Here is a 45,256-nt window from a genome sequence, read left to right on the forward strand (position 1 = left end):
TAACCGTGCAGCAGTCCCATCCGCGTGATTGTGGGCAATCCGCCTTATTCGGTGGGACAGACCAGCGCGAATGACAACAACGCCAACCTGGCTATCCGACCCTTGATGGGCGCATCCGAGATACCTACGCCAAGCTCGGCAGTGGCCAGAACAAGAACAGCCTCTACGACTCCTACGTTCGGGCGATCCGGTGGGGCGCCGATCGTATCGGTGATCGCGGAATTCTTGCCTATGTCACCAACGGCGGATACATCGATGGCAATTCGGCAGATGGGATTCGGAAGTCTCTGGTGAGGGACTTCGATCATTTGTATGTGTTCAATACTCGGGGAAACGCGCGTGGCGCCGGCAATCTTCGTAAAAGGGAAGCGGGCAACGTTTTTGGTGGTGGGAGTCGCACAACAGTAGCCGTGCTGATCGCGCTCAAGGACCCCGCCCACACCGGTGAGTGCGAACTGCACTATCGGGACATCGGTGATTATCTCTCCCGCGAGCAGAAACTGAAGGTCATTGAATCGGCAACCCTGACCGGTAATGAGTGGCAAAATCTCGAACCAAATGACAAGGGTGAGTGGCTCAACCAATCCTCGGAGGATTTCCAGAATTTCGCGCCACTGGGGGACAAGAGTGGAAAAGATGCATTCTATCCCATATTTAGAACGTACAGTGCTGGATTGCAGTCAAATAGAGACTCCTGGGTTTATAACTACTCTCGTGAAGTATTAGTAGGCAATGTTGATCGAATGACGAAGACTTATAACGCAGTTACTGACGCCTATCAAGGCACGCCACGCCTAAAGAGGACGCAGCAGGACGTGGCTGACTGGCTCAAACAAGATTCGATGTGGACCGATCCCGCCGAGATTTCTTGGGCCCGTTCTCTCAGGCAATGGGCAGCGACAGGAAAATACCTCGCGCCTAGCTCAGACGCGTTGCGCAGTAGCATGTACCGCCCGTTTTCGAAGCAGCACCTTTATTTCGCCGGTGGTTATAACCATGAGCGTGCGCAGCTTCCACGGATGTTCCCGACCCCGCAGCACGAGAACTACGGGTTCTACTTAACCGGGGTGGGATCGCACTATGACTTCACGTTCATCGCGGTCGATGCAATCCCTGACTTGCATTTGCTGGACACGGGTCAGTTCTTCCCCCGCTACACCTACGAACCGGTCGGGAACATGAGCCACGGGGAACTGGACCTGGGTCTGGAAAGTGGCGGGAGCGACGTCGTCGTGGAGGGGTATCGGCGGATCGACAACGTGAGCGACGATGCGCTGGCACGCTACTCGGAGGCGTTCGGGGAGGGCGTGACCAAGGACGACATCTTTGTGAGCGTCTACGCGCAGTTGCATGACCCGCGCTATCGGGAGAAGTACGCGGCGGACCTGAAGCGGCAGTTGCCGCGGATTCCGTTGCCGGGGTCGGCGGAGGCGTTCGGTGCTTACGTAGATGCGGGGCGCAAGCTCATGGATCTGCACATCAAGTACGAGTCGGTCGAGCCGTATCCGCTGAGCGAGTCCCACAGCACCGGCAACGAATCGGACCCTGGATATTATCGAGTGACCAAGCTGCGCTGGGGCGGAACCGGCAAGTCGAAGGACCGGTCAAGCATTGTCTACAACGGCAACGTCACGCTGAGCGGCATCCCGGACGAGGCGCACGAGTACATGCTGGGTTCGCGCTCCGCGCTGGAGTGGATCATGGACCGGTACCAGGTCAAGACGGACAAAGCCTCGGGAATCGTGAACGACCCCAACGACTGGGCTGCAGAGCATGAGGACCCGCGCTACATCGTGGATCTGATCAAACGCGTAACCACGGTGAGCGTGGAGACTGCGCGTATTGTCTGGACACTACAGACCGTGCTGATCTGATCAGACAGTCGCTTTGGCATGCCGACCATGGTGGGGTCACTGGGGTGAATATTTACTCGTAAACCAGGAGATTCGAAGCGCAAGTGCTAGACTACCTCTAACAGTTCAGCCCGCCCGGATTCGTCCGGAGTGGGCTGGATCTCTATTAAGCACACGTTCGAGGACCAGCATGGCGAACCAGGTCAAGCCTTTTATGACCCTGCAGGAGCAAGAGCAACAGCTGCGGGGCCGAGGTCTCAGAATGGACAGCCTCTCCGCACAACAGTGCTCTCACACGTTGGCTACTACCGGTTATCCGGCTACTGGTATCCATACCGAATCCAGCGCGGAGAAAAACCAACCTCACGAGGCGATGAGTTTCAGGCGGGCGCCTCACTGGAAGAAGTCACTGCGCTTTACGAGTTCGATCGAAAGCTCAGAACCCTGGTTCATGATGGACTGGAGCGAGTCGAGGTCGCCCTGCGGTCTCACATCAGTGACGTCTTGGGTTCCCACGGCCCCCTTGCCCATGAGTTACCGTCGAATTTTAGGCCGCAGTTCAATCATCGCGACTGGATTCAAATTACCAAGTCCAGAATCTCGCGATCCGTCAGACACAATACTGCGATTAGACATCACCTGAACACATACAGTGGCATACCTATTTGGGTGCTCATGGAAGTGCTCGACTTTTCGGATGTCTCCAAGCTGTTCGACGGCATGGTGGCTCGTGAACAACAAGTGGTGGCGGAGGGGCTCGGATTCCGGGCCGACCTGGAGAAACTCAGTAAGAATCAGAGACACAAAGCTTTCAAGCGGCACCCTCTCGCGGCGTGGTTGGAGCAGATCACAGTGATCCGTAATGCCTGCGCCCACCATGCAAGACTCTGGAACACGACTTTCATACCCGTTGGCACCGCGGCTGCAAGAACTGTGCCAGGGTTAGGGTCTTTGCCGCAGGGCCAAAGCGAAAGACTGTACGGATCACTGCTCATGATGGGGTTGATTTTGCGGACAGTCTCACCTGGAACGGGGTGGCCCCTGAAAGTACGTGACCTAGTGGATCACTCGTTTGAAGGACTCACATTCAGGACCACATCGGAGATGGGTTTCCCGAAGGACTGGCAGCAGGAATCCATGTGGCAGCGGGTCCTTCTGGAGAGCTGACGATCGAGCGTGACCACCCAAAGGGCAGAGGTTGGCACCGAAACCCCTGGTCTTGGCGTCAACCTCTGCCCGAAATGTGGGTGAGAGCGGAAACCCCTACCCAATCACCGAATCCACCAGCGCCTTGGCCTCTTCCTGCACCTGCTTCAGGTGTTCAGCACCCTTGAATGACTCGGCGTAGATCTTGTAGACATCCTCGGTGCCGGACGGACGGGCGGCGAACCACGCGTTCTCCGTGACGACCTTCAAACCGCCGATTGCAGCGCCGTTGCCGGGAGCTTCCGTCAGCTTTGCGGTGATCGGTTCACCGGCCAGGGTGTCCGTGGTGACCTGCTCTGCGGAGAGCTTTCTCAGCGCTGCCTTCTGCTCACGGTTGGCCGGAGCATCGATGCGCTCGTACACCGGATCGCCGAACTCCTCGGTCAACTCCTTGTAACGCTGCGACGGTGTCTTGCCGGTGCGGGCGGTGATCTCCGCGGCCAACAGGGCCAAGATGATGCCGTCCTTGTCGGTCGTCCAGGTGGAACCGTCCATGCGCAGGAACGATGCACCCGCGGACTCCTCACCACCGAAACCGATGGAACCGTCAATCAGACCCGGCACGAACCACTTGAAGCCCACGGGGACCTCATCCAGACGGCGCCCAAGAGAAGATGCCACCCGGTCGATGATCGACGAAGACACCAGCGTCTTGCCCACACCGGCGTCGGAAGACCACCCCGAACGGTTGCGGTACAGGTAATCAATGGCCACGGCCAGGTAGTGGTTCGGGTTCATGAGCCCGGCATCCGGGGTCACGATGCCGTGCCGGTCCGTGTCCGCGTCGTTGCCGGTCGCGATGTCGTACTTGTCGCGGTTACCGATCAGCGATGCCATGGCATTGGGGGAGGAGCAGTCCATGCGGATCTTCTCGTCCCAGTCCAGCGTCATGAACGCCCATTGCGGGTCCACCTCGGGGTTGACCACGGTGAGGTTCAGTCCGAATCGCTTGCTGATCTCTTCCCAGTACGCCACGGACGCAGAGCCCATGGGGTCCGCGCCAATGTGCAGACCGGATTCCGCAATGACGTCCAGATCGATGATCGAGGCAGATCCGAGACATAGGAGTCCAGGAAATCGAAGGTGCCGGTGGTCGCTGCGGCGCGAGCGGCGTCGTTCGAGACGCGCTTCACGCCGTCGAGCCCGGCCTCCATGAGCTCGTTGGCGCGCGCGGCAATCCACTCGGTCGCGTCAGAATCTGCGGGGCCGCCGTGCGGAGGGTTGTACTTGAAGCCGCCGTCGGCCGGCGGGTTGTGGGACGGCGTGATGACAAGGCCGTCTGCCTGCTCGGCCGCGCCGGACGCGTTGTACTTGATGATCGCGTGGGACAGCGCAGGGGTGGGCGTGAAGCCTCACGCGAATCCAGCAGCACGTTCACACCGTTGGCCGCGAGCACCTCGAGCGCGGTATCCTGCGCGGGTCCGGACAGCGCGTGCGTGTCCTTGCCCATGAACAACGGGCCGGTAATGCCCTGCCCCGCGCGATACTCCACGATTGCCTGTGTAATGGCCGCAATATGCGTGTCGTTGAACGAAGTCTTGAGCGAGGATCCACGGTGCCCGGACGTACCGAACGCCACTCGCTGATCGGGATCACCGGCGTCAGGCACGCGATCGAAATACGCCGCGATCAGCTCGTCGATGTTCACAAGGTCACTGGGTTGGGCTACGGTGCCCGCACGGTTCGCCATACCCCAAACCTACTCGGGAAACCCGCGCTCGTCAGTGACGCGACGCAATGTTCCGTTCGATTGCACTCACGCGGCCCGCGGTCCGTGGGCGGGTTCAGCTGCGCGGCCAGGGAGAGCAGCCACGCCTCCGACGACGCCGCTCCCACCAGTTGCACACCCATCGGCACCTTGCCGGGGTAGTCACCGGATTCCGGCTGTGTCCACACGGTGGGAACAGTGATGGCCGGTAGCCCCACCACGTTGATGAACGAGGTGTAGGGGGTGTACTGGCACTGCCGCTCGTAGTCGCGTTCTGCGCTGCGAGGATCGGCCATGTCGTAGCCCTCGAAGTACCAATCAATGGGCCGCGGCGGCATGGCCAGGGCGGGCGTGAGAATCATGTCGTACTGGGCATATTGAGCGATAGTGTCGGCCTCGAACACGCGAATCGCGCTCACGGCGTCCGCCAACTCCACGGCAGAGCGGTTCAACGCGGCTTCTCGAAAGTGCCGCGCCAGGCCGGTCAGTTGCAACTCTTGCCCGTCGGCCAAGGGGATCTGACCCACGGCGGTCGTCCACAATTTGAAGAAGTTCTCCGCATAACCGGGCAGGTAGTTGATCTGCGCTTCCTCGACCTCGTGCCCCAGCGCCTGCAACTGGCGGACGCCCTCGGACAGAGCGAGCTCTGCTTCGGGGGAGACCGAGATGTCGTAGGTGCCCTCGAACGGGGATGCCGTACTCACGCCGATCCGTAACGGACGATCTCCCCATGGAGCATCCCCGGCCAGCGCGCGGCTCACCACGGATGTGAACGACCGTTCCGGCACTGCTTTCACGGGCCGATTGATGGCGGTGTGTCCCGGGGTGGAGGACAGCACATCCATGAGTAGGGCGGCGTCCAAGGCGGTGCGCGTGATGGGGCCGTTGACGCCCAACTGCCCCACGTTGTTCAGTGCATCGCTGCTCAGGACCCGCCCACGGTTCGGTTTGAGCCCGATCAATCCACACGCCGCGGCAGGAATTCGCACCGAACCGCCGCCGTCCGAACCGATCGCCCCCGCCAGCATCCCGGAGGCCACAGCCGCCGCCTGGCCACCAGAGGAGCCTCCGGGGCTGTGTTCCGGCGAGTGGGGATTGCGCGCCGGCGGAAATATTCTGTTCTCGGAATAACAATTGAGCAGGAACTCCGGGACTTGTGTCTTGCCCACCATCACGGCGCCGGCTGCCTCAAGGGTTTGCGCGAGAGGGTCAGAGTCGGCAGCGATCGGGAACTCACCGTCCTCGTCCTGGTTGATCAGGGTTCCGAAGGTCGTGGGCATCCCCGCGACCTCGTGGCCGTCCTTCAGTGCCGTGGGTACACCCAGAAGCGCTGGCAATTCTGCTTGAGCGGACGGGTCCGACGCCGCCTCGGCCAGTTGTTCGTCCGCCTCCCGGGCCCACTTCATGGCAACTTCACGATCCACGTGAATGAACGCGCCCAGGGTGTCATTGAGCTCTTCGATGCGGTCGAGCGAGGACTTCACGGTGTCCTCGCTGGTGACCTGACCGTTGCGCAGTGCCAGAACAGTCTCGGTGAGTGACGGATAGTGCTCCACGATGGTCCTCCGGGCTCGGAATGAAGTGGTATACGGCGGGTTAGTCCCACCATCCCACATCGACCGTGAGGGTTTAAGGTTCCCTATCCCGCATTCTCGGCCGAAAACAAGGCATAGGGAACCCTATTCCACGGAAGTGACACCGGAAGACGAAGACCATGGAGCCGCAACCGCGGAAGGTGGCGGGGCGGCGTCGTCGTCGTCCGTAGTGGCGTCAAGGCTGGCCAGGAACGCAGGAACGCAAAAACGCAGGAACGCAGAAATGCGAACGGGCGGCCACCGGAAAACCGGTGACCGCCCGTCGAAAAGCGCTACGTGATCAGTTCAGATCAGGCGCCAGCCTCTTCAATGGCCTTGACGAACACGCGCAGGCCGTCGCGCAGCAGGTCGAAGTCGATGACCAGCGGCGGCAGCAGACGCACGTTGTTGCCGAAGGTGCCACAGGTCAGGATGACAACACCCTGTTCCATGCACTTGGCGGCAATCTGCTTGGCAGCATCAGCGTTGGGCTTCTTGGAACCTGGCTCCACGAACTCGAGCGCCATCATGGCGCCGCGACCGCGCAGCTCGCCCACGATGGGGGAGGACTCGGCCAGGTCGCCCAGCTCTTCCTTGATGATCTTCTCGATCTCCAAGCGCGCTCGTTGAGGCCCCACTCTTCGATGGTCTCAATGGCGCCCAGGCTGCGGCACACGCGACGGGGTTACCGCCGTAGGTGCCACCCAGGCGCCGCCGTGCACGGAGTTCATGATCTCCGCACGGCCCACCACGCCGGACAGCGGCATACCGCCGGCGATGCCCTTGGCGAAGGTCACCAGGTCGGGCTCGATGCCTCCCACTCGGAGGAGAACCACGTGCCGGTGCGAGCGATGCCTGCCTGGACCTCGTCAGCCACGAACACAGCGCCGTTGTCCTGGCACCACTTGGTCAGCGTGGGCAGGAAGCCCTCGGCGGGGACGATGAAGCCACCCTCGCCCTGAATGGGCTCGATGACCACTGCGGCAACGTTCTCCGCACCGACCTGCTTTTCGATTAGGAGCAGCGCGCGCTCGGCGGCTTCCTGACCGGTCATGCCGTCAGCATCACGGAACGGGTAGGACATGGGAACGCGGTACACGTCAGAAGCGAACGGACCGAAACCCTGCTTGTAGGGCATGACCTTGGAGGTCATGGCCAGCGTCAGGTTGGTGCGGCCGTGGTACGCGTGATCGAAGACGACCACTGCGCTGCGCTTGGTGTAGGTGCGAGCGATCTTGACCGCGTTCTCCACTGCCTCGGAACCCGAGTTGAACAGGGCCGCACGCTTGTCGAAGGAACCCGGGGTCAGCTCGGCGATCTTCTCGCCAACCGCCACGTAGCCCTCGTACGGGGTGACCATGAAGCACGTGTGGGTGAACTTCTCCACGGCTTCCTTGACCTTCTCCACGACCTTGGGAGCGGATGCGCCCACGGAGGTCACGGCGATGCCGGAGCCCAGGTCGATCAGCTGGTTGCCGTCGGCATCCAGGATCACGCCGCCGTCCAGCTTGTCCGCGTACACGGGGACGGAGGACGCCACACCGGAAGCGACCGCGTTACTGCGGCGCTCTGCCAGCTCAACGGACTTGGGGCCCGGGATGCTGGTCTTCAGGTCACGCTTCTGCTCAAGCGTGTATTCGATTTCAGCCATAGTTGTCTGATTGTCCTTTCGAGGGGTGAAAAATTAGGTGTGGATCAGGCCCACGGGGAGGGCAGGCCCATGTACTGAGTGGTGGTGTACTCGGCAATGCCCTCGGCGCCGCCCTCACGGCCCAGACCGGACTCCTTGACGCCACCGAACGGAGCGGCGGCGTTCGAGATCACGCCGACGTTCATGCCCAACAGGCCATACTCGATGCGGTCGCCGATGCGCAGCGCACGCGAGATGTCATTGGTGTACACGTAGGAGGCCAAGCCGTACTCGGTGGAGTTGGCCAGACGCACAGCGTCGTCCTCGTCCTTGAAGGTGATGACCGGAGCCACGGGGCCGAAGATCTCTTCCGTGAACACGCGGCAGTCCTCGGTCACACCGGTGATCAGGGTCGGCTCGAAGAAGTAGCCGTTGCCGTCCACAGCCTTGCCGCCCACGCTGATGGTCGCGCCCTTTTCCTTGGCGTCTTCCACAAGCTCGACGACGCCGTCGCGCGCCTTCTTCTCGACGAGCGGGCCCACATCGGTGCCCTCGTCCATACCGTTACCGGTCTTGAGCGCGCCGAGCTTCTCACCGAACTTCTTGGAGAACTCCTCAGCCACGGACTCGTGCACCAGGAAGCGGTTGGCCGCGGTGCAGGCCTCGCCCATGTTGCGCATCTTGGCGGCCATGGCACCCTCGACAGCCTTGTCCAGGTCTGCGTCCTCGAACACGATGAACGGGCCGTTGCCACCCAGTTCCATGGAGGTACGCAGCACGCGGTCCGCAGCGGTCTTCATGAGCTGCTTGCCCACGGGGGTGGAACCGGTGAAGGAGACCTTGCGCAGGCGCGGGTCGTCCATGATGGGGCCGGAAACCTTGGAGGCGGAGGCCGAGCACACTACGTTGAGAACACCCGCGGGGATACCCGCCTCGATTATCAACTTGGCAAAGTACTGCGAGGTCAGCGGGGTGAGGCGCGCAGGCTTGAGGATCATGGTGCAGCCTGCGGCCACGGCGGGAGCAACCTTGCGGGTTGCCATGGCCAGTGGGAAGTTCCACGGGGTGATCAACAGGCACGGGCCAACCGGCTTGTGGGTCACAATCATCTTGAGGTTGCCCTCGGGGGTGTCCGCGTAGCGGCCGTAGTGGCGGGGTGCTTCCTCCGAGAACCAGCGCATGAACTGGTTGCCGTAGACAACTTCACCCTGCGATTCCTTGAGCGGCTTACCCATTTCCAGGGTCATCAGCGTCGCGAGCTCGTCGGTGTGTTCCTTCACCAGGTTGTACGCGCGCATCAGAATGTCCGAGCGTTCGCGGGTGGAGGTGCGTGCCCAGGACTCCTGAGCGTTCGCCGCGGCATCCATGGCAGCGCGGGAATCTTCTTCGGTGGCCGAGGCCAGAGTGGCCAGGACTTCACCGGTGGCGGGGTTCTCGACATCAAAGGTGCCGCCGTCGGAGGCATCGCGCCATTCTCCGTTGATCAGCAGACCCTTGGGAGTGGCTTCAAGAAGTGCAGAAATTTTCTCTTGGTTAGTCATATCGTGCCTCTCTCACAACTTCATCCTAGAAATTGTGCAGTTGAAGGTGCTTGGGCGCAATGCCCCTGATTCCATGTTATGCCCCGGCGCAAGTCCGAGCATCCCTCATTTCTTGCGGGCTTCCACGGCAGCCACCAGTCGGGGCTCCGCGTCTTCTCCCGGTTCAATGCCTCGGGGGATGCGCAGCAGGAAGATCAGTCCGAGCAGCCACCACAAACCGAAGATGACATAGGGGGCTACGCCAAGGCTGGCCGGCATGCCCGGGATGTACAGGATGGCCAATCCGGCACACAGGACGACCGACAGGATTCCGATGACAACTCCGCCATTCTTGCGGCCGCCGATTCGGTACGGGCGTTCCATCGAGGGTTCGCGCTTACGGAGGATCACGAACACCACGGAAACCAGCAGGTACGCAATCACAATGGAGGGTGAGCCTGAATCAACTAGCCAACCCAGCATTTCCTCGCCGAAGAACGGCGCGATGAAGGACAGTGCGCCCACAAAGAGCAGTGCGTTGATGGGTGTGCCGTACTTGGGGTGGATCTTGCCGAACCAGCGCGGCAGCATGCGGGAATTCCCCAGGGCCCAAAGCAACCGGGAAGCGCCCATGAGCAGGGAGTTCCAGGATGTCAGAATGCCGGCCAGACCGCCGGCGAGAAGCAGGTTGGCCATGGCCTGGGAGTTGAACACGGCTCCCACCGCGTCCGCCACGGCGATGTCGGCCACGGCCAACTCGGCTACCGGCAGCGAAGCCGATGTGGTGAGAATCACCATTCCGTACCAAACGGTGGCCAGCAGGACGGCGATCACGATGGTTCCGCCGAGCTTCTTGGGCGAGAGGTTCATCTCCTCGGAGACCTGAGGGATTACATCGAAACCGACGAACAGGAACGGCACCACCACGAGCACGGTGAAGAATCCAGCCATCCCGTTGGAGAAGAAGGGTTCCATGTTCTGTTCCGACCCGCCGCTGAAGGCCCCGAAGATCATGAACAGGCCCACAATGGCCAGGAACAGAATCACGAAAATCTGCACGGTTGAAGCCTGCTTCACCCCTCGGATGTTGATCCAGGTGATGATCACTGCGGAGAGCGAGCCGACCAGCGCCCACGTGAGATTCACTTCGAAGCCGGCAATGGTCCACAGAGGAATTTGGCTCAACCCCGGGAAAATGTACTGCACGGTTCGCGGTACGGCCACGGCCTCGAACGCCACGATGGTGATGTAGCCGACCGTAATGCCCCACGAGCCGATAAATGCCCAGCGCGCACCCATGCCGCGCAGCAAGTAGTTGTGCTCACCGCCCGCTGCGGGCATGGCGGCCACGAGCTCGCCGTAGACCAGACCCACAACCGTCATGATGATGCCACCGGCGAGCATGGCCAGCGCGGCGCCCATGGTTCCGGCGTCATCCAGCCAGCCGCCGGTGAGCACGACCCAGCCGAAGCCGATCATCGCGCCCACCCCGAGTGCAATGGCATCTATCCGGCCAAGGACTTTCTTGAATCCCCGTTGGTCTGTGTGAGTCATGGGCACGTCCTATCGAGCAAGTAATGCGAATTGATGTCCTTATTCTGTCGCTCGAAGGACTCAATTGGGCTTTTCGCCGCTCCATTGCGCGTTGCCCACCTTTGCAAGGTTGCTTCCCGCCGACGACGCCGCGCCCCAGGTTTCGTTGGATCCTCCCGGCGCACGTGGTGTTTCGTGGGAACCTCTTGGGATCGCCGCGAGGTTCCGGCGGAACCAGAAGTGTCATCTAAGGCGCCGGCGGCACCTCATGCGGGGTGGATACGCGTGGGGAACCCCACGCAATGTGCATGCGCGGGACTCGCCGTAGAAGGAGTGCATGACAGTGGGGACCCCGCCCTTAAGGGCAAGGTCCCCGCTGTATTCGCTAGCGGGCGGTGCCCGCTAAAGCGAAGAGGCTAGATGGTCTTGCGATCAGGCGGCGTGGTTGCACTTCTCGCACGTGCAGTTCTCACAGGTGCAGGTTTCGCACGTGCAGTTGGGGCCGCACTTCTCGCAGGCGCAGGTGGTCTCAGTGGTTGCAGCGCTCATTGTGGTGCTCCTTGGTGTGTTGATGGGCGTCCAGGAAGACGTGCGCTACGTGCTCGTCGATCAAGCGGTAGCGCGTGACTCGGCCGTCGCGGAAACCTTCCACGAGGTGGGCCTCTCGCAACACCTTGAGATGTTGCGAGACCAGGGGTTGGGACAGACCCAACTCCTGTGACAGCTCTCCGACGAACCGGGGCTCCACGGTGAGTCGCTCCACGATGGCGCAGCGAGCCGGGTTGGCCAGCGCGCCGAACAGACGAGCCACATCCAGATAGGGGGACAGCGGCCCCGTAGCCTCGGTTGTCATAAGACCATCCTTATATAAGGAATTTGCGATATCAAGCCCCGTGGGGCCCGATGCAACACAGAAGGAGGACTCTCGCCCTCGGTGAACGCTGTTCGCCAAACCCTGAGTGAGGCATAACCTAGGGGTATGGCTTACGCAACAGTTAATCCCGCCACAGGCGAAACCGTAAAAGAGTTCCCCACCGCAACGGATCAAGAGATCAAGGACGCAGTGAAGCGTTCCGGTGAGGCCTACAGGTCTTGGCGCAACACTCCCGTTTCGGAGCGCGCCCAGCTCATGCACAAGATGGCTGAGCTGTACCGCGAGCGCAAGGAAGAGCTCGCAAAGATCCTGACCGACGAGATGGGCAAGCCCAAGGCTCAGGCCATCGGCGAGGTCATGATCGTTGCGGGTATCTACGACTACTACGCGGACAACGCAGAAGGCTTCATGGAAGGCCGCACCCTGGAACCGTCCACGGGTGGCGAAGCTCGCGTGGTCCTGGATTCCACCGGTTCCCTGCTGGGCATCATGCCCTGGAACTTCCCGTACTACCAGGTGGCTCGTTTCGCAGCACCCAACGTGATGCTGGGTAACACCATCCTGCTGAAGCACGCCGGTAACGTTCCGCAGTCTGCCGTGGTGCAGGAGGAGCTCTTCCACGAGGCGGGCTTCCCCAAGGATGTTTACATCAACATCTTCGCTTCCAACGACCAGATCGCTGACATCGTGATCCCGGATCCGGCTGTGCAGGGTGTGTCCCTGACCGGTTCCGAGCGCGCAGGTGCCTCCGTGGCCGCCACCGCTGGTAAGAACCTCAAGAAGGTCGTTCTGGAGCTCGGCGGTTCCGACCCCTTCATCGTTCTGGACGACCAGAACGTGGAACGCACCGTGAAGAACGCCGTGATGGGTCGTATGTCCAACAACGGCCAGGCGTGCACCAACGCCAAGCGCTTCATCGTTCTGGAAGACGCCTACGAGTCCTTCGTGGACAAGTTCGCGCAGGCTGTCCAGGGCATCGAGCCCGGTGACCCCTCGGACGACAAGACCTTCCTGGGCCCGATCAGCACCGTGGGTGCTCGTGACGAGATCATGGAGCAGGTCCAGGACGCCATCGACAAGGGCGCGTCCGTGCTGGCCGGTGGTAAGAAGATCGAGCGCGACGGCGCATGGATGGAAGCTACCGTCCTTGCTGACGTGACCCCCGAGATGCGCGCCTACGCCGAGGAGATCTTCGGCCCGGTGGCCGTGGTCTACAAGGTCAAGGACGCTGACGAGGCCGTTGAGCTGGCCAACTCCTCGCCCTTCGGTCTGGGCGGTTCCGTGTTCGGCGCCGATGAGGCCGCCGCACTGGAGATCGCCAAGCGCGTGGACTCCGGCATGGTGTTCGTCAACGAGACCACCGGTACCGCTCCGGACCTGCCCTTCGGTGGCGTCAAGCGCTCCGGCGTGGGCCGCGAGCTGGGTCCCTTCGGTATCGAGGAGTTCGCCAACAAGAAGCTGCTGCACACCCCCGCCAAGAAGTAAGGCTGGGTTGACCGTTCTCGAACGGTAGACAGACCGAAACCGCCCCCGCACCTGAAAAGGTGCGGGGGCGGCGTCGTTGTGTCGAAAGCTTTAGTGGCGCAGGTCCTTGCCCTTGGTTTCGGGAAGGAAGAACGCGACCACCGAGGAGATCAGGAGCAGCAGGCACACGTACACCGAGAAGGCGCTCACGGAGTAGGTGGTGCTGATCCAGTTCTGCAGGTACGGGGCGGTGCCGCCGAAGATGGCCACGGCCACCGCGTACGGGAAGGCCACGCCCACGGTGCGCACGCTGGTGGGGAACAACTCGGCGAACACGGCGGGCGTGTTGGCCAGGGTGGCGCCCATGAAGATCAGGATGAGTGCGGTGGGGAAGAACAGGGAGATGAAGCTCTGACCCACCATGGCGTTCATGGGGAAGAACAGCAGCAGCGGAACCACGTTGCCGATGATCAGTGCGGGGCGGCGGCCGAAGCGGTCGGAGAACTTACCCCAGAACGGCAGCGAGATGATGAGCACCACGTTGGCCAAGAGGCTCGCATTGAGTGCGGTGGCCTGCGGCATGCCGTGAACCACCACGGCCTGCTGAACGGCGGACACGGACCACACGTAGTAGCACACGGTGCCGCCGATGGTCAGGCCGATCACGCGGAACGCGGACTTCCAGTTGCGGCGGAACTCGGGCCAGATGGAGGGGCGCTTGGTCTTGTTGGTCTTGAAGGTTTCGGACTCGTGCAGCTGCGAACGGCCGACCAGGGCCCACAGGCCACCCAGTGCACCGATGAAGAACGGAACGCGCCAGCCCCACTCGCCCATCTGCTCGGGGGAGAGGAACAGGTTCATGATGACGCCCATGAAGATACCCAGGCACGCGCCGATGGTTCCGGACACGTAGATCATGGAGGACCAGAGGCCGCGGCGCTCCGGGGGAGCCATCTCAGCCAGGTACGTCTGAGCGGTGGGCATTTCGCCACCGTAGGCCAGACCCTGGATCAGTCGGGCGACCAGCAGCATGACCGCGGCGAACACGCCGGCGGTCTCGAAGGTGGGCGTGAGGCCGATCATCAGCGCGCCCAGCGCGATGCCACCAACCGTGGTCAGCAGTACGGCCTTGCGGCCCACGCGGTCGGCCATCCAGCCGAAGAACAAGCCGCCGATGGGGCGGAAGATGAAGCCCACGGCAAAGATCGCCATGGCGCCCAGGATGGAGGCCACGGGGTCAGAGGGGTTGAAGATCTCGCGTGCGAAGTAAATGGAGAACGTCGCGTAGATGCTCCAGTCGTATCACTCCAGGCGTTGCCAATGCCCGTGTTGATGAGGGTTTTCCTGGAAGAGACGGCAATGCCGCCCGGATTGGTCTCCGAGTAAGGGGTGGCAGTTGAAGTAGCCATAACGTGCATCCTGAATCGGTGGAGCGATGCCTCGTGAGGGGCGCCGCGAAAGAAGTAGAAAGTGGCGGGTGCCACAGCTCGTATAGGCAATTGTGCACGATGCGTTCCAGATTACCAAGACTTGTGTAAGATTTTTTACAGTTCACGGGCACATGTCGCGATTTTGTTTCAAATTATTGCCCCAGCGTCTGAAACCACAGACCCAGGGTCATCACCCTGACTTTGTACAATCATGTATCGGCCACCACACACATCTAAGGGAGATCCATGGCAAGCAACGGCCAGTCCAAGACTGAGCTGTCCGACCAGGACTTGGAGCTCATCAGCCTGCTGCAGTGGGCACCCAGAATCACCTGGGGTGAAGCCGCCGAGATTCTGGACGCACACCCCACCACCCTGGCCGGACGCTGGGAGAAACTGCGCAGCTCCGGCGCAGCCTGGATCACGGCCCAGGTCAATCTCAACGATCCCCGCAATCTGTTGTCCTTCCAGGAGATCTCCTGCGACGCCCAGCAGTGGGACCACGTGGTCAAAGAGCTCGTGGCCATGCCGGAGGTGCTTTCGGTTGAGGCTTTCGGCCGAGAACCGGACCTCGGTCTCACCGTGGTCAGTCGGGATCTGCAGTCGCTCTCGCGCATCATCGAGGAGAAAATCTCCCGCGTTCAGGGCATCGTGAAGATCCACAACATGATCTCCACCAAGCTCCACCGTGCCGGTGACAAGTGGCGTCTGGACAGGCTCAGCGATGAGCAGCGGGCCGCCGCGCAGGCCTGGGTGAAGGCTGAGCAGGAGTCTCTGCCCGTGAGCAGCACGCCGCTGGGCGAGGATCAGCGTCCCGTGATCGAAGCGCTCATGCTCGACGGTCGCGCTAGCGCGGCGGAAATCGCTCGCACCACCGGCCTGCACCCGGCCACCGCCCGCCGGTATCTGCACAAGGTGCTCGCTTCTGGGATGTTGTCCATCCGGTGCGATTTGATCCAGCGGGTCTCCGCATCGCCCATCACGGCGCAGTGGTTCACGCGCCTGGACGCGAATCTGCACGAAACGGCGGCGGAAGCGCTCTCGCACGACCCTCGTACCCGCGTGGTCACGTCCATCACCGGGCGTGCGAACCTGATGGTCGTCATGTGGTTGGGCTCGGTGGGGGAGATCCTCGAGGCCGAACGGGCCATCCAGTCCGCGGTGTCCGGCATCGAGACCCAGGAGACGGTGGTGTCCCTGCGGCCCATCAAGCGCATGGGATGGGTCCTGGGCACGGAGGGTCACGTGGGTAAGAAGTTCGTTTCGCCCGAGCTGCACCTGAGCTAACCTTCTGCGGCCTGTCCCGTCTCCACGACGGGTTCGCCGACGACGCCGCCCCGGCACCTACCAAGGTGCCGGGGCGGCGTCGAGGTGGGGCGTTCGAGAACAACCGGAAGTGGTTCAGTCCTCGCGCTGGTAGCGGATCTGAGCCCCCACCACGGTGGACTCGACCACGGTGTCCTTGATCGCGCGATCGTCCTCCGCGAAGACGTCCCGGTCCACGACCACGAAGTCCGCGAGCATGCCCGGTGCCAGGCACCCCTTGAGGTTCTCCTCGTAGGAGGCGCGCGCCACGGCGTGGGTGTAGTAGTACACGGCCTCCGCACGGGGAAGGATTTCCTGTGGCTGCCAACCGTCCACGGCATCCCCGTCACGAGTCCGCGTGATGGCCGCGTGAATGCCCTGGAACGGATTGGGATCCTCCACGGGTGCATCCGAACCGAAGACGAGTTCCGCACCTGCCGCCCGCAGGCTGTTCCAGCCGTACGCGATCAGGTCGCGATCCTCCAGGAAATCGTTCATGGGGATGTCAGCCGTGCAGTGCATGGGCTGCATAGAGGCCGTGACACCCAGTTGACGGAATCGGGCGATGTCGCTGCGTTTGATGTACTGCGCGTGCTCGATGCGCTGGCGCAGGCCGAAGACCCGTGAAATGGCCTGATGAGTCTCGAACGCGTCGAGCACCTCGGTCGCGGCCTGGTCACCGATGGCGTGAACCGCGGTGGCAATGCCGGCGCTCGCCGCCAGGTGGATCCAATGATCCAATTCGTCCCGAGTAGTCACGGCCATCCCATGGTCCTGGGTGCCCGGCCACGGATCCGACATGTGGCAAGTGTGGGAGCCCAGAGCGCCGTCCGCGAAGAGCTTGAGCGGACCCATTGAAATCCACTCATCGCCCGATGCGGTGCGAATACCGCGACTGATGAAATCGAGAATCTGTTCCTGCCGCAGCACCTTGTGCACGCGGATATCCAGCTCACCGCGTTCCCGCAGTTTCTGATAGGCAAAGAGGCAGTCCGCGCCGTCGATGTCGTGGATGGAGGTGATACCGCGCTTGAGCAGTTCTCGCTGGCCCACGGGCAGGTAATCGTCGATGTTGCCGGAGACATCCGACTGCATCAGGCCATCGCGGATGGGGATGCCCGCCGCTTCCCGGATGATGCCGGTGAGCTCACCGTGCTCGTCCCGCTCGTAGGTGCCGCCGTCCGGGTCCTTGACGTTGCGGTCCAAACCCAGAGTCTCCAGCGCCTTGGAGTTGAGCCACAGCGTGTGCCAGTCCAGGGAACCCAGGGCCATGGGGATGTCCGGGCAGATGCTATCCAGGCTGTGCTTGTCCGGGAACACCGGAACGTCCCAGCCGTTGGCGTTCCACTGTCCGCCGAAGATCCAGGTCTGGGACTCATCCTGCCGCGCCTTCTCCACGAACGGCTTCAGCAGGTCCAGGGCCTCCTGCAACGAGCCGCAGAAACGCATATCGGGTTCCGTGATGGAGCGTGAGTAAATGGCCGAATGAATGTGTCCGTCACCCATGCCCGGCAACACGTACTTACCCTCGAGGCTCGTGCGCTCCGTACCCAACGGAGCCATGTCCTTGAGCCTCCGATAGTCGCCCACGGCCACGATGCGGTCGTCCGAGGTGAGGATGGCATCCGGGTGAGGCATGTCGTGAGAGTGCCAGGTGGCCTGCGGAGTCCACCCCGTGGCCGGGTTCATGGCGTGGACTTTGGCGTTATGGAACAGGCGAAACATCCGTGGGACTCCTCGATGCGAACCGGTGCGGGGCGGACAAGGGCTGACCTCCGATCCTATCGAAGCAACCGGTGGACTGGCGCAGGCTCCTTGTCCCCTTTACCGTTCACGCTGATAACGGATCTGCGCACCCACCACGGTGGCTTCGACACGGTGTCCTTGACCGCTTGGGCGTCTTCCGCAAACACATCTCGGTCCACCGCGATGAAGTCCGCGAGCATGCCCGGTGCCAGGCACCCCTTGAGGTTCTCCTCATAGGAGGCGCGGGCTACCGCGTGGGTGTAGTAATAAAGTGCCTCCGGTAGACCGATGCTCTCCTCCGGTTGCCAGCGATTGGCGGGCTTCTCCGGTTCCGAACGACATACAGCGGCGTGAATCCCGAAGAACGGGTTGGGGTCCACCACCGGCCCGTCCGAGCCGAAAGCCATGGGGGTTCCCGCAGCACGCAGACTGTTCCACCCGTAGGCCACCATATCCCGGCCCTCCACAAAGTCGTTCATGGGGATCTCCTCGGGGCAGTGCAGGGGCTGCATGGAAGCGGTCACCCCTAATCGCTGGAACCTCAGGATGTCATCGCGTTTGATGTACTGAGCGTGCTCCACGCGCTGGCGCAGCCCGAAGACCTGGGCGATCGTTCGGTTGGCCTCGAACGAGTCCAAGACATCGGTGACGGCCTGGTCACCCACGGCGTGCACGGCGCTGGCAATGCCCGCCGCTGCCGCCTTATGGGTCCAATGGTCCAGCTCCTCACGGGAGATCACGGCCACCCCGTGGTCGTGGGTGCCGGGCCACGGCTCCGACATGTGTGCGGTGTGGGAACCCAGGGCGCCGTCCGTGAAGAGTTTGAGCGGGCCAATGGAAATCCACTCGTCGCCGGATCCCGTGCGAATGCCGCGGCTGATGAAGTCCAGGATCTGTTCCTGCCGGAGCACCTTGTGGATTCGGATGTCCAGCTCACCGCGCTCGCGGATCTTCTGGTACGCGTACAGACAGTCTGCCCCGTCGATGTCGTGGATCGAAGTGATGCCGCGCTTGAGCAGTTCACGCTGCCCGTGCGGGAGCATGTCGTCGATATGGCCCGAGACGTCCGACTGCATGAGACCGTCGCGTACCGGGATGGCTGCGGCCTCGCGCAGAATACCGGTCAGTTCACCGTGCTCGTCACGAACGTACGTTCCGCCGTTTGGGTTAGGCACGTCGCGGTCCAGGCCGAGTTCTTCGAGAGCCTTGGAATTGAGCCACAGGGTGTGCCAGTCCATGGACCCCAGCGCCACGGGGATGTCCGGGCTGACAGAATCCAGCGCCTTGCGATCCGGCACCACGGGCTTGTCCCAAATATGGACGTTCCACTGCCCACCGAAGATCCACGTGATGCTCTCATCCTCGCGAGCTTTCGCCACGTACGGCTTCAGCACGTCCAAGGCCTCTTCCAAGGACCGGCAATTGCGCATGTCCGGCTCGAACAGGGAGCGTGCGTAGATGGCGGAGTGAATGTGCGCATCGCCCAGCCCGGGCAGCACCGAACGGTTTTCCATGTCGGTGTGCTCGGTGCCCAGCGGGGCCAGATCCTTGAGTTCCTGATAATCACCCACCGCCACGATGCGGTCATGGGAGGTCAAAATGGCGTCCGGGTGGGGAGTGTCCGAGGCGTGCCAGGCGTTTTGCGGAGTCCAGCCGGCGGCCGGATTCATGGAGTGGATCTTTGTATTGTGGAACAGTCCGAACATTGTTGAACGCCTGCGGTTGCAATACCCGTGCCTCGCCTGGCCTAGGGGTTCTTGTGGACATTACAGAAGTCAGTGACCTGGGGATTTGCTAACAGAAATACGACGACGCCGCGCCCCGTTTCCGGGGTGCGGCGCCGTCGTCATGAGCGCTACGCGAGGGAAATCAGCCGCTGATGGCTTCCTTCAGTGCGGTGGCGAAGATCTCTGCACCCTTGCGGATGTCCTCCTCGGTGGGGTGGCAGAACGAGACGCGGGCCTCGTGCGTGCCACGGCCGTCCGTGTAGAACGCGGTGCCCGGTACGAACACCACACCGCGGTCGATGCAGGTCATGCACAGCTCGTAGGAGTCCACGGACTCGGGCAGGGTGATCCACGAGTAGAAACCGCCCTCGGGGCGGGTCCAGGTCACGCCCTCGGGCATGAACTCGTCGAAGACGTCCATCAGTGCCTGGGCGCGCTTACCGTACAGCTCGCGGTACTGGTTCAGCACAGCCTGCCAGTCGGTCTTCTCCAGGTACTCGGCGACCAATTCCTGGCCGAACACGGAGGGGTTCAGCACGGCGGCCTCTGCCTGCAGGCCAAGGATCTTGGACAGCGAGCTGGGCGCCAGCGTCCAACCCACGCGCAAACCGGGGGCAAACATCTTGGAGAAGGATCCCAGGTAAACCACGTTGTCGTCGTCGGCGCGCATGGCGCGGCCCACCTGGCCCTCGAAGCCCAGCAGACCGTAGGGGTTGTCCTCGGCGATCAGGATGTGGTTGGCGTCGCAGATCTCGCGCACGCGGTCACGGCGCTCCTGCGGCATCATGGTGCCGCCCGGGTTCTGGAAGCTCGGGATCGTGTACAGGAACTTGATGCGGCGACCCTGCGCCTTGAGCTCCTCCACGGTCTTCTCGAGTTCCTCGGGAATCAGGCCCTCGTGGTCAGCGCCAACGTGCACCACGTTGGCCTGGGCGCCGGTGAACACGGCCATGGCACCCGAATAGGACGGTGCTTCCGCCAGAATCACGTCTTCCGGATCGATCAGCACGCGGGTCAGGATGTCCAGACCGCACTGCGAACCGGTGGTGACAATGATGTCCTCTGGCTTGGCGTTCTCGATGCCCTCGAGCTTCATGAGTTCGATGATCTGGGCCTTGAGGTGATCCGTGCCGGTGGAAGCGCCGTACTGCATGACCTCCATGCCGCGGTTGCGCATCAGGTCCTCAGTGATGTCCGCCAGCGAATCCATGGGCAGGGAGCTGAGCTCCGGCATACCCGACGCGAAGGAAATCATGCCCGGCTTGGCGGACATTGCGAAAACCTTACGGACCTCGGAGGGCTTGGCGTTCCGTACTCCGGCGGCGCAGTCCTCAATAGTAAATTCTTGACTCATGCCAATACCTCCTCGAAATAATTCGATGCTCGGCTAGTGCCGACTGAAAACGGTGTGTGGCGGCGGAAATTCCGCCACCACACACCGAGCGGGCTGTTATTACATGCCCGGCATGACCTTGGAGCGGTCGACCACCACGTGCACCACGGCGGGGATGCGATCCTCCTGCGTGGCCTTCATGGCCTCGGAGATGACGCGCTCAATGTCGTCGTTGTTGTCCAAGCGGGCTCCGTACCCGCCGTACCCCTCGCCCAGCACGCCGAAGTCCGGGTTCGCCAGCTGCGTTCCGGAGATGCGGCCCGGGTAGTGGGCTTCCTGGTGGGAACGGATGGTGCCGAACTGGGAGTTGTCCATGACCAGGATCAGCGGGTGCGCCCCGAACTGCTTTGCCGTGGCCAGTTCCTGGCTGTTCATGAGGAACTCACCGTCGCCGGCGATCGAGAAGACAAAGCGATCCTTGTCCTCCAACGACAGCGCTACGGCGGCGGGAACCGAATAGCCCATGGTGCCGTTACGCACCGAGAACTGGGACGGGTAGAAGGAGTTCGGGAAGTAGCGGTGACCCCACGCGGTGTGGTTACCGGAACCGAACGTGATCTGGGTGTCCTCCGGCATGTGCTTGAGGACCTCTTCCATGACCAGGGTCATGTCAGCGGTGCCCTCCGCGTTGGTGCCGGTGTTGTCCGGGATCTGCGAGACCTTGCGGTGCGCTTCCACGGCGGGTTCGCGCCACGACGTCCAGTCCGGGTGCTCGCCCAGGTCCAGATCTGCACGGCCTGACCGAAGGCCACCGGGGAAGCCAGGATCTGACGAGTCACCGCGCCCGAGTGCTGGCGCAAGGAAGCGTCGATGTTGACGATCCAGTTGACGTCATCGGGGTTCTGGCGAACGGTGAAGCTCTCCGTCGGAACGTCGGAGAGGGTGCCGCCCACGAGGAGCAGCAGATCGGCGTCCTTGAGGACAGCCAAGGACTCCTCGGTGCGACCATAACCCACCTCGCCCGCGTTGACGGAAGAGTTGCCGGGGATACGGTCAGCGGCGCGCCAATCGGTAATGACCGGAATGCCGTTCTTCTCGGCGAATGCGGTGACCTGCTTGGAGGCCTCCGCGGTCCAGCGGGGACCGCCGAGCAGCATTGCCGGACGCTCGGCCTTGGCGAAGGCCGCCTTGAGGTCGTTGATCTCCTCGTTGCTCACGGAACCCTCGGTCACGGGGATGCGCGGCACCACGGGGCGGTCCACCATTTCGGTGATGACGTCCTCGGGGAGACCGACCACCACGGGACCGGGGCGGCCGGAAGTAGCGGCAAAGAATGCCTCGGCCACGACCTCGGACGCGCGCTCGGCCTCGTCGAGGACGAACACGCGCTTGGTCTGGGTGCCGAACCACGCGTACGGGTCGAACTCCTGGAAGGCTTCCTTCATGCGGTGCTCGAACGGGATCAGGCCCACGAATAGCACCAGGGGAGTGGAGTCCTGCCATGCGAGGTGGACACCAACGAATGCGTTGGATGCACCGGGACCGCGGGTCACCATGCGACACCGGGCTCACCGGTGGCCTTGCCCACTGCCTCCGCCATGTACAGGGCGCGCCCTCCTGGCGGCACACCACGTTCTCGATACCCGAGTTGTAGAGGCCATCGAGTACGTCCAGGTAGCTCTCACCGGGCACGGAGAACACGCGTTCCACGCCGTGGCGCTTGAGCGACTCGACAATGAGATGGCCGGCTGACTGTTTGGTCATTAGTACCTCCTGGTTAGGCACCGGACTCGCCGGGAGCCGGAAGAATGGTCGTTAACTTGAATAAATGGTGACGCGCTGAATGATTTGTCGGGTGGTTACAGGTTTCCGTGCATAATTTCCCCACCCACAATCGTGGCCGTGACTTGCACGTCCTTGATGGTCTGCGGGTCGATGTCATAAATGTCATCGGAGAGCACCACGAAGTCCGCAAGTTTGCCCGCGCTCAAGGTGCCCTTGAAGTCGTCCTGGTGGGACGCGTACGCGCTGCCCACGGTGTAGGCGTTCACGGCCTGGTCCACGGTGATGCATTCTTCCGGAACGAACTGGGCGCCGGATGCCGTGCGGCGGTTGACCATGTCGTGAATGTTGTACAGCGGCGGGTACTCCACCACGGGTGCGTCCGTGGAGGCGGGGGCCACCATGCCCGCGTCGATGAGGGACTTCATGCGGTAGCACAGGCGGGTGCGCTTCTCGCCCAGCGCCTTGGCCATACCGTCGCCGAGCTCGTTCACGAACCGCCCCTGGGGCACGGGAACCACTCCGAGAGCCGCCGAACGGGCCACTTGCTCGTCGCTGGCGACACCGAAGTGCTCGATACGGTGGCGGGCGTCCTCGCGGGGGAATTCTTGCTGTGCCTTCTCGATGATGTCCAGCACCACGTCCACGGCGCCGTCGCCGATGGCGTGCACGGCAAGCTGCCAGCCGTTCTTGTGCGCCGCGATCAGGCGGCGTTCCAACCATTCCTGTGGGAACTGCAGGAAGCCGACGTTCTCCACGCCCTCTTCTGCATCAGCGGCGTAGCCCTCGGTCATGAACGCGGAACGGCCGATCAGAGAGCCGTCCGACAGTACCTTGACGGCGCCGATCTGGAACCAGTCGTCACCCATGCCGGAGCGGATTCCCAAGTCCAGACCGAAGGGCTGATCCTCATCCGGGAACTCATTGGCAACGTCCTTGCCGCTGGGATCGATGGGGTGCAGCGTGGTCAGATAAGGCATCACGGTGGCGCGCAAGCGCAGCCGACCCTGGTCCTTGGTCAGCTGGTAGGCGGCGATATCCGTGAAGGACTGACCGATGTTCGCGGGAGAGCCCAAACCCGGTTCGGTGATGGACGTGATGCCGGCGGCCAGAGCGGCGTCGCAGGCGGCTGCAATCTGATCGGCAACGTCCTCGGTGGTCTTGGCGGGCAGTACTTCCTGGACCAGGCCGCGGGCCGTCTCCGAGAGCAGGCCCTGCGCGGCGCCGTCCTCGTCGAGCGGGACCTCGCCACCCTCCGGAACCTCGAAGCCCTTGCGGCCGGGGTAACCGGCGATTTCGAAGGCCTTGCTGTTGACCACGGCCATGTGACGCGAGTTGTGCCACAGCCACACGGGATTGTCCGGGGCGACCTCGTCCAGGGCTACCGCGGTGGGATGCGCGCCGTCCAGATAATTCTGGTCGTAGCCCTGACCCAGGATCCATTCGCCGGGCTCGGCGTCTGCGGCGGCATCGCGCACGGCGCCGATCAGGTCGTCCACGGTGGAAATGGCGGACGGGCGCAGGTCCAGCTGAACCAGCGACTCGCCCAAGAAGCTCAGGTGGCAGTGAGCGTCGTTGAACCCGGGGACCACGGCGGCACCCTTGAGATCCACCACGCGCTCGAAGAGATCGGTGGGCAGCTCGTCGTCCAGGCTCACGACCTTCCCCTGGTGAACACCCAAACTGTGAGCCGTGGGGTGCTCAGGATCCTGGGTGTGAATGGTGCCGTTGGTGAAGATCACGTCGAGAGTCATGAAGTCTCTTACCGTCCTTTACTCGTGCGATCGATGGTGGAATCCACCAGAAGCGGCATCGTGACTAACCGTCTCACACCGGCCGATTGGTGGTCAGCGTGGACCGTTACATCGCCTCTCGTCAACAGCACGTGTCACTTGTCTGCCATTTATTGCTCTTCGCGGGCGCAATATGACGCATTTCGACTCACTCGGGCAAATGAACCGAAATGTTCGTTGCACGCCGATTTCAGAACTACCCTCAGTGAGCAACTACCGGCGGTGCGTGGTGGGGGTCCGTCTCGTGAGCATTACTGATTGACGCATCAGGTGGGTGGTTCACCCCACGAACAGGAGAATGTCATGCCATTCGACCCGAAAGAGCCCGCCACAGGGCCCATGCCCACGTACGAGGATCGGGGTGACGAGGGGTACAAGAAGTCCCTCGGTAACTTCCAGATCCAGATGATCGCCATTGGCGGCGCCATCGGTGTGGGCCTGTTCCTCGGAATCGGGCAACGTCTGGCCACCGCCGGGCCGGCCTGGTGCTGTCCTACCTGGTCGTCTCCGTGGTCGTCTACCTGCTCATGCGAGCACTGGGCGAAATGGTGATCTACCGGCCCACCACCGGCGCGTGGGTGTCTTACGCCCGAGAGTTCGTCTCCGACCGCTTCGCTTACATGACCGGTTGGATCTACGTGGTGCTGGCCGCAGTGGCCGGCGTGGGCGAGATTGCGGCGCTCGCCGTGTACGTGCAGTTCTGGTGGCCGGAGATCCCGGGCTGGATCCCGTCCCTGGTCGCGGCACTCGTGATAGTCAGCTGTAACCTGCTCAGCGTGAAGCTCTACGGCTTCATCGAGACCTGGGCCGCCATGATCAAGGTGCTGGCCATCCTGTTGTTCCTGATTGCGGGCATCATCCTGGTGGTTGCCGGTGACATCTTCAATGCCCCCACCGTGGCTTCTGTTTCCAACCTGTGGTCGGAGGGTTTCGCAACGAGTGGCGTCCTGGCCCTGGTGGTCGTGATGTCCGGTGTGGTCTTCTCGTACTCCGCCATTGAGATCGTGGGCGTCTCCGCTGGTGAAGCCAAGGACCCCGAGCGCTCCATGCCCCGCGCCATCAACTCCGTGGTACTGCGTATTGCACTGTTCTACATCGGCTCCATCCTGGTGCTGTCCATGCTGTTGCCCACCCAGCAGTACTCGGGCAACGAGTCACCGTTCGTGACCGCACTGGGCTCGCTGAACATCCCGGCGCTCGCGGGCATCATGAACTTCGTGGTGTTGACCGCCGCTATTTCTGGCGTGAATGCAACCCTCTACGCGTGCGTGCGTCTGCTTCGTAACCTCGCAGCCCACGGTCAGGCGCCCCGCGTCACGGCCACGGTGTCCAAGCGCGGTGTGCCCTCCGGTGCACTGATCTGCCTGCTCGGTTTCTACCTGTTGGGCATCATCCTGATTTACGCACTGGGTGCTGCTTCCGCATTCGAGGTCGTGTTGAGCGCATGCGCGGTGTTCATCCTGTTCGGCTGGATCTCGATCTTCGTCTCGCACATCGGCTACCGCCGCAAGGTAGCCCGTGGCGAAGCGCATGCCGTCAATTTCCGCATGCCCGGCGCTCCGGTCACCAACTACATCTGCTTGGCGTTCCTCATCATTGTGGCGCTGTACATCATGTTCGATTTCAGCAACCCGCACTGGTACTACAGCCTGATCGCCGGCGTGGTGATCGTGGTGGGCACCACCATTGGCTTCAGCGCGTCCAAGCGCAGTGTGGCCAAGAACGGTCTGCCTGATCTCGGCCCGTTCGCGTCGCACGAAGAAGAGCCCCTGGACCCGGTCCAGCGTTAAGGTGGAGGCGGATCAATTTTCCGCTTCTGAGTTCGGAGGAACCATGGACAACGTGAACAATCTGCCGTCCGCGTCCGTTGAGGACATTCCCCAGGGCGCACCCGTCCTGGACGTCCGCGAGCAGGACGAATGGGATGCCGGCCACATCGACGGCGCTCAGCACCTGCCGCTGTCCCAGCTGGCCGAGCGCACCGGCGAGGTTCCGGTGGATGAAGATGTCTACGTCATCTGCCGATCCGGCGGCCGCTCGCTGAAGGCCACCGCCTACCTCGCGCAGTACGGGTTCGATCCCGTGAACGTGCTGGGTGGCATGGGCGCGTGGGCGGATGCCGACAAGCCCCTGGTTTCCGAAAACGGCGAAACTCCCCGCGTCCTGTGAACGCGGCAGTTTCCGGCGTGGCCTCGGGTCCCTCTGCGGACGCGGGGCCACGCCCGCGTCGGATCGCTTTTCTGGGCCCGGAGGGCACCTTCACCGAGGCCGCTCTCATGCAGGTCCCCGGAGCCCGCGAATCCGAGCGGATTCCCATGGCTTCCGTTCCGTCAGCGCTCGCGGCCGTTCGTGAGGGTGCCGTGGATGCCGCGGTGGTCCCCATTGAGAACTCGGTCGAGGGTGGCGTGACGGCAACGCTGGACGACGTCGCCTCGGGCGCCGAGCTGCGCATCCTCCAGGAGATCCTGGTCCCGATTCAGTTCACCCTGGTGGCACCGGGGGAGTTGGCGTTGGATCAGATCCGCTCCATCTCCACGCACAGCCACGCCTGGGCACAGATTCGAGGTTGGGTCGAACAGAATATTCCAGGTGTGGAATATGTCCCGGCCCCGTCCACCGCTGCCTCAGCCGTGGCGTTTCTCGATGGCCACGGGGGCACCATCTCGGACGGGGTTCCCTACGACGCGGGCGTGTGTTCGCCCGTCGTCGTCGACCGACACCCGGAGCTCACCGTTGTCGCCGAGAACATCGGCGACAACAAGAACGCCGTCACGCGTTTCATCCTGGTGGCCAGGCCGGACGCAACCATGCCCCCGCCCACCGGCGCGGACAAGACCTCCGTGGTGATTCCGCTGTGGCAAGATCGTGCCGGCGCGCTCATGGAAATCCTTGAGCAGTTCGCCACTCGCGGGGTGAACCTGTCCCGCATTGAATCCCGGCCCACCGGAAGCCACCTGGGTGACTACTTCTTCAGTGTGGATGTCGATGGCCACATCCAGGACGACCGCGTGGCAGATGCGCTGATGGGCGTTCGGCGCATGTGTCCGCGCACCCGATTCCTGGGTTCCTACCCGCGAGCAGATCAGCGAGTCATCGAGGTTGCCAAGCAGCACTCGGATGCCGCATTTATTCAGGCCCGATCTTGGGTCGATCATTTGAGAGGACAATAGCCCCATGGAAATCGAAGGCTGGAGTCAAACCCTCACAGCGGGCCCCCTGCTGTTGATTGCAGCCGCGGCCATCGCCGTGTTGCTGGTGCTCATCATCAAGTTCCGCGTCCACGCGTTTCTTGCACTCATCATTATTTCCGCACTGACCGCTTTCGCCACCGGGATCCCTACCGGTGAGGTGGTCCCCGTACTGCTCAGCGGCTTCGGTAACACCCTGGCCAGCGTGGCCCTGCTGGTGGGCCTGGGCGCCATGCTCGGTCGTCTGCTGGAAACCTCCGGTGGCGCACAGGTGCTCGCGGACAAACTCATCGGTGTCTTCGGAGAGAAGCGGGCCCCGCTTGCACTGGGTGTCGCGTCGCTGCTGTTCGGCTTCCCGATCTTCTTCGACGCCGGCCTGGTCGTCATGCTCCCGGTCGTCTTCTCGGTGGCTCGCCGCCTGGGCGGAAGTGTGTTGACCTATGCGCTTCCGGCCGTGGGTGCGTTCTCCGTGATGCACGTGTTCGTGCCGCCGCACCCGGGCCCGGTGACTGCCGCAACGTTTTTCGACGCGAACGTCGGCTACATCATCCTGGTGGGCCTCGTCTGCGCCATCCCGGCCTGGTACCTCTCGTCCTACCTGTTCGGCAAGATCGCGGGCCGCAAGATCAACCTGCCCGTGCCCACCATTCTGGGCGAGGCCGAGAACGTGAAGAACCCGCCGTCGGTCGGCCTGGTCATCATGCTCCTGCTGTTGCCCATGCTGCTGATCTTCCTCAACACGGGCCTGGGCACGCTGGCTGAGTCCGGCGCGGTGAGCGAAGATACCGCTGGCCAGGGCTGGTTCGAGTTGCTGCGCGCGATTGGCGAGACTCCCATTGCCCTGACCATCACCTTGATCATTGCCGCGCTGACCATCGGCAAGGTCCGTGGCATGAGTGGCTCGGCCATCGAGAAGACCTTTGAATCGGCACTCGGCCCGGTCTGCTCGGTCATTCTGATCACCGGCGCCGGCGGCATGTTCGGCGGTGTGCTGCGTACCTCGGGTATCGGCGACGCCATGGAGAACGTACTCTCGGACCTCGGTATCCCCGTGATCCTGGCAGGCTTCATCATTGCCGCCGTGATGCGCGTGGCCCAAGGTTCGGCCACCGTTGCGCTGACCACCGCAGCCGGTCTGGTCGCACCCGCCGTGCTCGCCGGGGACTACAACGCAATGCAGTTGGCCGCCATGGTGGTGGCGGTGGCTGCCGGTTCCGTGGTGCTGTCCCACGTGAACGACTCCGGCTTCTGGCTGGTCGGTCGTTTCCTGGAAATGGACGTGAAGACCACGTTCAAGACCTGGACCGTTCTGGAAACCATCATTGGTGTGGTGGGCTTCGCGATTGCCGCGGCCATCTTCGGCCTGGCCGGGGCAGCCTAACCGCCGCATTCACAGACGACGACGCCGCCGCGTCCCGTTCTCTTCCGGCCCCGGGTCGGGTGAAAGAAGTGGGGATGCGGCGGCGTCGCTGTTGGTGCGTACTTCTGGTCGACGGTGCGACCCTGGTTTGCCGCGGACCGCAACGTGACCGACGGTGCGACCACGGATTGGCGATTCCTTGGCTCGACCGTCGATCAGAGGGCGTTCAGATCTTGTCCGGATCCGCGGCGTCGATGACCGGGGCCTCGGGCTCATCCAAGTCGGCCATGGAGGGCGCCACGCGCACACGCAGCGAGCCGGGAAACACCTCGGACTCGAAGGCCTTGATTTTGCCCAGGGAATCGCCGTCGATCTCGGACTCGGTGGCGTCCCAGAATTCCACACGCACGTGCTTGCCGCGGTGGAAGTCGATCACGGGCAGGTCGTGGGTGTGGCGGAAGAGCACCTTGGCGGCCATGCGGGCCCAGCCGAGCATGCTGCGGGGGCTCATGACCACGAGGTCCAGAACGCCGTCGTCCAATTTGGCGTCCGGAACCAGGACCATGCCGCCGGTGAGTTCGCCGCAGTTGCAGACCATCACGGAGCGGGCGCGGGCTGATTCCCATTCGCCGCCGTCCACCTGGAAACGGGCCCAACCGGGGCGGTTGAACAGGTGGCGCGCGCCGGCCTCGCCGTAAGCGACCCAGCCGACCATGTCCTTGAGGTCGTCCTTGGTGTCCGCCATGATTTGAGCGTCGAAACCGCCACCGCCCATGACCAGGAAGCGGTTCTCGTCCAGCGTGCCGTCTTCCCGCTCCACGTTGAAGGAGACCGTGTCGATGGACTTCTCGGAACCGAACAGGGCCACGTCCACGCAGTGGCGCGGGTCGGCCAGATTCGACCGAGGTTTCGGGCCAAGAGGTTGCCGGTGCCCAGGGGGACGAGCCCGAGAGGGGTTCCGGTTCCGGCGAGCGTCTCGGCAACGGCGCGCACGGTGCCGTCCCCGCCGGCCGCAAGCACTACGTCAGCGTCATCTTCCAGGGCACGCCGGGCCATGGAGTATCCGGGGTCATCTTCTTCGGTCAGGTAGAACTCGGGATCGGACCAGCCACCCTTGCGGCATGCCAGGATCACGGCATCGCGGGCTTCATCGGCTTGGAGCTTGATCGGGTTGAGGACCACAGCGACTCGCTGCGGAACCAGAGAATTGGTGCGCACGGCAGCCTTTCTCGGTAGGGAGAACTGTCACCTGCTTATTAGTTATAGTCTACGGTCGCCAACTTGGTGCGAGCCGCGTGCGGCAGTGGGTTCCGCGTCACGCCGCGGCGTTCGCTACCCTGGAACGGTGATCGATATCAATGAGCTGCGCGCCCACCCCGACCTGTTCCGTGCTTCCCAGAAGGCCCGCGAGGCCGACGAGAGCCTGGTCGATCGAATTCTCGACGCCGACGCCCAGCGCCGGAGCGCCATCACGGAGTTCGAGAACCTCCGCGCGGAGCAGAACGCGTTTGGCAAAAAGGTGGCCAAGGCCCAGGGCGAGGAGAAACAAGAACTGCTCGTCCAGGTCAAGCAGCTCGCTGCGGATGTGAAGGCCACGCAGGCCACCGCCGACGCCGCTCAGCAGACTCAGCAGGCCCTGCTCGCCCAGCTGCCCAATCTGGTGGAAGACGGGGTGCCTTCCGGGGGCGAAGACGACTTCACGGTCCTGCGCACCGAGGGCACCCCGCGTGACTTCGAGGCCGAGGGCTTCGAACCCAAGGATCACCTGGAGATCGCGGAACTCCTGGACGGAATCGACATGGAGCGCGGTGCCAAAGTGTCCGGCTCCCGGTTCTACTTCCTCAAGCGTGACATTGCCCGCCTGGAGAACGCGCTGTTGCTCGCGGCCCAGGACCTGGCCCTGGACAACGGCTTCATTCCCATGACCACGCCCAACCTGGTGCGCCCCGAGGTCATGAGCGGCACCGGTTTCGACGTGGAACACGATGACGAGATCTACCGCGTGGAGAAGGACGACCTGTACCTGGTCGGCACCTCCGAAGTGGCGCTGGCCGGCTACCACATGGACGAGATCCTGGATCTCTCCGACGGCCCGCTGCGTTACGCCGGGTGGTCCTCGTGCTACCGCCGCGAGGCAGGATCGGGCGGCAAGGACACCCGCGGCATCATCCGCGTGCACCAGTTCAACAAACTGGAGATGTTCGTCTACTGCACGCTCGATCAAGCTGCTGCCGAGCACGCGCGACTGCTGGCCTGGGAAGAGCAGATGCTGCAGGCGTGCGGCCTGAGCTACCGCGTGATCGACACCGCCGCCGGTGACCTGGGAACCTCTGCCGCTCGCAAGTTCGACTGCGAAGCCTGGGTTCCCACGCAGGGTGCTACCGCGAGCTGACCTCGACCTCTAACTGCACCACCTACCAGGCGCGCCGCCTGAACATCCGTGAGCGCCTGCCGGAAACCACGGGCCCTGACGGCAAGCCCAAGAAGGCGGGCACGCGCGCCGTCGCCACCCTGAACGGCACATTGGCGACCACTCGCTGGCTCGTGGCCATCCTCGAGACCCACCAGCAGCAGGACGGTTCCGTGGTGATCCCCGAGATCTTGCGCCCCTACATGCGCGGCCAGGAAGTGATGCTCCCGGTGAACTGATGCACCGGGGAGTTCATGCGCCGGTAACCGTGTGGTCTGCGTCGTGTCACCGACAGCTGGTGGTGTGACACCATGACTGTTATGACTGAAACACAGGCTGGCATCGATGACCGGCAGCAAGAACAACTGAAATCAGCGGCGGACACGCTTCCCCCCACCAAGGTTCAGCCCGTTCGCACGGGCTCGTGGACCAAGGAGGAGGGCGTCAAGTACCTCGTGGCCCTGGATGTCGACGGCACCCTGGTCGACCACGACGGCAAAATGTCTCGCGCCGTGAAAGACACCGCCCGCGCGGTGGTCGCAGCGGGTCACCACGTGGTGATCTCGACCGGCCGCTCCATGGGCGCAACCCTTCCCGTGATCCGCCAGGTACACATGGAGTCCGGCTTTGCCGTGTGCTCCAACGGCGGCATCACTCTGCGACTGGACCCCGAGCTGGAGGACCACTACGAAGTGGTGGACCGCGTCAGCTTTGACCCGTCGTCCGCTCTGGAAGCACTGGCGGACAAACTGCCCGCCGCCAAATTCGCCCTCGAAACCGCGGACGGCACGTTCTACTCGACCGAACGGTTCCAGGATTCGTCCTTCGGGATCGAAGCGATCGGCGTGGACCTCAAGACCCTGTCCGAGACTCCCGCGGTTCGCCTGGTGGTTTACAGCGCCAACGACACCCCGGAAGAGTTCGCCAAGGTCATTGACGAGGCCGGACTGCACGGAGTGACCTACTCCGTGGGCTGGTCCTCGTGGCTGGACGTGGCGGCCAACGGCGTGTCCAAGGCGAGCGCGCTGGAGCAGATCCGGCGCCAGCTGGGCGTGGACCCGGCCCACACGATTGCGATGGGCGACGGCCGCAACGACATCGAGATGCTCGACTGGGCAGCTCGTGGTATTGCCATGGGTCAGGCTCCGGGCGAAGTGGCCGAGGTGTGCCACGAGGTGACCACCACGGTCTACGAGGACGGCGCCGCACGCATCCTGCAGACGCTGCTCTAGATTCGGACACCGCGCCGGGTCGCCGCGCTCAACCGCGTGAAACCCTTGTGCGAACTGCGATACTGAGAACGTGTTTGTGATGACATTGACTCGGCGCGTGGAGGACAGCTCCCGGCCCAGTACCGACATGGACCGTGAACTCACGCGCGAGTTGAGTGATCTGAACACCAGCGCACCTTTCCAGCCCACCGGACCCGGTGAGGTCCGCGGGCTGACCGAGGACCCGGAGGCGGCAGTCAGCGCGACCATGATCGCCCTGCGCGAGGACCGTTATGCGGTGGCCATCGGAGTGGGCGAAGTGTTCCTGACTCGAGTGACCGATCCCGAAGGCCGTTTGGCGGTTGCCGCGGACGGCGCAGGCATGCTCTACGGGCATGAGGCCGCCGCAACCCAGCGTCTGGGTGAACGGGTGGCCGTGCGCGTGTGCGCGGCAGATCAACAATCCGCGGCCGAGGCACAGGCCGTGCTCAAACTCGTGGGCCGCGTCGTCAGCGTGCGCAGTGACGCCGAATGGCGCGTGGTCGATCTCCTGACGCCCGGAGCGAGGGGTCAGCAGAAAGACGTTGCCGCTCAGCTGGGGATCACTCCGCAGGCGGTCTCCAAAGCCGTGGTGCGCTCACTGTGGCACGAGGAATGGGACGCCCGCCCCGCGGCTGCCACGTTGCTTCAACGCTGCGCGGAGCAGTTCTAGAGGGTCACCACCACACGTCCACGGAAAACCCGCGCTCGGTGAGCGCGTATTCGAGTTCCGGGGCGCACTCCATGGGCAGCCGGAGCGATCCCAGGACATCGCGCGGGTCGAAGTAGCCGGTCAACCAGGTGAAGGCCGAATGAGTGCTGCTCAGCTGCTCGCACAGTTTGACACGTGGTCCAGGCGCTCCGGAGTGCTCAGCACCCAGAACGACTCCACATCCGTGAGCTGGAACAGACCCACCCACGAATATTGCTCACCGTCCTCGGACGTTTCACCCCGCTCTCGATCGGCCGCAGCCAGTTGCGGAGCCTGCTCTGACGGGTCCTCTTCCTTGCTGGCATCGGAGTCTTTGGACGACGTGGGCATCCAGACCCAGCCCCCCGGCGCGGCGGGTCCCAGGGCAGGGGCTAGCGGATCCAGTTCCCACCGCGGTGCGCCGATGAGCCATTCGGGGGCACTGGGCGGGTACAACGGGCTGTCCGCGGGGGAGGGCCATTGCTCGGACCACGTGGCCCAGCTCCCGGCGTTGATGCGATCCCAGAAATCCTGCGCAGAGAGTTGCACGGACAGCTCGGTCACGCTGGTGTGGGAACGGAGCCAGGCCGAGGGTGCATCGAGGATCGGATCCTGCAGGGATTCGTTGGTGTACGGGCGGGACACGATGTCCGTGTGAACGGCCGGCGAGATGTGTGGATCGACTCCCGCTGCGGCCAGTAATTTTTGTGCGGCCGTGACCAACCGGTCGGTCCCCAGGAGTTGCGTGGAGGCACTGCCGTGGAACACATACACGCGCTCATAGGGCGCAGGTTGTGAGCCAAGCACGGAGATCACCTCGAACGGGTGGGGAAGATCGGACGGACGGAGCGCCACCGCAAAGATTCTGCGGGGTGTTCAGAACCATCCCACCACAACCCACCGACACGCATAGGCCGCCTGGGACTCCCACCAAAAGGTGTCGGCCGGTGAATATGGGGGATATTCACCGGCCGACTCCCGCGCTCGGTGTACGCCTCGAGCGGGATCAATCCGAGCGCCAAAAGTTTCGACAAGTTGGGGGAACCATCGGAACTCGCGAGAGTTTCAGATCTGCGGCGCTCGGGTACTCGAATCCGGGAGGGATTCGGGGGAAATTCTCCCGGTTCGTCACCGGTATTACCGGTTGGTAAGAAATTTAGCGTACGGAAGGCGTAGTAAAAAGAGCTTTTCTATGAAAGTTTTTCGAAACCATCGACTGGACCCATGGAACCGCAGGTCAGGCGCACTATATGGCCGGAAAATACGGGACCCCGCGGCACGAGAACTGCCGCGGCCCCGTGATGGAGGGTGCTGGAGATCAGTCGTCCTGCTCGGCCTCGGCCGCAGATTCGTACTGGGACTTCTGGAAGCGTTCCTGAGCCTCGATGATCAGGCGCTCGGCGGTCTCCTTGCCTTCCCAGCCTTCGCCCTTGACCCACTTGTTGGGCTCCAGGTCCTTGTAGCGCTCGAAGAAGTGCTGGATCTCCTTCTGCTTGAACTCGTTGACGTCTTCCAGGCCCTGGATCTCGTCGTAGCGCTTGTCCACGGAGACGCACAGCACCTTGCGTCGCCGCCGGCCTCGTCGGTCATGTTGAACACGGCGATGGGGCGGGCCTCCACGATCACGCCGGGCATGATGTCCACGTCCATGATGATCATGCGTCCAGCGGATCGCCGTCTTCGCCCAGGGTGTCCTCGAAGTAGCCGTAGTGGGTGGGGTACTGCATGGACGTGAACAGCACACGATCCAGGCGGATGCGACCGGTCTCGTGGTCGATTTCGTACTTGACGCGGGATCCGCGGGGAATCTCGATGGTGACGTCCAGCTCCATGGCAGTGCTCCTCGTGTTCGAGTCTTGGTTGGATCGGGGCACGCGATGAGGTCCCCCGAAATCTCGTTGGGTTCCACGATAGCGGCACGTGCCGCACGGGCGGCAATCAACGACGCCGCTCGGGGCCTGACAATCGGTTCGTTTCAGTCCCGTACATGCGAAAGAATGGCCGCATGAGCAAGCCCAGCACCCCGCCGCCCCCGCGATCCAAGAGCCCATGGGGCCCGATCGTGGCGGCGTTGCTCATCGCGGCGCTGATTCTCAGCTCACTGTGGGCGATCCCCGCGTTGCTGGCGGAAGTGGATCAGGGCGAGTCCGGAGAGCCCATGGCCGTGCTGACCGCCCCCGGTGAAGCGGGAGACCTGCCCGGCGTACTGGAGGCGGCGGCGTCGTCGGCGGAGAGCCCGAGCGGAAACGGCGCAGAGATCCAAGAAATTGTGGATGCGGAACTGGCCGAGGCGCCGGGGGTTTCGAGTGTCACGGTGCTGGACGCCGAATCGGGTGAGGTGCGTGCCGAACGTGAGGCGGGAGAGGCGCGGATCCCCGCGTCCAATCAGAAGACGCTGACCGCGCTGACCGTGGCCGAGCACCTGGACCCGTACGCGCGGCTCGCCACCACGGTCATGACAGGGGAGAATCCCAACCAGATCACGCTCGTTGCCGGTGGGGACACGCTGCTCGCGCCGGGTAAGGGGGACCCGGACGCCGTGAACGGGCACGCCGGGATCGACGATTTGGCCGAACGGGCCGCGGGTGCGCTGGCGGAGAGCGGCGTCCAGGGCGAGATCGAAGTGGCTCTGGACACCGATCTGTTCTCGGGGCCGGCGGTGAACCCTGGATGGGCAGGGGAAGACGTCGAGGCGGGCGAAATCACCGCCGTCTCGCCGATCGCCATGTACTCCCATCGCGTCCCCACCTCTGATGGGCAGGACCCGGGCGCGCGGCGAACGCCCCGAGAATGCGGCGGACGCCGTGGCTGCCGAGTTCCGGGAACGATTGCAAGGCCACCTGGGGGCGGGAGCCACCGTGAGCGCGGGAGATCACTCCGCACCGGAGCAGGGTGCGGAATTGGCGCGCGTGGAATCCGCACCCGTCCACGAACAGACGGCGTACATGCTCGAACACTCGGACAACTCGCTCGCGGAAACTTTGGCACGCATCGCGGCTCGAGAAGCGGGGGAGCAGGGCAGCGTTGCGGGTGTGCAGAACGCCATTCGTGCCACGCTGGAGGCCCACGCGATCGACCTCACCGGTGTGGACATCGTGGACGCCAGCGGCATGGCGCTGTCCAACCGTGTGACCACGAGAATGCTGGCTCAGGCCACCCGGGATCTACTGACCGATCCGGAACTGGGGCCCTACGGTCAGGGTCTGCCGCTGGGCGGTGCCACCGGAACGCTCACCGACCGTTTCGACGACCCGGACGAACAAGCAGCCAGGGGCTTGACCCGGGCGAAGACCGGCACCCTCAATTCCGTGGTGTCGCTGAGCGGGTACGTGCAGCAGGCCCAGGGTGAGGTGCTGGTGTACTCGGTGATCTTCAACGACGTGCGCGGGCAGACCGATCCCGCCAAGGACACCGTGACCGCACGGTGGCTGCGCTCGCCCAAGGCTGAACGTCAGGCAGTGTGCTGATCGGTTGTGTGTGGTTGAGTGGTGGGCATGACTCAAGACCTGGCTCGACCCTCACTCGTGGACTGGGATTCGGCGGCCCAGATCGCCGCCAAGCTCACCCCGCCCGGGCCCACGCCCAAGCCGCGGGAGATGAGCAAAGCCGTGGAGTCGCTACGGTACTTCGCCCATGAATCCGTGCATCACGTGCACAACATCACGCGCCTGGACGCCGCAGAAAACCTGCGGGACTCCAAGATCCTGGTGGTCGATCGCGCGGGATGGGCCAACGCCAACACGCAAACGTTCTCGGTGCTCATGCAACCGATCTTCGACAGGATCCGCGAGAAGAATCCGGACAAGTTCGACGCCGCCCTGCGCGGGTTCGCGCCCACGGCCGCCGCGGCGAGATGGGAGCGATGGTCGGTTTCCTCTCGTCCAAGGTGCTGGGCCAGTACGACCCGTACGCCGGCCTGGTCTCACCGCGAGCGGCGGAATCGCACCCGGGAGGCCGCCTCATGTTCGTGGCCCCCAACGTGTTGTGGACCGAACAAGAGATCAACGTGGACCCCGACGACTTCCGCTTGTGGGTGTGTCTGCACGAACAAACCCACCGCGTACAGTTCGCCGCCGCGCCGTGGTTGCGCGGGCACATGCTCCAACAGATCTCCACGCTGGGCTCTTTCGATGTCTCCCCGTGGGACCGGTTGAGCGCCGTGGTGGCCTCGGTGACCGGCAAGGGTTCGGGGAACCAGCCGGACGCTGGACTTGGTCCCATCGGTCACCTGCTGACGGATGAGGAAAAGGCCACGCTGTCCCACCTCACCGCGGTGATGTCCCTTCTGGAAGGGCACGCCAATGCCGTGATGGACGCCGTGGACTCCACGATTGTTCCCACCGTGAAAACCATCCGGCGCCGCTTCAATGCTCGCTCCGACAATCACGGTGCCCTGGACCGAGCGATCCGCACCCTCATGGGGATGGACGCCAAGATGCGCCAGTACAGCAACGGCCAGAAATTCGTAGAGTACATCGTGGAGCGGGCCGGAATGGACACGTTCAACACCGTGTGGACTTCCGCCGAGACCCTGCCGACCGAGGCGGAGATCCACGATCCGCAGCGCTGGATGGATCGGGTGCTGACGTGATGTACCGCGCTACTGGAAGTTTCGTTTCAGCCGAGTGTGTCAGGATGATTCCGTGAGCTCGGAAAACATTGATCAGCAGATCCAGCTGTATGGCCAGCCCCTGTCGGAGCGATTCGGCAAGGTAGTGGCGGCGTACAACATCACCCAGCGACGACTGGCTGAGGTGTTGGGGCTGTCTGCGCCCATGCTCTCCCAGCTCATCAGTGGTCGCCGCATCAAGATCGGCAATCCCGCCGTATATGAACGTCTGGTCATGTTGGAAGACAGCGTGGGTGCCCAGGACATCGAGGCCGTACTGCGCCGCGTGGAAGCAGCCCAGCCAGTGCTGTCCACCACTCAGATCCGCACCGGCATCAGCACGGAGACGGATGCCGTGACCGCCCTGGCCACCGTGGTGCCCTCCGGTGAACTCGAGCGCGCACTGATCATGTTGGGGGAGCACACCCCCGTGTTGTCCAAGGTGCTGAGCATGGCCGAGGACATGTCTCGTCGCACGCGCGACGCCCAGGACTGATCGTTGCAGCGAGGAAGAACCGGACGGTTACACCCGTGGGTCGCCCGTGCCCGCCGGGCCGTGGGGCGCTCCATCGAGGAACTCCCCGCGCGTGAGGACGGCCGGCCGCCGTTGGTGTTGATCGCCTGCAGCGGTGGACCCGATTCCCTGGCGCTGGCCGCAGCGGCCGCGCATTTCACGCGCCGCGGGAAGGCGCGCGTGGGTGCTGCGGTCATTGATCACCAGATGCAGTCCGGTTCCGCAGAGGTCACCGAATCCACGGTGCGCGTTCTGGAAAATATGGGACTGGACCCCGTGATCTCACGCCGCGTCACGGTGGATCGCGCGGGACACGGCCCCGAGATGGCAGCCCGCCTGGCTCGCTACGGAGCACTCAACGACATCGCAGAGTCGATTGACGCGGACGCCGTGCTGTTGGGTCACACCCGCAATGACCAGGCCGAGACAGTGCTGCTGGGATTGGCGCGGGGCTCCGGAACGCGCTCCCTGTCCGGGATGTCCCCGGGGCACAAGATCGAGAATGTCCAGTACATGCGCCCGTTCCTCAACGTGACACGTGAGGAAACCGAGGAAATCTGCCGGGCCGAAGGTCTCGAGCCGTGGCACGACCCCAGCAACTCGGACACCACGCTCATGCGGTCCAGGGTCCGCCACGAGGTCCTGCCCTGGCTCGAGAACCACCTGGGCCCCGGGGTGTCGAACGCCTTGGCGCGCACGGCGTCGGTGCTCAACGCGGACGCGGACTTCCTGGACGAGCAAGCGGCCGAGTATTTCCGCCGCGCGCGACTGGACCAGGCGGCGTCGTTGTCCGAGAACCTGGAGCTGGACTGCCACGCCCTGCAAGCGGCGCCCGCGGCCATGCGTCGACGTATGCTCGCCCAGGCATGTGTCGCCGTGGGCGGCGATACCCCCACCTTCGAGCGGCTCAGCGCCCTGGAAGAATTCGCCTTGGGATACGGGGCTGCCGGTCCACTGCAAATGGCGGGTAAGGTGACCGTGTGGCGACGACGCGCGGACAAGCACTGCGCCAAGGGGCGCCTCGAGTTCCACAGCACCGAATGACCCCCTCCCACACACCCCATCCCCTGTTCACGCAACACCTCAGGAGCGCAACGTGAAGGCCGAGCACGTCGAGTCAGACCTGTCCCACGTCCTATTCACCAAGGAAGAAATCGCCCAGAAGATCGAGGAGCTCGCAGAGCAGATCGACCGCGATTACGAAGGCCGCGACGTTCTGCTCGTGGGCGTGCTCAAGGGCGCCGTGATGGTCATGGCAGACCTCACGCGTGCGCTCAAGGGGCAGTACCCCATGGACTGGATGGCCGTCTCGTCCTACGGTTCCGGCACCAAGTCCTCGGGCGTGGTACGGATCCTCAAGGACCTGGACACCGACCTGCACGGAAAGGATGTTCTCATCGTGGAGGACATCATCGACTCGGGCCTTACGCTGTCCTGGTTGCGCACCAACCTGGAGTCCCGCGGCCCCAAGTCCGTGGAGATCTGCGCGCTGCTGCGCAAGCCGGACGCCGCCAAGACGTCCATCGACGTGAAGTACGTCGGCTGGGACATCCCCAATGAGTTCGTGGTCGGCTACGGCCTGGACTTTGCCGAGCACTACCGCAATCTGGAATGCATCGGCACGTTGGCTCCGCACGTTTACGAGTAAGAACTCAGGGAACAGTGGGGTCCCACGTGTAGCGTGAGCGCGGCGCGTGCGCTCTCAGGGAACGACCCGACCCGGATGAGGTCCGGTGTTCCCGAAAACGATAGATTGTGCGTTACGCGCCGCGCACCCACATTGGTAGCCGGATCAAACGGACCCGGATACAGCACCGTCAGTTTTTGGGGCGCGGCACTGCGTGTCACGTCCACGGGAGGATCATCGGCTTGGCCACGGCGAAAAAACCCACCAGCTTCTTTAAGGGACCGTTCTTCTGGATCTTGCTAGCCGTCTTGGTGCTGGTACCCGTGGGCGCAAATCTCTTCGGCCCGTCCACCTCCCGGGTGGACACCAACGTGGGTATGTCGCTGCTGCGTGACCACAAGGTGCAAGAGGCCAAGATCTACGACGGCCAGCAGAAGGTCGAGCTTCAGCTCAAGGAAGACCTCACTCTCAACGACGAACAGCTCGGCAAGGACGTGGAGTTCTTCTACGTGGAACCCCGCGCCGAAGAAGTCGTCAACACCATGAACAGCGCTGAGTTGGAAGGCTTCACCGACCAGCCGGTTGAGAACAATTGGTTCCTGTCGCTGCTGCGCTTCATGCTGCCGTTCCTGATCATCCTGGCGATCTTCTGGTTCATCTTCTCCCGCATGCAGTCCGGCGGGCAGGCCATGAAGTTCGGTCGCTCCAAGGCCAAGATGTTCAACAAGGAGAACTCTGAGGTCATGTTCTCGGACGTGGCCGGCGCGGACGAGGCCGTCCAGGAGCTCGACGAGATCAAGCAGTTCCTGGTCGAACACGACCGTTTCACCGCCGTGGGTGCCAAGGTCCCCAAGGGCGTGCTGCTCTACGGTCCTCCGGGTACCGGTAAGACCCTGCTCGCCAAGGCCGTTGCCGGTGAAGCGGGCGTGCCGTTCTACTCCATTTCCGGTTCTGACTTCGTGGAAATGTTCGTGGGTGTGGGTGCCTCCCGTGTGCGCGACCTCTTCCAGCAAGCCAAGGAGAATTCCCCCGCCATCGTGTTCGTGGACGAGATCGACGCCGTGGGCCGCCAGCGCGGTGCCGGTATGGGCGGCGGTAACGACGAGCGTGAGCAGACCCTGAACCAGTTGCTGGTGGAGATGGACGGCTTCGACGCGAACACCAACGTGATCCTGATTGCCGCGACCAACCGTCCGGACGTCCTGGACCCCGCACTGTTGCGCCCCGGCCGTTTCGACCGTCAGATCGGCGTGGACGCCCCGGACATGAAGGGCCGCGAGCAGATCCTGCGCGTGCACTCCAAGAACAAGCCGCTGGCGGACAACGTGGACCTGGCCTCCGTGGCCAAGCGAACCCCGGGCTTCACCGGCGCCGAGCTCGCCAACGTGATGAACGAGGCGGCCCTGCTGACCGCTCGTTCCCACGCGCAGCTCATCGATGATCGCGCCGTGGACGAGGCCATCGACCGTGTGATCGCCGGTCCGCAGAAGCGCTCGCGCATCATGAAGGAACTCGAACGCAAGGTCACCGCCTACCACGAGGGCGGTCACGCACTGGTGGCAGCGGCCCTGCGCAACACCGACCCGGTCACCAAGATCACCATCCTGCCGCGCGGTCGTGCGCTGGGCTACACCATGGTGATGCCCGCGGACGACAAGTACTCCACCACCCGCAACGAGCTGCTGGACCAGATGGCGTACGCCATGGGTGGCCGCGCCGCTGAGGAACTCGTGTTCCACGATCCCTCGACCGGTGCCTCCAACGACATCCAGAAAGCCACGGACACGGCGCGCAAGATGGTCACCCAGTACGGCATGAGCAGCCGCATCGGTTCCGTGAAGATCGGCGGTGACAACTCCGATCCCTTCGTGGGTCGTGAAATGGGCTCCACGGGTAAGGACTACTCGGACAGCACGCTGGCGGTCGTGGATGACGAGGTGCGCAAGCTCCTCGAGCAGGCTCACACCGAGGCCCACGAGATCCTCAACGAGAACCGCGACGTTCTGGACCGTTTGGCCCTGGAATTGCTTGAAAAGGAAACGCTCAATGAGGGGCAGATCGCGGATATCTTCCGTGACGTGCGCAAGCGTGACCTGCGCCCCGTGTGGCACTCGGGTGACAACCGACCGGTTTCGGACATTCCGCCGGTGATCACCTCCGCCGAGCGTGAAGAGGCCCACCGCAAGCACACCCAGGACCCGGACACCATGGCACCACAGGATCAGGCGGTCGCCGCCAAGCCCGAGCACCCGCTCGAGGTCCCCGATCACGGTGAATCCCAGATGCCCGGAACGGACGGCCGGGGTGGCCCGCAGGGCGGTCCCGCCGGTGGCGAACATCAGGGCGACAGCCAGAACGGCTGGTCCGGCGGATCGCAGGAGCAGCGCTGAATGAGCCCGGACAACGGTCAGGAATTATCCGAGCCGATCTCCGGCTCGTACGCGGACTACCTCGAATCTGAACGGGTTGACCATCGGATCGACCAAACGCGCATTGAAGCCGCGGTGCGGGAGATCCTGCTGGCCATCGGCGAGGATCCGGACCGCAGCGGTTTGAAGGACACCCCCGCACGGGTGGCTCGCGCGTACGCGGAGATCTTCACCGGACTGCACCAGGATCCCTCGGACCTGTTGGCCACCACGTTCGACATCGGCCACGCGGAAATGGTCATGGTCAAGGACATTCCGTTCTACTCGACCTGCGAGCACCACTTGGTGCCGTTCCACGGGGTGGCCCACGTCGGCTACATTCCCGGTCCCGAGGGCCGGGTCACCGGGCTGTCCAAGCTCGCGCGCCTGGTGGATCTGTTCGCCAAACGACCGCAGGTCCAGGAACGGCTCACCACGCAAGTGGTCGAGGCGCTCGTGGAGCACCTGCATCCGGCAGGAGCCATCGTGGTGATCGAATGCGAGCACCTGTGCATGTCCATGCGCGGGGTACGCAAGCCCGGGGCCAAGACCGTGACCTCAGCGGTTCGCGGGCAGTTGCGCGATCCGGCCACCCGCGCTGAAGCCATGAACTTGATCCTCGCGGGCCAGAACCGATGAGCCCCAACGGCACGGCTCCGCTGGCTGGGGCTCGTACGAGCAGTTGCCGCAGGGCCGCACCCTGGTCATGGGCATCCTCAATGTCACCCCCGATTCCTTCAGCGACGGCGGCACTCACGACACCATGGACGCGGCCATCGCCCACGGCCTGGAGCTTGCAGCCCAGGGCGCAGACATCGTGGACGTCGGTGGTGATTCCACTCGACCCGGTTCCGTGCGCGTGAGCCTCGAGGAGGAACAGCGCCGCATTCTTGAGGTGATCCGCGCGCTGTCCGAGCATGGCATCGTGATCAGCGTGGACACCCTCAACGCTGAGACCGCGGCCGCTGCCTGGATGCGGGCGCGCACATCATCAATGACGTCTCGGGCAAGAATGTCCAGCAGGACATGATCGACTTGGTGGCACAGCGACAGGTGCCGTACATCCTGATGCATTCGCGCGGCACGTCCACCACGATGGACGGGCTCTCCACCTACGAGAACGTGCCGGACGAGGTGATCGCCGAGCTGCTGGAACTGCGCGAGCGCTTCTATCGAGCCGGGGTGAAACCGGAGAACCTGATCGTGGATCCGGGGCTGGGCTTCGCCAAGGCCGGTTCACAGGACTGGGATCTGCTCCGCGCGCTTCCGCGGTTGGTCGAGACGGGCAACAAAGTGCTGGTCGCGGCGTCCCGCAAACGCTTCCTGGGCAACCTCCTGGGTGATGAGAACGGCCCGCGTCCGGTCGCCGAGCGGGACATCGCCACGGCTGCCATCAGCGCACTGTCCGCTTTCGGCGGTGCCTGGGCGGTGCGGGTTCACGACGTCGCCGCGACCGTTGACGCCGTGGCCACCGCACACGCGTGGCTGGGAGTCACCCCACCGATTCTTGTCCCCCACGAGATGTCCCACGAGAACGAAGACTGAGCACCAATGATGACTTCCCCCGCTGACTTGAGCCACCACGACCGCATCACCCTGACCGGCTTGGGTGCCGTGGGCTACCACGGGGTCTTCGAAAAGGAGCGCCGCACGGGTCAACCGTTCTTCGTGGACCTGGTCATGTACGCGGACCTCAAGCCCGCGGGCAACACCGACGAACTGACGGCCACCGTGCACTACGGGGAGGTGGCCGAACTCGTGCGCGAAATCGTGATCGGTCCCCGGTACCAGCTCATCGAGACCCTGGCAGAACGGATCGCGACCGACCTGCTTGCGAAGTTCTCCTTGATTCGGGCCCTCGAGGTCACCGTGCACAAACCCAAGGCCCCGATCGAGGTCACGTTCTCGGACGTGGCCGTCACCATTTTCCGCACGCGGGATACGGAGGGGTAGTCGTGACAGCCCGGTGTGTAGTGGCCTTGGGAGCGAACCTGGGGGATCGGTTGGCGGCGTTGCGATCAGCGGTGTCCGCGCTGAACGACGCCTCCGGAATCACCGTGACCGGTTGCTCACCCGTGGTCAGCACCCGCTCCGTGGGTGGTCCCAAGGACTCACCGGACTACTTCAACGCCGTGGTCGGACTACGGGTGGACCTGAGCCCCGAAGAGACCCTGCGGGTCTGCCAGACGATCGAGCGGCAACACGGTCGCGAACGCACGGTCCGCTGGGGGCCCGCACCCTGGACCTGGACATCATCTGGTTCGAGGGGATCGAACAACAGGACCCGCACCTGACGCTGCCTCATCCGCGCGCCCACGAGAGGGCCTTCGTCCTGGTCCCGTGGGCGCGGTTGGATCCTTCCGCTCAGCTGGGCGGGCACTTGGTGCGGGACCTGGCCAAGCGTGCTCCAGACCTCGAGGGGTTGAGCACCACGGATCTCACGCTGTGCGACCACACGGAAGGGAGCTGAATCGACCATGCGCTACCTGAACGTGCTGTCCCTGGTGGTGGTTGCGCTCATTGCCGCCGTCCTGGGCTGGAGCATCAACTACGCGGTGTCGGGGCAGAATCAAGCGCTGCTGATCCTCCCGTGGGGGAGTCTCGTGGCGGAGGGCGCCGCGGCCGCCGTGTTGCTCTATCTCGGCCTGCGATTGCGTGCGTACCGCGACCCGGAAGGGGAGGGCGGCGGCGTCGTCGGGCCCCGGCCGACCGCAAGCGTAC

Annotated in this window: 28 protein-coding genes and 12 pseudogenes; 24 read left to right on the forward strand and 16 right to left on the reverse strand. The window is 63.5% G+C overall.

From position 1 onward, the window contains the following. The first annotated feature begins 410 nt into the window (after positions 1 to 410). Together YO9_RS17360 and YO9_RS0106825 are read left to right on the forward strand one after the other, a co-directional pair. Positions 411 to 1,874 carry a type ISP restriction/modification enzyme gene (locus YO9_RS17360; protein WP_223286229.1) on the forward strand — a complete coding sequence of 488 codons (1,464 nt, stop codon included), beginning with the start codon at positions 411 to 413 and terminating at the stop codon, positions 1,872 to 1,874. Between the two features lie 264 nt (positions 1,875 to 2,138). Continuing rightward, the gene (locus YO9_RS0106825) at positions 2,139 to 3,020 is read left to right on the forward strand and encodes an Abi family protein (RefSeq protein ID WP_223286230.1); all 882 of its coding nucleotides are present in this window, start codon (positions 2,139 to 2,141) and stop codon (positions 3,018 to 3,020) included. A gap of 96 nt (positions 3,021 to 3,116) precedes the next feature. Here the strand turns inward: YO9_RS0106825 and pgm are convergent. The 6 genes and pseudogenes from pgm to YO9_RS0106860 form a co-directional block, all read right to left on the reverse strand. Beyond that, positions 3,117 to 4,749: pseudogene (gene pgm, locus YO9_RS0106830) on the reverse strand (phosphoglucomutase (alpha-D-glucose-1,6-bisphosphate-dependent)). Then, a complete protein-coding gene (locus tag YO9_RS0106835; protein WP_016996801.1) occupies positions 4,725 to 6,323 on the reverse strand; it encodes an amidase in 1,599 nt (532 codons plus the stop codon). The pseudogene pgm and the gene YO9_RS0106835 overlap by 25 nt, the downstream one beginning before the upstream one ends. A gap of 329 nt (positions 6,324 to 6,652) precedes the next feature. Further along, positions 6,653 to 7,992 (reverse strand): annotated as a pseudogene (locus YO9_RS0106840) (4-aminobutyrate--2-oxoglutarate transaminase). A gap of 44 nt (positions 7,993 to 8,036) precedes the next feature. After that, positions 8,037 to 9,512, reverse strand: coding sequence for an NAD-dependent succinate-semialdehyde dehydrogenase (locus YO9_RS0106845; RefSeq protein ID WP_016996804.1), 1,476 nt, complete (start codon positions 9,510 to 9,512; stop codon positions 8,037 to 8,039). Between the two features lie 105 nt (positions 9,513 to 9,617). After that, positions 9,618 to 11,045 (reverse strand): APC family permease, encoded by a 1,428-nt coding sequence (locus YO9_RS0106850; protein WP_223286231.1) that lies wholly within the window; start codon positions 11,043 to 11,045, stop codon positions 9,618 to 9,620. Positions 11,046 to 11,553: 508 nt separating this feature from the next. Further along, a complete protein-coding gene (locus YO9_RS0106860; RefSeq protein WP_016996806.1) occupies positions 11,554 to 11,877 on the reverse strand; it encodes an ArsR/SmtB family transcription factor in 324 nt (107 codons plus the stop codon). A gap of 126 nt (positions 11,878 to 12,003) precedes the next feature. Between YO9_RS0106860 and YO9_RS0106865 the strand changes: the two genes are divergently transcribed. Next, entirely contained in the window at positions 12,004 to 13,383 is a 1,380-nt protein-coding gene (locus YO9_RS0106865) for an NAD-dependent succinate-semialdehyde dehydrogenase (protein ID WP_016996807.1), read from the forward strand. A 90-nt stretch (positions 13,384 to 13,473) separates the two neighbouring features. Here the strand turns inward: YO9_RS0106865 and YO9_RS0106870 are convergent, their stop codons facing one another. After that, complete coding sequence (locus tag YO9_RS0106870; RefSeq protein WP_016996808.1) at positions 13,474 to 14,595, reverse strand: MFS transporter; 1,122 nt, start codon at positions 14,593 to 14,595, stop codon at positions 13,474 to 13,476. Between the two features lie 443 nt (positions 14,596 to 15,038). Between YO9_RS0106870 and YO9_RS0106875 the strand changes: the two genes are divergently transcribed. Continuing rightward, entirely contained in the window at positions 15,039 to 16,079 is a 1,041-nt protein-coding gene (locus YO9_RS0106875) for an Lrp/AsnC family transcriptional regulator (protein ID WP_016996809.1), read from the forward strand. A gap of 114 nt (positions 16,080 to 16,193) precedes the next feature. On the opposite strand, the gene YO9_RS0106880 is transcribed toward YO9_RS0106875, so the two are convergent. The 5 genes and pseudogenes from YO9_RS0106880 to YO9_RS0106905 form a co-directional block, all read right to left on the reverse strand. Further along, complete coding sequence (locus YO9_RS0106880; protein WP_016996810.1) at positions 16,194 to 17,822, reverse strand: amidohydrolase; 1,629 nt, start codon at positions 17,820 to 17,822, stop codon at positions 16,194 to 16,196. Between the two features lie 56 nt (positions 17,823 to 17,878). Beyond that, positions 17,879 to 19,513: an amidohydrolase gene (locus tag YO9_RS0106885; protein ID WP_223286232.1), complete on the reverse strand. Its 1,635-nt coding sequence runs from the start codon at positions 19,511 to 19,513 to the stop codon at positions 17,879 to 17,881. Between the two features lie 199 nt (positions 19,514 to 19,712). After that, positions 19,713 to 20,924 (reverse strand): aminotransferase-like domain-containing protein, encoded by a 1,212-nt coding sequence (locus YO9_RS0106890; RefSeq protein ID WP_129700716.1) that lies wholly within the window; start codon positions 20,922 to 20,924, stop codon positions 19,713 to 19,715. Between the two features lie 99 nt (positions 20,925 to 21,023). Beyond that, positions 21,024 to 22,667: pseudogene (locus YO9_RS21875) on the reverse strand (thiamine pyrophosphate-binding protein). 95 nt (positions 22,668 to 22,762) lie between these two features. Beyond that, the gene (locus YO9_RS0106905; RefSeq protein WP_016996813.1) at positions 22,763 to 24,439 is read right to left on the reverse strand and encodes an amidohydrolase; all 1,677 of its coding nucleotides are present in this window, start codon (positions 24,437 to 24,439) and stop codon (positions 22,763 to 22,765) included. A gap of 444 nt (positions 24,440 to 24,883) precedes the next feature. On the opposite strand from YO9_RS0106905, the pseudogene YO9_RS0106910 reads away from it, so the two are divergent. The 4 genes and pseudogenes from YO9_RS0106910 (at position 24,884) to YO9_RS0106925 (ending at position 29,047) form a co-directional block, all read left to right on the forward strand. After that, a pseudogene (locus tag YO9_RS0106910) lies at positions 24,884 to 26,268 on the forward strand (amino acid permease). A 43-nt stretch (positions 26,269 to 26,311) separates the two neighbouring features. Further along, complete coding sequence (locus YO9_RS0106915; RefSeq protein ID WP_031272826.1) at positions 26,312 to 26,647, forward strand: rhodanese-like domain-containing protein; 336 nt, start codon at positions 26,312 to 26,314, stop codon at positions 26,645 to 26,647. Further along, positions 26,644 to 27,648, forward strand: a complete 1,005-nt coding sequence (gene pheA, locus YO9_RS0106920; protein WP_016996816.1) for a prephenate dehydratase — start codon at positions 26,644 to 26,646, stop codon at positions 27,646 to 27,648. The genes YO9_RS0106915 and pheA overlap by 4 nt, the downstream gene beginning before the upstream one ends. 4 nt (positions 27,649 to 27,652) lie before the next feature. Next, positions 27,653 to 29,047 carry a GntP family permease gene (locus tag YO9_RS0106925; RefSeq protein ID WP_016996817.1) on the forward strand — a complete coding sequence of 465 codons (1,395 nt, stop codon included), beginning with the start codon at positions 27,653 to 27,655 and terminating at the stop codon, positions 29,045 to 29,047. A 205-nt stretch (positions 29,048 to 29,252) separates the two neighbouring features. On the opposite strand, the gene YO9_RS17375 is transcribed toward YO9_RS0106925, so the two are convergent. Both YO9_RS17375 and YO9_RS21465 read right to left on the reverse strand, forming a co-directional pair. Beyond that, complete coding sequence (locus YO9_RS17375; RefSeq protein ID WP_223286234.1) at positions 29,253 to 29,894, reverse strand: diacylglycerol/lipid kinase family protein; 642 nt, start codon at positions 29,892 to 29,894, stop codon at positions 29,253 to 29,255. Positions 29,895 to 29,986: 92 nt separating this feature from the next. Then, positions 29,987 to 30,244: pseudogene (locus YO9_RS21465) on the reverse strand (diacylglycerol/lipid kinase family protein); the annotation flags it as partial. 127 nt (positions 30,245 to 30,371) lie between these two features. Here YO9_RS21465 and serS point away from each other — a divergent pair. The 3 genes and pseudogenes from serS (at position 30,372) to YO9_RS0106945 (ending at position 33,359) form a co-directional block, all read left to right on the forward strand. Beyond that, positions 30,372 to 31,675: pseudogene (gene serS, locus YO9_RS0106935) on the forward strand (serine--tRNA ligase). Positions 31,676 to 31,756: 81 nt separating this feature from the next. Then, entirely contained in the window at positions 31,757 to 32,668 is a 912-nt protein-coding gene (locus tag YO9_RS0106940; RefSeq protein WP_016996821.1) for an HAD family hydrolase, read from the forward strand. A 79-nt stretch (positions 32,669 to 32,747) separates the two neighbouring features. Beyond that, positions 32,748 to 33,359 carry a hypothetical protein gene (locus tag YO9_RS0106945; protein ID WP_223286236.1) on the forward strand — a complete coding sequence of 204 codons (612 nt, stop codon included), beginning with the start codon at positions 32,748 to 32,750 and terminating at the stop codon, positions 33,357 to 33,359. Positions 33,360 to 33,509: 150 nt separating this feature from the next. Here YO9_RS0106945 and YO9_RS0106955 read toward each other — a convergent pair whose 3' ends face one another. Beyond that, complete coding sequence (locus YO9_RS0106955) at positions 33,510 to 34,184, reverse strand: hypothetical protein (RefSeq protein ID WP_223286237.1); 675 nt, start codon at positions 34,182 to 34,184, stop codon at positions 33,510 to 33,512. Between the two features lie 511 nt (positions 34,185 to 34,695). Next, positions 34,696 to 35,209 (reverse strand): annotated as a pseudogene (locus YO9_RS0106960) (inorganic diphosphatase). 326 nt (positions 35,210 to 35,535) lie between these two features. Here YO9_RS0106960 and YO9_RS17385 point away from each other — a divergent pair. From YO9_RS17385 to YO9_RS0107015, 13 genes and pseudogenes are all read left to right on the forward strand, one after another. Continuing rightward, positions 35,536 to 36,057 (forward strand): annotated as a pseudogene (locus tag YO9_RS17385) (D-alanyl-D-alanine carboxypeptidase); the annotation flags it as partial. Positions 36,058 to 36,130: 73 nt separating this feature from the next. Beyond that, positions 36,131 to 36,844, forward strand: coding sequence for a D-alanyl-D-alanine carboxypeptidase/D-alanyl-D-alanine endopeptidase (gene dacB / locus YO9_RS17390; RefSeq protein WP_223286238.1), 714 nt, complete (start codon positions 36,131 to 36,133; stop codon positions 36,842 to 36,844). A gap of 27 nt (positions 36,845 to 36,871) precedes the next feature. Then, positions 36,872 to 37,126: pseudogene (locus YO9_RS21470) on the forward strand (zinc-dependent metalloprotease); the annotation flags it as partial. 104 nt (positions 37,127 to 37,230) lie between these two features. Continuing rightward, complete coding sequence (locus YO9_RS0106970) at positions 37,231 to 37,968, forward strand: zinc-dependent metalloprotease (protein ID WP_396350732.1); 738 nt, start codon at positions 37,231 to 37,233, stop codon at positions 37,966 to 37,968. Between the two features lie 52 nt (positions 37,969 to 38,020). Beyond that, positions 38,021 to 38,482 (forward strand): DNA-binding protein, encoded by a 462-nt coding sequence (locus YO9_RS0106975; protein WP_223286239.1) that lies wholly within the window; start codon positions 38,021 to 38,023, stop codon positions 38,480 to 38,482. A gap of 3 nt (positions 38,483 to 38,485) precedes the next feature. Beyond that, complete coding sequence (gene tilS / locus YO9_RS0106980; protein ID WP_031272828.1) at positions 38,486 to 39,544, forward strand: tRNA lysidine(34) synthetase TilS; 1,059 nt, start codon at positions 38,486 to 38,488, stop codon at positions 39,542 to 39,544. 52 nt (positions 39,545 to 39,596) lie between these two features. Next, positions 39,597 to 40,148 carry a hypoxanthine phosphoribosyltransferase gene (hpt, locus tag YO9_RS0106985; protein ID WP_016996830.1) on the forward strand — a complete coding sequence of 184 codons (552 nt, stop codon included), beginning with the start codon at positions 39,597 to 39,599 and terminating at the stop codon, positions 40,146 to 40,148. Between the two features lie 221 nt (positions 40,149 to 40,369). Further along, positions 40,370 to 42,517, forward strand: a complete 2,148-nt coding sequence (gene ftsH / locus YO9_RS0106990; RefSeq protein WP_016996831.1) for an ATP-dependent zinc metalloprotease FtsH — start codon at positions 40,370 to 40,372, stop codon at positions 42,515 to 42,517. Then, positions 42,518 to 43,174 (forward strand): GTP cyclohydrolase I FolE, encoded by a 657-nt coding sequence (gene folE, locus YO9_RS0106995; RefSeq protein ID WP_016996832.1) that lies wholly within the window; start codon positions 42,518 to 42,520, stop codon positions 43,172 to 43,174. 124 nt (positions 43,175 to 43,298) lie between these two features. Next, positions 43,299 to 44,080: pseudogene (gene folP, locus YO9_RS0107000) on the forward strand (dihydropteroate synthase). A 6-nt stretch (positions 44,081 to 44,086) separates the two neighbouring features. Beyond that, positions 44,087 to 44,488, forward strand: coding sequence for a dihydroneopterin aldolase (gene folB, locus YO9_RS0107005; RefSeq protein WP_016996834.1), 402 nt, complete (start codon positions 44,087 to 44,089; stop codon positions 44,486 to 44,488). 71 nt (positions 44,489 to 44,559) lie between these two features. Next, positions 44,560 to 45,005: pseudogene (gene folK / locus YO9_RS21475) on the forward strand (2-amino-4-hydroxy-6-hydroxymethyldihydropteridine diphosphokinase). A gap of 7 nt (positions 45,006 to 45,012) precedes the next feature. Further along, positions 45,013 to 45,256 (forward strand): annotated as a pseudogene (locus YO9_RS0107015) (DUF3180 family protein); the annotation flags it as partial.

It is taken from the genome of Kocuria atrinae C3-8, assembly GCF_000286355.1.
Lineage (GTDB): Bacteria > Actinomycetota > Actinomycetes > Actinomycetales > Micrococcaceae > Kocuria > Kocuria atrinae_A.

Bases quoted from the DNA above. Each gene is read 5' to 3' on its own strand.
- YO9_RS0106970 (WP_396350732.1), top strand. From the start codon at position 37,231: ATGGGAGCGATGGTCGGTTTCCTCTCGTCCAAGGTGCTGGGCCAGTAC.
- YO9_RS0106880 (WP_016996810.1), bottom strand. From the start codon at position 17,822: ATGTTTCGCCTGTTCCATAACGCCAAAGTCCACGCCATGAACCCGGCC.
- dacB (WP_223286238.1), top strand. From the start codon at position 36,131: ATGGGCAGGACCCGGGCGCGCGGCGAACGCCCCGAGAATGCGGCGGAC.
- YO9_RS0106915 (WP_031272826.1), top strand. From the start codon at position 26,312: ATGGACAACGTGAACAATCTGCCGTCCGCGTCCGTTGAGGACATTCCC.
- YO9_RS0106925 (WP_016996817.1), top strand. From the start codon at position 27,653: ATGGAAATCGAAGGCTGGAGTCAAACCCTCACAGCGGGCCCCCTGCTG.
- YO9_RS0106945 (WP_223286236.1), top strand. From the start codon at position 32,748: ATGACATTGACTCGGCGCGTGGAGGACAGCTCCCGGCCCAGTACCGAC.
- YO9_RS0106885 (WP_223286232.1), bottom strand. From the start codon at position 19,513: ATGAATCCGGCCGCCGGCTGGACTCCGCAAAACGCCTGGCACGCCTCG.
- YO9_RS0106845 (WP_016996804.1), bottom strand. From the start codon at position 9,512: ATGACTAACCAAGAGAAAATTTCTGCACTTCTTGAAGCCACTCCCAAG.
- YO9_RS0106890 (WP_129700716.1), bottom strand. From the start codon at position 20,924: ATGAGTCAAGAATTTACTATTGAGGACTGCGCCGCCGGAGTACGGAAC.
- YO9_RS0106940 (WP_016996821.1), top strand. From the start codon at position 31,757: ATGACTGAAACACAGGCTGGCATCGATGACCGGCAGCAAGAACAACTG.
- YO9_RS0106875 (WP_016996809.1), top strand. From the start codon at position 15,039: ATGGCAAGCAACGGCCAGTCCAAGACTGAGCTGTCCGACCAGGACTTG.
- YO9_RS0106905 (WP_016996813.1), bottom strand. From the start codon at position 24,439: ATGACTCTCGACGTGATCTTCACCAACGGCACCATTCACACCCAGGAT.
- folE (WP_016996832.1), top strand. From the start codon at position 42,518: ATGAGCCCGGACAACGGTCAGGAATTATCCGAGCCGATCTCCGGCTCG.
- YO9_RS0106850 (WP_223286231.1), bottom strand. From the start codon at position 11,045: ATGACTCACACAGACCAACGGGGATTCAAGAAAGTCCTTGGCCGGATA.
- YO9_RS0106860 (WP_016996806.1), bottom strand. From the start codon at position 11,877: ATGACAACCGAGGCTACGGGGCCGCTGTCCCCCTATCTGGATGTGGCT.
- folB (WP_016996834.1), top strand. From the start codon at position 44,087: ATGATGACTTCCCCCGCTGACTTGAGCCACCACGACCGCATCACCCTG.
- YO9_RS0106865 (WP_016996807.1), top strand. From the start codon at position 12,004: ATGGCTTACGCAACAGTTAATCCCGCCACAGGCGAAACCGTAAAAGAG.